Raw genomic sequence first — 55,859 nt, forward strand, 5'->3', positions numbered from 1 at the left:
GTCGTCGGCGATCGTGCCGCCGAGGAAGACGAAGCCATTGGCTTCGACGGCGCGGTGCATGATGGACGTGCGGATGCTGCGGGTGATGCTCATGATATCCTCTTGTTTAGAGCGCGGAAGGGTGGAAGCGGTCGATGCCGAGTTCGCCGATACGGGTCTGGGTGCCGCCGTTGACGATCAGTTCCGCCATCACGGCGCCGGCGCCAGGGCCGAGCTGGAAACCGTGCAGCGAGAAGCCGAACTGGTGATAGAGGCCCTTGTGACGCGAGCTCGGCCCGAACACGGGAATGTCGTCCTTCATCTTGGCTTCAATGCCGGCCCAGGCACGGACGATGTTGGCGCTGCGCATCACCGGAAACAGCTCGAACACGGTCTGCGCACTGGTCGCAAGGCTCTTCCAGTCCAGCACCGTCTCGTTGCGATCCTGATAGGGCGTCGCCAGATGGCCGCCGCCGATCAGCACGGTGCCGTTCTTGAACTGCTTGAAGGACAGCTTTCGACCACGCAGGATCACGACGGGGTCGATGAAGTGCGGCACGCGCGAGGTGATCATCAGCATCGGCGCCACGGTTTCGACCGGGACGGGCTCGCCGAGATCAGCCGCGATCCTGCCGGCCCAGGCGCCGGCAGCATTCACCAGCACCGGCGCGGCAAAGCGCTCCGACCCGGCATCGACGTGCCAGAGGCCGTCACGGTGCCGGATGCTGCCGGCAGCTACGCCTTCGCGCACAGTTGCGCCCAATTGCTCGGCCTTGCGGCGGAACGCCGTCGTCGTCTGCGCCGGATTGGCCGCACCGTCACGCCGAGAAACCACACCGCCGGGACAGGTCTCGGCCACCGCCGGCACCAGCCGGCGCAGTTCGGCGGCGTCGATCAGCTCCTCGTGGGTGAAGCCCAGCGCATTGAGCTCGGCGACGCGCGCGCGGCAGAGGGCGAGTTCTTCCTCGTTCTCGGCGACCAGCACCTGGCCGTAGCTCTCGAAGCTGCAATCGTCGTCGACGAGATCCGTGATCTTCTCCCAGATGTCCATCGAGCGGATCGACAGCGGAATCTCGGGAATGTGCCGCGCGAGCTGCCGGACGCCGCCGGCATTGACGCCCGAGGCGTGACGGCCGGCATAGTCCTTCTCGATCAGCACCGGCTTCAGGCCGGCGAGACACAGATGCAGCGTGGTCGAGCACCCGTGGATGCCGCCGCCAATGACGATCGCATCCACATTTGTGCTCATCCGCGCACCACAGCCTTGACGTCGGCCTCGCTCTTGGGAACGGCGGCGAGTTCGGCCAGCGTGATCGGCTTCACCGGCGCGCGCAGGCGGTAGTAACCGATCTCCTGCGGGGTCTTGCCGCGCGCCCGCGCCATCAGCTCGGTGACGGTGAGGCCGCAGAGCCGGCCCTGGCACGGGCCCATGCCGGTGCGGCGATAGGCCTTGAGCTGATTCGGCCCGGTCGCGCCGATCGCGACGGAATCGAGAACGTCCTTTGCCGTGACCTCTTCGCAACGACAGACGATGGTATCGCCTGAAGGAATCCGGAACTGCGGCGCGGGGCGGAACAGCGTGTCGAGGAACAGGCGACCACGCTCAGCCTTGGCGAGGTCGGAACGGAGCGTCGCCATTGCGGGAAGTTTTGCGGCAGAAGCGGGCGCCAGTGCTTCGACGGCGGCGCGCGCGGCAATGCGACCGCGCACCACGGCTGCACTCGCGCCGCCGATGCCGGCCCCGTCACCGGCGATCGCGATGCCGGCGACCGACGAATTGCCGCTCGCGTCGAGCACTGGCGACCAGCACAATTGCAGATCATCCCAGCGATGCTCGATGCCGGCTGACATCGCCAGATTGACGTTGGGCACGACGCCCTGATGCAGCAGCAACAGGTCCGCAGCGATGGTCTCGCGCTTGCCGCCGGCGACGTAGCTCACGCTGGCAAGCTGGCCATCACCGGAAGCCGCAAGCTCGGTGACGCCGGAGACGACCTGCACCTTCGCCCTCACCTCGCGCATCATCGACAGGCCCTTGGCGAAATAGGGCGAGGTGAGGAAGGCGAAAGCGTGCGGGAGCGCGGCGAAATAATTGCCGCGCTGGGTGGTGTCGAGGATGCGATCGATGCGGCCGCCAAGCCGCAGTATCTGCGCGGCGAGCAGCCAGAGCAGCGGCCCCTGCCCTGCGATCACCGTGCGTCCGTCGGGCACCAGGGCCGAGGACTTCAGCATGGTCTGCGCCGCGCCGGCGGTCATCACGCCCGGCAGCGTCCAGCCGGTAATTGGGAACGGCCGCTCCAGTGCACCGGTCGCGAGAATCACGCGTTTCGCCTTGACGAAGGCCGAGGCGCCGCCGATCGAGACGGCGATATCGAGATTGCGGTCGAGGCTCCAGACGGTGGCGCGGTGAATGACCTCCGCATTGCTCGCGCGCAGCGACTGCACGAGATCGGCGCCGACCCAATAATCGGCGCCGAGCTGATTGCGCTCGGTAACCGGCGTCGAGGCGATGGCGCGAAACACCTGGCCACCGGGGCCGATGTTCTCGTCGAGCAGCAGCGTCGAGAGGCCGGCCTCGGCGGATGTTGCGGCAGCAGCAAGGCCCGCGGGCCCGGCGCCGATCACCACGACGTCATAGTTTTCGCGCTTGGGAGCCACGCTCATTTTCCGATCTCCCGCTTGCCCTTCTGGATTTCGATCTGCATGCCCTCGGCGACGGGCACGAGGCACCCTTGCCGGTTGCCGACGCCGTCGATGGTGACGAGGCAGTCGAAGCAGACGCCCATCATGCAATAAGGCAGACGCGGCGCGCCGCTCACCGCGGTGGAACGCCGTGCGTCAACGCCGGAGGCCAGCAGTGCGGCGGAGACGGTGTCGCCCTGGCGCGCTGCGACCGCGACGCCGTCGACGAAGATCTGCACCTGTGGCCGCTTGTCCTGTTCGGATCGCTTGAACATGGGGATGCCTCTTGGCTCCTTCTCAGAATCTCTAGTAGCCGCTGCTGTTCGCAGCACCTGCGCCACCAAAACGGCTGGCCGAGAACGCGCCGACCAGCTCCGGCTCGAGCGCGCCCTGCGCCACCATGCGCGCGATCTCGAAGGCGTGGTTGGAGGCGAGCGTCACGCCGGAATGGCAGCAGGCGACGAAGGCGCCGGGATGCGTCTCCGACTGATCGTAGATCGGAAAGCCGTCCTGCGGCATGACGCGAATGCCGGACCAGCTCCTGACCACGTTGAGCCGCGCCAGATGCGGGAACATGCGCTGCGCGCGATCGGCCATGACGCCGCTGATCGACGGCTTCAGCGTGCGATCATCGAGCTCGTCCTCCTTGCTGTCGCCGATCATCACCGTGCCCTCGTCGGTCTGGCGGATCGTGGTCAGCGGATGCGGCAGGAACGGCATGGTGCGCTCGGTCACGACGACCTGGCCGCGAGTCGGGCCCATCGGCGCAAAGAGGCCGACCATCGGCGCCAGCGTCTGGTTGGCGTTGCCGGCGGCGAGCACGATCTTGGCGGCGCGCAGCTCGCCCTGCGGCGTGATCAGCCGAAATTCGCCCCCGCTCTTGCTGATCGCCGAGACCGGACGCTCCGGAAAATAGTCGATGCCGAACGCAATGAAGCCGGTGTGGAAGGCGCGGAAGGTGCGCAGCGAATTGACGTGGCCGTCGAGCGGACAATAGCTGCCGCCGGAGACCTCGGGGCCGATCAGCGGCAGCGCCTCCTTCACCTCGGACGGCCGCAGCATCTCCATCTTGTAGTCGGCCGCGCCGACCTGGTTGTGCATGCGCTTGACGAGCTCGGTGCGCTGGCCGAATTCGTCCTCGCCGAGCGTGAGATGAAAACCGCCGTTCTGCTGCAGGGCGACGTCGAGGCCGGTCTGCTGCTTCAGCTCGGAGGCCAGCCGGCCCCACGCCTGCGAGGCCTGCACGGTCCACCGCGTATAGGCCGGCATGCCGAGCCCTTTGCTCTGCACCCACACCAATGCGAAGTTCGCGCGCGAGGCGCGCTTGGTGATGTCGCCTTCGTCGAGCACGGCGACCTTCTTGCCGAGCCGGCCGAGGCCCCAGGCAATGGCGGAGCCGAGCAGTCCGCCGCCGACGACGGCGACGTCGTAATCTCCTGACATGAGTTCTCCTATCGTCCCGTATCGCCCTTGCCAGCGAGCACACGGTCGAGCCCGTAGAAGCGGTCGAGCAAAATGAGGGCGGCCATGGTGATTGCGATCACGCAGGCCGAGACCGACGTCACGAGCGGATCGATGTTGTCCTGGATGTAAAGGAACATGCGGACCGGCAACGTCTCGGTCCCGGGCGCCGCAAGGAAGACGGTCATGGTGAGATCGTCGAAGGACTGGATGAAGGCGAGCGCCCAGCCGCTGATGACGCCGGGCAGGATCAGCGGCAAGGTCACGCGGCGGAACAGCGTCCAGCCGCCGGCGCCGAGCGAGACCGCCGCCATCTCGACCGTGCGGTCCATGCCGGTCGCCGCCGCCAGCGTCAGCCGCAGCGCGAACGGGAACACGATGATGACATGCGCGACGATCAGCGCCGCGAAGCTGCCGCCGAGACCGGCCGAAGTGAAGAAGCGCAGGAAGGCGATGCCGAGCACCACATGTGGGATCATCAGCGGCGACAGGAACAGCGCCGCCAGCACATCACGACCACGGAAGCGATAGCGCGCGATCGCCAGCGCCGCCGGCACCGCAAACAGCAGCGCCACGAGGGAGGACAACGCGCCAAGGCCGAGGCTGACCCAGAAGGCGTGAATGAATTCGGGATAGTTCGCAATGGTCCTGAACCAGCGCAGCGAGAAGCCGTTGGTCGGCAGCGACAGGTATCCCTCAGGCGTGAAGGCGACGAGGCAGACCACCAGGATCGGCGCCACCATAACGATGACGAAGATGGTGTGAAAGATCAGCGCGAGCGGACCGTTCCGGCTCATCGGAACACCTCCGCATAGCGGCGTTCGATCAGTGCGTTGCTGCCGACGACGATCAGCACCAATGCGGCCAGCAGCAGCGTTGCGACCGCAGCGCCCAGCGGCCAGTTCAGCGTGTTGAGGAATTCGTCATAGGCGAGCGTTGCCGCGACCTTGAGCCGGCGGCCGCCGATGATCGCAGGCGTTGCGAAGGCGCTGGCCGAGAGCGAGAACACGATGATGGCGCCCGACAGCACGCCCGGCATGATCTGGGGCATGATGATGCGGCGGATGATGGTCGCAGGGCCCGCGCCGAGCGACATCGCAGCATTCTCGATCTGCGGATCGAGCCGCTGGAGGGCGGCCCATACCGACAGCACCATGAACGGCATCATCACATGCGCGAGCGCGATCACCACGCCTGTTTCGGTGAACATGAAGGGAATGGGGGAGCCGATCAGCCCGAGCGACATCAGCAGCTTGTTGACGAGGCCGTTGTTGCCACCGAACAGCAGGGCCCAGCCCAGCGTTCGCGCCACCACTGAGATCAAGAGCGGCCCGAGAATGACCAGTAGGAAAAAACTCTTCCAGCGGCCGCTCATGCGGTTGAGGATATAGGCTTCGGGCGCGCCGAGCAGCGCGGTGAGCAGCGTGGTCAGAATCGCGATGCGAAAGGTCCGCCAGAACATCTCGGCGTAATAGGGATCGGTCGCGATCTCGTGCCAGTTCTTGAAGATGAAGACCGGCTCGATGCCCTTGTACTGGCCCCAATCGTGGAATGACAGCATTACCGTCATCGCCAGCGGAATCAGCAGCACGCCGACGAACAGCATCAAGGCGGGTGCGGTCAGCACCCACGGCGCGCGCAGGCTGCGCTCCTCGGCCGCCATGCTCATGCGCCGGCCCTCACGCGAACGCTCATGTCTTCGGGCCGCCAGGTGAGGCGAACCGCGTCCCCTTCGGCCGGCTGCGCTTTGCCGTCGTTCTGGCGGATCACGATCGCCGGGCCGCATTCACTGTCGCACTGGAACAGCCAGTGATTGCCCTGGAAGATGCGCGTGATGATTTTTGCGCTGAGCCCTGTATCGCCAAAGCCGATTCTTTCGGGGCGAACGCTGACGGTGACGGGACCGCCGAGCCCAGCCGGCGCCGGTGCGCGCCAGGAGCCGGCCACCAACTGCGTCGGCGCGACGGTCCGGTCGATCGTTCCGGCAAAATCGTTGGTCTTGCCGAGGAATTGCGAGACGAAGGCCGAGGCCGGCCTTTCATAGGTCTCTTGTGGCGTGCCGATCTGCTCGATCTTGCCCTGGCTTATTACCACGATGCGATCCGACAGCGACATCGCCTCGTTCTGGTCATGCGTGACCAGGATCGTGGTGGTGCCGACGGTGCGCTGGATCTGGCGCAGCTCGATCTGCATCTCCTCCCGCAGCTTGGCGTCGAGGTTCGACAGCGGCTCGTCGAGCAGCAGCACGCTGGGCTTGATCACGAGCGCACGCGCCAGTGCCACGCGCTGCTGCTGGCCGCCGGACATGCGGCGCGGATGGCGATCCTCGTATCCGGCGAGGCCCACCATCGCGAGTGCGGCGCGGACGCGTTCGGACCTTTCAGCGCGCGGCACGCCACGCATCTCCAGGCCGAAGGCGACGTTCTCCGCCGCGGTCATGTGCGGAAACAGCGCGTAGCTCTGGAACACGATGCCGAGGCCGCGCTTTGCCGGATGGATCGCGGTCAGGTCCTTGCCCTCAAGGCGGATCGCGCCGCGCGTCGGATCGAGGAAGCCCGCGATCATCTGCAGCGTCGTGGTCTTGCCGCAGCCGGACGGGCCGAGGAAGGAGATGAACTCCCCCTTCCCCACCGACAGGCTGAAGTCATCGACCACAGTCTGCGTGCCGAACTGCTTTGCGACCCGATCGAGCTCGAGATAGGCCATGGCGCTGTCTCCGCGGCGACCGATCAGCGTTCGACCTCGCGATTCCAGCGCTTGGTCCACTCCTCGCGCTTCTCGTTGATCACGGTCCAGTCCGGATTATAGAGCTTGGCCGCGCGCTCGCCGATCGGCGCCATCTTGCCGAGCTCGGGCGGGATCACCAGCGATTTCAGCACCGGGCCGTAGCCGTAATCCTTCAGCATCACGAGCTGGGTTTTCGGATCGAGCAGCATCTTGACGAAGCTCGCAGCCAGCGGCGAAGCATTGGGCTTATTGATCGGGCACGCCGTGGTCAGCAGCGTCGCTGCGCCTTCCTTCGGGTAGACGAAGTCGACGGGGAAGCCGGTATTGGCGAAGCTCTGCACGCGGCCGGTGCCCCATACCGCGATCACGGCCTGGCCGGACTGGAACAGCTCGGTCATCTTGCCCGGCGACGGCTCATAGGCCAGCACGTTCGGATTGATCTGCTCCTTGAAGATCTTGAAGCCGGACTCGACGTTGGTCTCGCCGCCGCCGTTCATCTTCGACAGCATCACCAGCGCTTCGAGACCGTAGGTGTTGTTGATCGGTGGAATCACGAGCTGTTTTGCGTATTTCGTGTCCTTCAGGTCGTTCCACGAGGTCGGCGGCGCCCAGCCTTTCTCCTTGAACACCTTCGTGTTGTACATCAGCCCCGTGGCGACGATGCCGATCGCGACCGCGCGATCGTCCTTGAAGCGCGCAGTGTCGTAGAGATCGGCGGGCAGGCCGTCGAGCTTGCCGCAGAAGCCGAGCTGGATGGCCTGGTACATCGGGCCGTCGTCGACGATGGCGACGTCGATCTGCTGGTTGCCTTTCTGCGCCTGGAGCTTGGCCAGCGTGTCGGTGGAATTGCCGGCGACGTATTCGACCTTGACGCCGTTCTCCTTCTCGAAGGCCGGGATCACCTCGTCGCGGATGGTCTTCTCGAACGAGCCGCCATAGCCGGCGACGTAGAGCGTTTTCTGCTGGGCCGAGGCGACCGAGGGGACGGCAATGAGCGCTGCGATGCTGACCGCGGTCAGAAGGCGAAAAGTCTTCATGTGGACCGATCTCCAATACCGGAATGAGGTGACGTGCCGACGAGTCTCGCTGGCTGAAGCGCGTTGCCGCATTCCCTTCCGCGCCAAACCGCTTCCGATCAGGGCTCCGGCCCCCATTCGGCGCGTTTTGGCGCGATCTGGAGGGTTGAACACCTCCAATCTGCCGAAAAAGCGGGCTGTCTCCAGTCCTGATGAAAAAGATCGCAGACCTATACTTCCATCGTCCAATGAATAATGGCACCCTCTGCATGCCGAAATGTTATGGATGGAGTTGGGATGGCGCGGATCAATTCGCGGCAGGTGGAGGCCTTCCGCGCGACGATGCTGACCGGCAGTGTGACTGAGGCGGCGGCGCTCATGAAGGTGACGCAGCCGGCCGTCAGCCGCTTGCTGCGCGACCTCCAGGCCCTGCTGAAGATGGAGCTGTTCGAACGGCGCGGCACCGGCCTGGTGCCGACCGCCGCGGCGATGGCGCTCTATACCGAAGTCGAGCGCTCCTTCGTCGGGCTGGAACGCATCACTGCGGCGGCGGAAGAAATCCGCGGCCGGCGCACGGGCTCCCTACGCATCGCAGCACTGCCGGCGCTGTCGAACGGCTATCTGCCGCGGCTCACCGGTCACTTCCTGAAGGAGCGGCCAAACCTCAACCTGGCCTTCTTCGGTGTCATCTCGCCGATCGTGGTCGACTGGGTGCTGAACAATCAATGTGACGTCGGCTTTGCCGAGGTGCCGATCGCGCATTCCGGTCTGCCGAGCCAGAGACTGCCGGCGCCGGCGCGCGTCGCAGTGCTGCCGACCGGTCATCGCCTCGCGGAGAAGGAAGTGCTGGAGCCGCGCGATTTCGAGGGCGAGACCTTCATCTCGCTGTCGGCGGGATCCTCGAGCCGGCATCTCGTCGATCAGGCCTTCCACCGCCACGATGTCCGCCGCGTGCTGCGCGTCGAGACCACGCTGTCGGAAATCATGTGCGGCATGGTGTCGTCGGGCCTCGGCGTCGCGATCTGCGATCCCTTCACGGCGCAGGAATTTGCAACGCGCGGCGTCGTCGTACGCCGCTTCCTGCCGCGGATCGACTTCGAATTCTCCGCGGTCTTTCCGGCGCAGCGCAGCCCGTCCCCGGTGGCGCTGGACCTGGTCGAGACCATGCGCAAGGCGCTGGTGGAGTTTGAGGATTAGGGCTTCGGTTCGAACAGTGCAGCTACAGGCTCGCTTCAACCTCTCCCGCTTGCGGGAGAGGTCGGCGCGTAGCGCCGGGAGAGGGTTCTCTCAACACGGGGAGTGTCCCCGATTGGAGAGAGCCCTCTCCCCTGCCCTCTCCCGCAAGCGGGGAGAGGGAGCGCACCGTCTTCGTGGCACCAGCGGCACTCAACCACTGAACGCGGCCTGCGCCTCCGGCAAATCCCAGATCTTGCCGATCGCGGCGGTGCCCGCCGCAATGATCGCAGCTTCATCCGCGCCGAGATAGCGTCCCTCATCGACCAGCACACGGCCATCGACCATGACCTGATCGATATTGGCGCGGTTGGCGAGTGCGATCAGCGCGCGGCGCGGGTCGAACAGCGGCTGCAGATGCGGATGGGTGAGATCGACGACGGTGAGATCTGCGGTCGCGCCCGGCTCGATGCGGCCGAGATCGGGCCGCTTGATGACGTCGGCGGCCACGGCCGTGTTCGCCTCGATCAGTTCGGGTGAGTTCGCGACGTCAGGGCGCGCCGAAATGATCTTGGAGATCAGCGACGCCGCATTGAGCTCGCCGAGCAGGTCCATGTTGTAGCCGTCGGTGCCGACCACGGTGCGCACGCCGTGCTCGGCGAAGCGGCTGAACGCTGCGGTGATGCCGGCACGCGCGAACACGCGCGGGCAGTTCAAGACGGTCATGCCGCGCGCGGCCATCAGCTTGAGATCGTCATCGCTGCTGAACATGCAGTGCGCCGCCATCAGATCCGGCGCGAGCAGGCCGAGCCAGTCCAGATATTCTGCCGGCGTGCGGCCGCCATAGCGCCTGCCGATGGTCTCGACCTCGGCGCGGCTCTGCGCCATGTGCGTGGTGATGGGAACGCCGAGCTCGCGCGCCCGCGTGGCGCAGGCCTTCAGCAGATCGGGGCCGCAGGTGTCGGTGGCATGCGGGCTCATGGCGAGGCCGATGCGGCCGTCGCCGTGACTATTCCAGCGCTGATAGAGCGCGTCCCACGCCGCCATGTCCGCAGCGCCGTCATCGCCGGAATATTGGACCACACCATCTAGTCCGGCCTTGGCGTCGGAGGTCGAGAACAGATAGGGCGCACCATAGAAGCGGATGCCCATCTCTTCCGCCGCGTCGAACATCTCGGGGATCGAGTTGCGAAACGGCTCCATCACCGTGGTGGCGCCGCCCTTGAGCAGCTGGAGGATGCCGAGCCGCGCCACCGCAAGGCGCTCTTCCGCCGACAGGATGTCGGCGCCGTGCTTGGTCAGCGGCAGCAGCACCGTGTAGACAATGCTCTGGTTGTTCTTGCGGCCGTTGCCGTCCTCGGTGTGGCTGCGCGCCACCGCTTCCGAGAAGCAATGATTGTGCAGGTTGAGCAGGCCCGGCAGGACGAAGCGGCCAGGGCGATCATAGACTTGATCAGCGCGCGGCTTGTCGCGCGTGATCGCCGCAATCTTCTTGCCTTCGACCAGAACCCAGCGGTCGCGCAGCACGTCCTGCGCGCCGTCTTTCCGTGACAGCACATAGCTGCCGAAGATTGCTGTGGTGCTCATGCGGGGCGCACGTTCCAGAACACGGCGGTGCCGTCGAGAATGCCGGTGATGGCCTTGCGATAGGCCGTCGGCTGCTTGTAGAGGCCGATCGGAATATAGGGGATTTCCTCGAACGCCACCCTCTGGACTTCGCGGCAGATGCGCTGCTGTTCGGCGAGTTCGGAGGCCGCCAGCCACTGGCTGCGCAACTCGCCCATCTTCGTGCTCGCGTACCAGCCGGCGACCTTGCCTTCGCCGCGAATGTTGGTGTTGCCGGCCGGGTTGAGCCAGTCGATGCCCTGCCAGTTGCCGACCGCGGCGCTCCAGCCGCCCTGCGGAAGCGGATCCTTCTTCAGCTGGCGCTGCAGCACCACGGCGAAATCGAGGCCGGCATATTCGACGTTCATGCCGGCCTTGCGCAACGAGTCCACCGCGATCTCGCCAAGCGGCTTTTGCGCCAGCGAGTTGGTCGGAACGAGCAGCACGATCTTCTCGCCGTTGTAGCCCGCGGCTTTCAGGTCGGCCTTCACCTTGGCGTAGTCGCGCGGGCCGCGGAACACGTCGAGGCCGACCTCATTTGCCATCGGGGTGCCGGGTGCGAAATAGCCGACCGGTGAGACCTGGAACGCCGGATCGGTGCCGGCGACGGCGGTCATGAATGCGGACTGGTCGATCGCACCCAGGAGCGCGCGGCGGATGGCGGGATTGTCGAACGGCGGCTGCAGGTGGTTGAGGCGCAGCATGCAGGCGTAGCCTCGGGGATCGAGGATGCGCGTCTCGATATCGCCGGCCGCCTTGATCACCGGAAGCAGATCGTGCGGCGTAGTCTCCTGCCAATCCTGCTCGCCGGTCTGGAGCGCGGCGACGCCGGTGCCGGCATCGGGCGTAGTGGTCCAGACCACGCGATCGTAGTGCACGATCTTCGGCCCCGCAGTCCAATCCGGCTTGCCGTCGGTGCGCGGCTGATAGCGCTCGAACTTGGCATAGGCATTGCGCGCGCCCTGCACGCGCTCGTCGGCGAGATAGCGGAACGGACCGCTGCCGATCACCTCGGTGAGCGGCTTGAACGGATCCTGGCTCGCCAGCCGCTCCGGCATCATGAAGCAGGCATTGATCGCTGCCTTGCCGAGCGCCTGCGGCAGCAGCGGAAAAGGACGCTTCAGACGGAAGCGGATGGTGCGGTCGTCGGCAGCCGAGAGCTCGGCGGTCGCCTCCATCAGCTCGCCGCCAAAGCCGTCGCGCGCGGCCCAGCGACGGATGCTGGCGACGCAATCGCGCGCCAGCACGCGTTCGCCATCGTGCCAGAACAGGCCGTCGCGAAGCGTGAGGTCCCACTGCAGCTGGTCGGCGGAGATGGCGTGGCCCGACAGCATCTGCGGCGAGACCTGGAGCGAGGAGCTCATGCCGTAGAGCGTATCGTAAACCATGAAGCCGTGGTTTCGCGACACCTGCGCGGTCGAATAGATGGGATCGACGAAGGCGAGATCGATGACGGGGATGAAGCGCAGCGTGGACTGGGATTCAGCGCGGACGATGCCCGGCAGGGACAGCGCCGGCAGCGCTGCGCCAGCCTTGAGGAGCGAGCGGCGGGAGATCGACATTATCGGTGACCCGCTTCGTGACGCAGGAAGTTTTTCGCGATGTTCTCGCCGGTGGTGATCCAGACATCCGGGCACGATTTTGCGTAGGTCAGGAATTCGCGCAGCAGCCGCAGCCGCATCGGGCGGCCGCTGCATTGCGGATGCAGCACGGTTGTCACCATCGCGCCCCAGTCGCGGACCTCATCCAGCTCGTCCTTCCACATCGAGAGCACGTGTTCCCTAGGGAAGATCGAGCGCGGACTGAAGCGCGCGGACAGGCCGTGCATCCAGTCGTCATAGCTCGCGGTCACCGGCAGCTCGATCGTGCCGGGCTTGCCGTCGGCGAGGCGATGACGATAGGGCCTGACGTCGTCGCGGAACGATGACGTATAGACGATGCCGTGGCGCACCAGCGCGACGCGCAGTTCCTCGGTGAACTCGCCATAGGGCGCGCGATAGCCGGTCGGCTTGACGCCGAGCCGGCGCTTCAGGGCCTCGAAGCCGCGCTCCAGCTCCTCCTCGATCCAGGGATCGCCGGGATCTGGCAGCAGATGGTGATAGCCGTGATGGCCGATCTCGTGACCGGCCTTGAGGATGGACTCCGCCATCGCCGGATGCGCATCGACCGACCACCCCGTGACGAAGAACGTCGCCTTGAGATCGAGCTGGTCAAGCAGCTCCAGGAGCTTCGGCGTGCCGACGCGCGCCTCATAGCCGCCATAGCTCATGGTGATGAGCCGCTGCGCATGACCTGCGTCCTTGCTGGTCCAGGCACTCTCGGCGTCTACGTCGAAAGACAGGAACATCGCGGATGTGTACGGCTTCGGCCACGGATATTCCGGCGCGGGATCCGCGGTGTTGGCCGGAACGAGCGGAATGCTCTGGAGTGCCTTACTGTCCAGCATTGATGGTCGCCTTCTCGATTGCGTTGTCGCTCAATTTCCACTTCGCCAGCAGCGTCTTGTAGGTGCCGTCCGCGATCAGCGCGTCGACGGCTTCCAGCATTGCCTGCTGCAATGCCTTCTCCTTCACCGGCAGAGCAATGCCGGTGAATTGCTGTGCGATGGGCGCGCCCACGGTCGCATAGGTGTTGGGCTCGAGGTCCATGATGTAGGGCAGCGTCTCGTTGCCCTGGGCGGCGGCATCGATGCGGCCCTGCCGCAGCTGGGTGCGAGCATCGGCCGAGCCGTCGGTGCCGACGAACTGGATCGGATTGCCGCCGCAATTCTTCTCGCTCCACGCCGCAATCTGGGCCGGGAACATGGTGCGGCGGCTGGCGCCGACCTTCTTGCCGCACAGCGACGTCGCATCCTTGAATTCCGCCTTGCGCGACGCCTGCACGAAGAACTGCGGGCCGCTGCGCAAATAATCGACGAAGGTCGCGACCTCGTGCCGGCTCGCATAGTCGGTGAAACCGGACAGGATCGCATCCACCCGCCCCGTCGAGATCGAGGGCATGAACTCGGCAAAGCTGGTCTCGGTCCATTCGATCTTGACGCCGAGCTTGCGGCCGATCGCCTCGCCAAGATCGACGTCGAAGCCGGAGAGCGCGTTGGTGGCGGGATCGCGGAACTCCATCGGCGGATAGTTCGGCACCACCGCGACCTTGATGCTGCCGCGCTTTACGATCTCAGGCGGCAGTTCGGCCGCCATTGCCGACACGCTCATGGCGCCCAGGAACGCCGCCGCAAGCAAGAATCTCTTCATCACCATACCCCCAATGTCAGATCACTGCCGAAAGAAATGCCTTGGTGCGCTCCTCGCGCGGCGCGCCCAACACGTCGGAGGCGCGGCCTTGCTCGACGATCGCGCCCTGATCCATGTAGACGACGCGGTCGGCGACCTCGCGGGCGAAGCCGAGCTCGTGCGTCACCACCATCATGGTCATGCCGCTTCGCGCCAGCTCCTTCATGACCGCGAGCACCTCGCCGACCAGCTCGGGATCGAGTGCGCTGGTGGGCTCGTCGAACAACATCAGCATCGGCTTCATGGCGAGCGCCCGCGCGATCGCGACGCGCTGCTGCTGGCCGCCGGAGAGCTGCGCCGGATACCAGTCGGCCTTGGCCGACAATCCGACGCGCCGAAGCAGCTCGGTCGCCTCGGCGCGCACCTCATCCGGCTTGCGCCCCTGCACCTGGGTCGGGCCTTCCGTGATGTTCTCCAGCGCGGTCTTGTGCGGAAACAGGTTGAAGCGCTGGAATACCATGCCGGTCTTGAGCCGCTGCCGCCCGATTTCGCGCTCGCTCAGGCGATGGAGTTTCCCGCCTTGCTCGCGCACTCCGAGCAGTTCGCCGTCGAGCCAGATGCCGCCGGCATCGATCGTGGCGAGCTGATTGATGCAGCGGAGCAGCGTGGTCTTGCCGGAGCCGGAGGCGCCGATCAGGCACATCACCTCGCCGGGCCAGACGTCGAGCGAGACGTTCTTGAGAGCCTGAAACTCTCCAAAGTTCTTGGCTACGGAGCGGATCGCGACGAGCGGCTTTGTCATCGCGCCAGCCGCAATGTGCCGCGTGCAAAGCGGCGTTCGAGCAACATTTGGAGCGGTGTCAGGATCGAGACCGCGAGCAGGTACCAGAGCCCGGCGACGATCAGGAGCTCGATGACGCGGGAGTTGGCGTAGTAAATGTTCTCGGCATTGTGCAGCAGCTCCGGATACTGGATCACGCTGGCGAGCGAGGTCGCCTTCACCATGCCGATGAACTCGTTGCCGAGCGGCGGGATCACCACGCGCATCGCCTGCGGCAGCACGATCCGGCGCAACGCGCGCAGCCGTCCCATGCCGATCGCCTGCGCCGCCTCATATTGCCCGATATCGACCGACAGCATGCCGGCGCGCATGACTTCGGAGGTGTAGGCGCCCTGGTTGATGCCGAGCCCGAGCAGCGCGGCAAGGAACGGCGTCATGACGTCGACGGCGCGTGCAGACCCCAGGCCGGGGATACCGATGGTCGGAAACACCAGCGCGAGATTGAACCACAACAGCAGCTGCAGGATCAGTGGCGTGCCGCGGAACAGCCAGGTGTAGCCGGCGGCGACCGACTTCAGCACCGGATTGGGCGACAGCCGCATGATCGCGACGACGATGCCAAGGAAGATGCCGAGCATCATCGCCAGCACCGCCATCACCATGGTGTTGACGATGCCTTCGAGGATGACCTTTGCGGTCAGGAAGCGGCTGACATAGGACCATTCGATCTGGCCGTTCGCAAAGGCGCGCGCGATCGCCGCCAGCACGAGGACGATCAGGGCCGCGCTGATCCAGCGAAACCAGTGCGGCTCGCGCGCGATCCGCATGCCCGACAGATCGGGAAATCCTTGCGCGAGTGCCGGCGCCTGCTTCATTGCGGCGCCGCGTTCAGCATGGGCTGGGCGACTGCATTGGTCCCCAAGCCCCATTTGTCGAGAATGGCCTTGTACGAGCCGTCAGCGATCATCGTCGCGAGTTTCTCCGTCACGACCTCACGCAAGGCCGCATCGTCCTTGCGGAACATGATGCCCTGATAGCCCCTGGCAAAGGGCTCGCCGACGATGCGATACTTGCCGGGCTCCTGTTGCTGCGCATAAGGCAACGTCTCGCTGCCCTGCACGGCGGCGTCGATGCGGCCCTGCTTGAGCTGGTTGCGGACGTCGATGGAATTCTCGCCCGGAACGTACTGGATTGCGGGCTTGCCGGCCGGCTCGCAATTCTGCTTGCTCCACTTCTCGATCTCGACCGGGAAGCTGGTGCTGCGGGTGGTGCCGACCTTCTTGCCGCAGAGATCGGTGGCGTCCTTGGCCGCGCTGTCCGCCGTCACGAAGAACTGCGGTCCGGTTGCGAGGTAATCGACGAAATCCGCGGTCTCGCGCCGCGAGGCACGATCGGAGATGCCAGAAATGATGAAGTCGGCCCGCTTGGTCGTGAGCGACGGGATCAGCTCGGCGAACGGCGTCTCGCTCCAGACGATCTTCAGCCCGCCGAGCCGCTTGGCGAGCTCCTTCGCCAGATCGATGTCGAGCCCGACCAGCTCGTTGGTTGCGGGATCGCGATATTCCATCGGCGCGTAGGTGGAGTTGACCGTGAGCTTCAGCGTGCCGGCCTGCTTGATCTCCGCCGGCAGCTCGGCGGCTCGCGCCGACGTCGCCGCGGCCAGCGCTGCGCAGGCAAGCAAATACGAGAGGCGTGTCATGTCAGCTCCTTTTGCCAATGCTGCGACCGGCCGTTGGTCAATCTGCGTCGAGAACGGCCGGCTCGATGATGCCGGCACGCTCGGTGATCACCCTGTATTGCTCGGGCCGCCGGTGGGCCGCGAAGTTGAACATCTTGTCCTTGCCCTGGCGGCAGAGGTCGAGATCGATGTCGGCGACGATCACCTCGTCGGCCAGCGTCTGAGCCTGCGCGACGATGCGGCCGTTGGGATCGACGATGCAGGAGCCGCCGATCAGGCCGGACCCGTCCTCCTCGCCCGCCTTCGCCACCGAAATCGCCCAGGTCGCGTTCATGTAGGCGTTGGCCTGCGTCACCAGCGTCGAGTGGAAGGTGCGCAAGGCTCCGTCTTCGGTCGTGCCGCCGTTGGGATCGTAGGCCGCCGAATTGTAGCCGATGCAGACGAGCTCGACGCCTTGCAGACCGAGCACGCGCCAGGATTCCGGCCAACGACGATCATTGCAGATCATCATGCCCATGATGGCATGGGCCCAGGACGAGCCGGCGCGGAAGGCGGGAAAGCCGAGGTCGCCATATTCGAAGTAGCGCTTCTCGAGTTGCTGGTAGCGCGCGCCCGGACGCGGCTCGACCGAGCCCGGCAGATGCACCTTGCGATAGCGGCCGAGAACCTCGCCGTCGCGATCGACCAGGATGGAGCAATTGTAGCGCCGCCCCTCCGGCGTCAGCTCGGCATAGCCGACATAGAAGCCGACGCGCAGCGCACGTGCGCGATCGAATAGCTTTGCCACCGCGGGGTTCGGCATGCTGCGCTCGAAATACCGGTCGAGGGCCTCGCCTTCGAGCAGCCAGCGCGGGAAGAAGGTGGTGAAGGCGAGCTCCGGAAACACCACAAGACTCGCACCCCGACCGGCCGCCTCCTCCAGCATGTCGAGCATCCGCGACAACGTGTGCTCGCGCGTATCGGCTTTTTGCGTCGGCCCCATCTGAGCGGCGGCGGCGCGAAGGACACGAACCAAGATTGCCTCCAATCTGTGCGCAGTGCTGCCTCAATGGGCGAACGAACCCTTTGATGCGACGTGCAAATCGGCTGCCATTACGGGCAAGCACTGCTGCAAAATCAATTCGCGTTGCTATGATGTTTTGGCCCTGACTATAATCGGCAGTGATATGAACCTGCGTCAGCTCGAGATCCTTCGCGCCGTGATCCGCCACCGCACCACGGTGGCGGCGGCGGACGAGCTGGCGCTGTCGCAGCCGGCGGTCAGCAACGCGCTGAAGACGATGGAGGCGCAGGCGGGCTTTGCGCTGTTCGAGCGCGTCAACAACCGGCTGTTTCCAACCGCCGAAGCGATGGCGCTCTACAAGGAGAGCGAGGCGATCTTCGCGCTGCACGCCAAGCTCGAGAACCGCATGCGCGATTTGCGCGAGAACCGGTCCGGGCATCTCGCCATCGTGGCGACGCCGCCGCTCGCCTACAGCATCATTCCGTCCGCGCTGTCGGGCTTCCTGCGCCGCCGCCCGGAGACGCGGGTGTTCTTCGACGTACGGCGCTATGAGGGCATCATCGAGGGTGTGCTGAGCCGCGTCGCCGAGCTCGGCTTCGCGCTCGGCCTCACGCATCATCCAGGGATCGCGCACGAGGTGGTGCACACCGGCGAGATGGTCTGCGTGCTGCCGCCACAGCATCCACTCGCCGACCGGCCGATGATCTCCGCTTCCGATCTCTCCGGCCTACCCTTCATCGGGCTCGAACGCGGCACGCGGCTCGGCGAAGCCGTGCGCGACAGCTTTGCCCGCGCCGGCGCGCCGTTCCGGCCGACGGTCGAGGTGCGCTACTGCAACACGGCCTGCGTGCTGGCCGCCGCCGGCGTCGGCGCGGCGGTGGTCGATCCTTTCTCGCCGCGGCAGAACGGCGGCAGCGGCCTCGTCGTCCGTCCGTTCACGCCGACGACGCAGGCGGTCGCCTATATGCTATGGTCTGAAGCCGAGCCGCTGTCGCGTCTGGCCAAGGCCTTTCTCAACGAGATCCGCAAGGAGAGCGCTCTGCTCGAGCGCACAGCGCCGCACCAGCAACATGGGGCAGAAAGCGGCTGAGCTTCGCAACCTTTTAACCGGGAGGCCCATGGCACGCATCACCATCATCGAGACCGGAGAGGTGCCGCAAAAATACCGCGAGCGCCACGGTTCGTTTCCGGACATGTTCGCGCGCATGATCCGCGCCGAGGAGCCGGCCGCGACGATCGAGGTCGTCAGCATTCCCAACGGCGATGCGCTGCCCGATCCGAGCAAGCTCGAGGCCGTCCTCATTACCGGCGCGGCGGCCGGGGTCTATGACGGGCTCGACTGGATCGCGCCGCTGGAAGATTTCGTGCGGACGGCCTACGCCCACAAGACACCGATGGTCGGTGTCTGCTTTGGCCACCAGCTGATCGCGCAGGCGCTCGGCGGCACCGTGCGCAAATCAGAACAGGGCTGGGGCATCGGCCGGCATGTCTATCAGGTGCTGCCGGAGAACGGCGTCATCGACGGTGAAGCGGTCGCGGTCGCCGCCTCGCATCAGGACCAGGTGATCGAGCCGCCAAGCGATGCGCTGACGATCCTCTCCTCCGAATTCACCCCGCATGCCGGCCTGCTCTATGCCAATGGCGCGACGCTGACAGTGCAGCCGCATCCGGAATTCGATGTCGGGTTCGCGCAAGTGTGCTGCGATCTGCGCGATGGCAAGGCACCTGAGGATGTCGTTGCCACGGCGAGGGCGTCGCTGGCGGAGCCGATGGATAATGCGAAGCTCGGCGGGGCGATTACGCGGTTTCTGGCTAAGCGCACCTGACTACGAAGCTCGAGACGCACTCGTCTTCCCTTCTCCCCTTGCGGGAGATGGTGGCGCGAAGCGCCGGATGAGGGGTTCTATCCAGTCGCCGGACTGCTCGTGAGGAGAGAGACCCCTCACCCGTCTCGCCGCTATGCGGCGAGCCACCCTCTCCCGCAACGCGAGAGGGTGAAGCAGCGGTCGCTTTGTTAATTTCAGAACGGCTCGCTTCCCAGCCCCGGCACATCGGCCGGCCGCGGGCCCGGCGCCGCCCAGTGAAACCGGCGATCCTTCTCCGCAATGGCGATGTCGTTGATCGAGGCCTCGCGCCGCTTCATCAGGCCGTGCTCGTCGAACTCCCATTGCTCGTTGCCGTAGGAGCGATACCACTGGCCGCTCGCATCGTGCCATTCGTACTGGAAGCGCACCGCGATCCGGTTGCCGTCGAAGGCCCAGAGGTCCTTGATCAGGCGGTAATCCTGCTCCTTCTCCCATTTGCGGGTGAGGAAGGCGACGATGGCCTCGCGGCCCTGAAACACTTCCGAACGGTTGCGCCAGCGGCTGTCCTCGGTATAGGCGAGCGAGACCCGCACCGGATCGCGTGAATTCCAGGCGTCCTCGGCCATGCGGGCCTTTTGCGCGGCGGTCTCGCGGGTGAAGGGTGGAAGCGGCGGGCGCGACATGGTGGCCTCATCGGTTGATCGGGACCGCGAATGTATCGTCGCAATTGGCAGAGTCGATAGGCGATCCGCTATCGAGCGATCACGTAACCAGATCGGCCTTCATCAGCTGGCGGATCGACTTCGGAATCGGCTGGGCCCGGCCGCCGCTGATGAAGGCGACGCGGACCTCGGCTTTCACCAGCACGTCGTCACCGCGCCGCACCTCCTGCGCCAGCATGATTGACGCCCCTTTCACCGCGACCGGCCAGGTCACGACGTCGAGCACGTCGTCCATTCGCGCGGGCTTCAGGAAGTCCAGATGCATCGAGCGCACCACGAAGGCGAAGCCCGCGCCGTCCGTCTCGGTCTGCTCGAACAGCACCTGCTGCTCGGCACCCATCAGCCTGAGATGATTGGTGCGTCCGCGCTCCATGTAGCGCAGGTAATTGGCATGATAGACGATGCCGGAAAAATCCGTGTCCTCGTAATAGACCCGGACCTGCATGTGGTGGCGGCCGTCGCGGATCTCGCCGTCGAGATGAGCTGTCACGTCCGGAGCCTCTTCGCTGGTCGGTAACCGGCACGTTTTGCGCAAAAACAGCCGGACGCGCAAGCGTGTTAGGACACGACCGGTCCTGACCTTCCCAGCGTCACCTCGACGATCTCAGGCGGCACGCCGAAGCGGAGCGGCATGATGCTGCAACCGAGGCCGCCGGAGACGATGAGATCGCATTTCAGGCGGAAATGGCCATAGGCGAGCCGCAGACCGTTCTTGGGCGCGACGGCCGGCGACCAGCCGAGCAGGCGAACCTGGCCGCCATGGGTATGGCCGGACAATTGCAGCGCGACGCGCGCGGGCACGAGCGGAGCGACATTGGGCTCGTGCGCGAGCAGAATGACCGGCGCATCGTCGGTGATCTTGGCCAGCGTGGCGTTGAGATCGTCGGCACCGAAATGCGTCATGCTCCGGAAGCGCCGCGCCGGCAGGAAGGCCAGTTGATCGCCGAGGCCGGCAAGCCAGAACGGACGGCCGTCCTTGGTGAGGCGTACGGCATCGTTCTCGTAGACGGGGATGCCGGCCGCCTCCAGCGCCCGATGTGCGATGGTCGGCCCGTGCCCGGCCCGCTGCACGGCTCTGTCATCCCAATAGTCGTGGTTGCCCATAACGGCATGAACGCCGAGGGGCGCCTTCAGGCGCGCCAGCACCCTTGCCCATTCGCTCGACGGAATGAAGCGCGTGACGTGGTGAAGGCCGGCGACATAGTCGCCGAGCAGCACGATGAGATCGGCGTTGAGCGCGTTGGTCCGGTCGACGATGCCCTCGATGCGCTCCAGCGACATCCAGGGATCGCAGGCATGGATGTCAGCGATGGCGGCAATCTTCAGCGGAAAATCCGCCGGCCACTGCCGCGGCATCGGATGATAGCGCGTGACGCGAAGGCGCAGCACCGGCTCGACACCGACGCCGTAGGCTGCGGTCGAGACGCCGAGGGCGGACAGACCGCCAATGGAACGGATAAGATGACGGCGCGTGATCATGGAAGCCCGATGATGATGCGGCGCCTTGATGATATCCGATTGGAGCGGAATTGGGGTGCGTTCGTGCAGATCGTCTGCACGAGGTTAACGGAAATTCATCATAGGCGGAACGGCGCGAGGTTCAGCAGCTCACTCGTCGCTGTCATCCGTGCCGAACAGGCCGAACTGCGCCGCCGCATCGCGCGAGGGTTCGGCGATGCCGAGATGACGGAAGGCGTGCGAGGTCAGCAGGCGGCCGCGCGGGGTGCGCTGCAGATAGCCGCACTGGATCAGATAGGGCTCGATGATGTCCTCGATGGCGTCGCGCGGCTCCGACAAGGCCGCAGCCATGGTCTCGACGCCGACCGGGCCGCCACCATAGTTGAGCGCGATGGTCGAGAGATAGCGTCGATCCATGGCGTCCAGCCCCGCGGCGTCGACCTCGAGTGCGCTCAGCGCATGGTCGGCAATCTTGCGGTCAATCTTGTCGGCATCGGCCGCCGAGGCGAAATCGCGCACGCGGCGGAGCAGGCGGCCGGCGATGCGCGGGGTGCCGCGGGCGCGGCGCGCGATCTCGTTAGCGCCGTCCGCGCTCATGCCGACGTTGAGCACGCGCGCGCCGCGGCTGACAATGCTCTCCAATTCCTCGATCGTGTAGAAGTTGAGCCGGACCGGAATGCCGAAGCGGTCGCGCAAGGGATTGGTGAGAAGGCCGGCGCGCGTGGTGGCACCGACCAGCGTGAATTTCGACAGCTCGATCTTCACCGAGCGCGCCGCCGGGCCCTCGCCGATGATGAGGTCGAGCTGAAAGTCCTCCATCGCGGGATAGAGCACCTCTTCCACCGCCGGGCTGAGGCGATGGATCTCGTCGATGAAGAGCACGTCGCGCTCTTCGAGGTTGGTCAAGAGGGCGGCAAGATCGCCGGCCTTGGCGATCACGGGCCCCGAGGTGGCGCGGAAACCGACGCCGAGCTCCTTCGCCACGATCTGCGCCAGCGTGGTCTTGCCGAGCCCCGGGGGACCTACGAACAGCACGTGGTCCAGCGCCTCGCCGCGCTTGCGCGCCGCTTCGATGAAGATCGAGAGATTCTTGCGCGCCTGCGCCTGGCCGACGAAGTCGGACAGCGATTGCGGCCGCAGCGCGGTGTCGCCGACATCATCGCTGCGGCGCTCGGGCGAGACCATGCGGCTGGCCTTGGGGTCGCTCACTCAGCGAACTCCATCGGATCGTAGGGTGGGCAAAGGCGCACTTCGCGCCGTGCCCACCATGTCGCTGCTCGCTTTGTAGATGGTGGGCACGCTTCGCTTTGCCCACCCTACGAGACTGACCATTGACGCACTCACTTTGCCAATTCCTTCAGCCCGAGCCGGATCAGCTGCGCCGTCTCAGCGCCCTCACCCGCGCTACGCGAGGCCGATGCAATCGCCGCGGCGGCTTGCGGCTGGCCATAGCCGAGATTGACCAGGGCGGAGATCGCATCAGCGACGGGCCGCGGCGCGCGCTGGTCGTCGACGGCGCCGGCAAGATGCACGACGGCGGGATCGACGTTGGCGAAGGCCGGCGCCTTGTCCTTCAATTCGGTGACGATGCGCTCGGCGACCTTGGGGCCGACACCGGGCGTTCGCGCCACCGCGGCCTTGTCGCGAAGCGCAATGGCATTGGCGAGATCGGCCGGCGACAGCGTGCCGAGCACGGCCAGCGCGACCTTGGCGCCGACGCCCTGCACGGTCTGAAGCAGGCGAAACCATTCGCGCTCTTGATCGGTGCGGAAGCCGAACAGTTTTATCTGATCTTCGCGGACATAGGTCTCGATCGACAGCACGGCCGCCTCACCGGGCGAAGGCAAATGCTGCAAGGTGCGCGAGGAGCAGTGCACCTGATAGCCGACGCCGCCGACGTCGAGGATGACGAAATCCTCGCCGTAGGAATCGATCAAGCCCTTGAGCTTGCCGATCATATCCCCACCACCTTCAGCCGGAGCGCCGTGCTCTGGCGGTGATGGGCGTGGGTGATGGCGATGGCGAGCGCGTCGGCGGCGTCCGCGGACGGCGGCTCGGCCTTCGGCAGCAGGATCTTCAGCATCATCGCGATCTGTTGCTTGTCGGCGTGGCCGGCGCCGACCACGGTCTTCTTGACCTGGTTCGGCGCGTATTCGGCGACAGAGATGCCGAACATTGCCGGCGCCAGCATGGCGACGCCGCGGGCCTGGCCGAGCTTCAGCGTCGCAACGCCGTCCTTGTTGACGAAGGTCTGCTCCACCGCCGCTTCCACCGGCCGGTGATTGGACAAGACGGAAGCGAGCCCTTCATGGATCGCGAGCAGCCGGCTCGCCAGCGGTAGATCGTCCGGCGGTTCCACCGAGCCGCAGGCCACATAGATCAGGCGGTTGCCCTCGGCCTCGATCACGCCCCAGCCGGTGCGGCGCAGGCCGGGGTCGATGCCGATGATGCGAACGGGGCCACGAATCGGGAGCGCAGTCATGGGCCAGTGATAGCGGCTGGCCGCGGGATGCGAAACAGAAACAGAACGGAAGTAACAGGGGAATGGGTCCCGGCCCAGCGCCGCAGCGTTTCACGCTGCAGCGCGTCCGGGACACGAGAGCGGCCTATCCGCCCATCTTCGCAACAAGCGCGTCCGACACCTCGAAATTGGCGTAGACGTTCTGGACGTCGTCGTGCTCGTTGAGCAGGTCCATCAGCTTCAGGAGCTTCTCGCCGGTCTCGTCGTCGACCGCAACCGTGTTCTGCGGCTTCCAGATCAGCGCGGCCTTGCGCGGCTCGCCGAACTTGGCTTCCAGCGCCTTGGCGACGTCGCGATAGCTTTCGGTCGAGGCGTAGATCTCGTGACCGTTCTCGCCCGAGACCACGTCGTCGGCGCCGGCCTCGATCGCGGCGTCCAGCACCGCATCGTCGGAGGCGACGCTGCGGTCATATTCGATGATGCCGGTGCGGTCGAACATGAAGGAGACCGAGCCGGTTTCGCCGAGATTGCCGCCGGACTTGGTGAAGAAGGAGCGGATGTCGGAGGCGGCGCGGTTGCGATTGTCGGTCAGCGCCTCGACGATGACGGCGACCCCGCCGGGGCCGTAGCCCTCGTAGCGGATCTCGTCATAGTTTTCGCCGTCGCTGCCGAGCGCCTTCTTGATGGCGCGCTCGATATTGTCCTTCGGCATGTTCTCCTGGCGCGCAGCGATCACGGCGGCGCGCAGGCGCGGGTTCATGGCGGGGTCGGGGGTGCCCAGCTTGGCAGCGACGGTGATTTCCCGCGCCAGCTTGCCGAACAGTTTCGACTTCTGGGCATCCTGCCGCCCCTTGCGGTGCATGATGTTCTTGAATTGGGAATGTCCGGCCATGCGTGGTCTCTTGAGAAATCGTCAGCCAAAGATGAGCGTGGGAAGCGCGGCCTTATAGGCCGCCAACCCACCGGAATCAAAGGGCTCGGCTGCGCCTGAGGTAGCACTGTAAAGGTAGCCGCCGTAACGGCGCCTGCCTAGATGGGCACCGTTAACCCTGATTTCATTCCGGACTGCGAAAATAGCGCCCGACCGTCCCCCGACAAGAGAGACCCGATGGCGTTCGGATTATTTCGGAAGCGTCTGCCGGACACGGCCGCGCCCGCGGCAGCCCCGGAAGCTGCGCAGCCGGCGGCCCCTGCCGCACCCGCCCCGACCGCCGAAAGTGATTCGGCCCGGGAAATCCTGGAATTGCTGGAACTCGAGCTCGGCGCCATGATCCGCCAGCTTGAGCGCGCCGCCAATTCGGTGGCTGGCGGCGCCGAGGCGACCGCGGCTACCCTCGCTGCCATTCGCGACCGCACCGACGCCCTGACCGGCCGGACCAACGCGGCGCAATCCACCGCCTCCACCTTCGCCCATGCCGCCGACAAGTTCACCCAGTCCGCGCAAGGCATCGGCGCACAGGTTCGCGCGGCCGGCAAGCTCGCCGACGAGGCCAGCGCCGCCGCGCAGGAAGCCCGCGCCAATGTCGACCGCCTGCGCGAATCCTCCGCCGCCATCGGCAACGTCGTCAATTTGATCGCGCAGATCGCGCGGCAGACCACGCTGCTCGCGCTCAACTCGACGATCGAGGCCGCGCGCGCGGGCGCAGCCGGAAAAGGCTTTGCCGTCGTTGCCACCGAGGTCAAGGCGCTCGCGGTGCAGACCCAGAGTGCGACCGAGGAGATCACGAAGAAGATCGACGCATTGCAGCGCGACGCCGCCGGTTCGGCGGACGCCGTGCACCGCATCTCGCAGGCGATCGAGGCGATCCGTCCGGTGTTCGACACCGTCAACGGCGCGGTCGCCGAGCAGAATGCCACGACCAGCGAAGTCTCCGGCAATGCCGCCAGCGCCTCGGAGTTCATCATCTCGGTCGGCGAGAGCGCGGCCGAGATCGACGCGGCGACCAAGGCGGCCGAGACCCATGGCGAGAGCGTCGCCAGCGCCGGCAAGGCCGTCACCACCTTCGCCCAGAAGCTGAAATCGCGCTGCGCGGTGCTGCTGCGCCAGAGCGAGCACGACGACCGCCGCAAGACCGAGCGGCTGCCCTGCCACCTCAAATTCGAAACCGCGCGCGCCGTGATGCCGGTCTATGAAATCGCGATGGAAGGCGTGCTGATCGGCGGCGCGGACGCAAGCCGGCTGGCAACGCAAGCGACGATCGAAGGCAGCTTAGAGGACATCGGCGCCTGCCGCCTGCGCGTGATCGAGCAATCCAAGGCCGGCGCCCGCGCGCAATTCGTCGGCGCCACCGCCGCTCTCAACGAGAAGATCGAGGACAAGCTCTGGTCGATCCATGAGGAGAACACCGAGTTCGTCACCCGTGCCATGGAAGCCGGCAATGCGCTGACGCAGATATTCGAGAAGGCGGTTGCGCGCGGCGAGGTCAAGCTCGACGACCTCTTCGACACGGACTATTTGGAAATCGCCGGCACCAATCCGCAGCAATACCGCACCAAATATCTCGACTGGGCCGACCGCGCCCTGCCGCCGTTCCAGGAAGCCTTTCTGGCGCGGGAGTCGCGGATGGCGTTCTGCGCCATGGTCGACCGCAACGGCTTTTTGCCGGTGCACAACAAGATCTATTCGCATCCGCAGCGGCCGGGCGACGTCGCCTGGAACACGGCCAACAGCCGCAACCGGCGCATCTTCAACGATCCGGCGGGGCTGGCCGCCGCGCGCAACCTGCGATCGTACCTGGTCCAGAGCTATGCGCGCGACATGGGCAACGGGAACACGGTGATGATGCGGGAGATCGACGTCCCGATCCGCGTGCAGGGCCGGCACTGGGGCGGCTTCCGCACGGCCTACAAGCTGTAGCGCTCCCGCGCGTGCACGTACCTGCACGCACCTGCACTCCTGGGCAAGACGCCGGGCGCGAATCATCCTCTAAGGTCGGATCTGGAATCGGAATGCCGCCAAGGAGCCGATCAACGGCTCCGACTGGAGAGAGCCCGTACATGTCCTCTGCACAACTTGCCGTATTGGACACTGCCTCCAACCGGACGCTGGCCGAACGCCTGATCGACCAGCTCGCCGACCGCATCGGCGGTCTCGGCGTCGAGCTCGCCGACATCGCCGGCAACGTCCAGGACGTCGCCAACCGCGTCGCGAGCCAGTCGGAACGGTTTCACCATTTGCAGAAGACGGCCGAGACGATGGTCTCGGCCAACCACGACATCGCCAATGCCTCGCAGGCGGTGCAAACCACGACGTCGGCCGCGGTCGGCGAGATCGCGCAGTCGCGCGGCGCCGTCGACACCGCGGTCAGCCACATCTCCGAGCTCGTCGCCGCGGTGGAGCGGATCGAGGCACGCCTGTCCGCGGTCGGCGCGGCGCTGGCGCAGGTGGCGAAGGTCTCCGGCTCGATCGAGGCGATCGCCAAGCAGACCAATCTGCTCGCGCTGAACGCCACCATCGAAGCGGCGCGCGCCGGCACTGCCGGCCGCGGCTTCGCGGTGGTCGCAAGCGAGGTGAAGAACCTCGCGGAGGCCACGCGCCAGGCCACGCATGAGATCTCCGACACCGTGCGCGATCTCGACGGCCAGATCGAAGGCCTGATCGGCGAGAGCAGCGACGCCTCGCAGCGCGCCAAGACCGCCGGCGAAGGCGCGCAAGCGATCTCCGGCATCATCTCGCGGGTCCAGCAGGGCTTCGCCTCGGTCGAAGCCGAGATCGACGGCGTCGCGCGCGCGGCGACCTCCAACCTCGGCCACTGCGACACCGTGATCAGCGAGCTCAACGAGCTCGCCAAGGGCGTCGACCTCTCCTCGCGCGACCTCCGAAGCGCCGACGAGCGGGTAGCAAAGCTGCTCGACGCCTCCGAAGGCCTGATCGCGCTGATCGCCGACAGCGGCGTGGAGACGTCGGACGCGCCGCTGATCCGCATCGTCGTCGACACCGCGAAGCGGATCTCGGCCGAGTTCGAAGCTGCGATCGACCGCGGCGAGATCACGCTCGACCAGCTCATGGACGAGACCTACCGCGAGATATCAGGCACCGATCCGAAGCAGTACCTCACCAATTACGTCGAGTTCACCGACCGCGTGCTGCCCGCGATCCAGGACCCGATCCAGAAGACCGATCCGCGCATCGTGTTCTGCGTCGCCTGGGCGCGGGGCGGCTACCTTCCGACCCACAATCCGAACTACCGCCTGCCGCAGGGCAAGGACCCGGTCTGGAACAACGCCAATTGCCGCAACCGCCGCCTGTTCACCGACCGCGCGGTGAAGAAGGTCGCGGCCAACACAAAACCCTTCCTGCTGCAAACCTATCGCCGCGACATGGGCGGCGGGCAGTTCGTGCTGATGAAGGACCTGTCCTCGCCGATCATGATCCGCGGCAAGCACTGGGGCGCCTTCCGGATGGGATTCCGGCAGGGCTGACGGGCGGCGCTAAGGCCTTTGACTCAAAACCTAAAAACAACCCCATGCACAGTAGCCGGGGTGTGCGGAATCAATGGCTTACGCCGGCGGGCCCCGGCGCACGTTGACTCGTCGGGCAAAACAGGGGCAAAATGCTATTATTCCGAAATTGTGAGAGGCGTGCGGTTCTCCCCGCCGTCCGCCGAGCACAAAAGCCGACTGCACTGGTGCGGCGGCCGACGTTGCCGTAGAAATGCCGCCGCGCATCCGCGCGAACCCGAACACAGCAAGCGGGCTTTTCGATGTCCTGTCCACCCGCCCAAATCGGCGCGTCGTTTTCCGAGATCGATACACCGGCGCTGATCATCGACCTCGACGCCTTCGAGCGCAATCTCGACACGATGGCGGCGGCGGTGAGCAAGCTCGGCGTTCGCTTGCGTCCGCATGCGAAGACCCACAAATCACCGATCATTGCGGCCAAGCAGATAGCGCGCGGCGCAATCGGCATCTGCTGCCAGAAGGTCGCCGAGGCCGAGATCCTGGTTGCGGGCGGGGTGAGTGACGTGCTCGTCAGCAATGAGGTGGTGGGCCTGCGGAAGCTGGAACGGCTCGCAGGCCTCGCGCGCCACGCACGCATCAGCGTTTGCGTGGACGATGCGATCATGGTCGAGCAACTGTCGCACGCCGCGGAGCGGGCAGGATCGCAAATCGAAGTCCTGGTCGAAATCGACGTCGGCGCCGGTCGCTGCGGCGTCAGGCCGGGGCCGGCGGCGGCCACCCTGGCGCGGCAGGTGGCGGCTTCACGCTTCCTATCGTTCGGCGGCTTGCAGGCCTATCACGGCTCTGCGCAACATTTACGCACGCCGGAGGAGCGGCGCGCTGCCATCGCCGGTGCCGCGAACGCGACCGCGGAGACACTGCGCGTCCTCAAGGACGCGGGCTTTCAGTGCCGGACAATTGGAGGTGCGGGAACCGGCACATTCGAGCTCGAAGGCGCGAGCGGCATCTGGAACGAATTGCAGGCGGGCTCCTATATCTTCATGGACGCCGACTACGCCAAGAACCTCGCCGACGGGGCGCGCAACGCCAATCCGTTCGAGCATGCGCTGTTCGTGATCGCGACGGTGATGAGCACAGGCGCCGGCGAACACGCGGTCATCGATGCCGGCCACAAGGCTCTGTCGAACGACAGCGGATTTCCGATCGTGCTCGGCCGGCCCGATCTGCGCTATCATCGGCCCTCTGACGAGCATGGCTTGCTCAATTTCGACAGCGCTTCGTCGCGACTGGCGATCGGCGACAAGGTGACGCTGATCCCCGGCCATTGCGACCCGACCGTCAATCTCTACGACTGGTATGTCGGCGTGCGCGGCTTCAACACACCGGATGCCCGCGTGGAGGCACTTTGGCCAGTCGCGGCGCGGGGCGCGGTCACCTGAGATTGACGCGTGATTGCGCGCGACGCCGTAGCGCCCGGCCACTATCCTGTGCTGCATCTTAGAATGAATGTGGCCGACGCCATCGACGACTTGGAGACGATATCATGAGCGCAGACTCGGAAATCAAATCTGCGGGCGCCAACATTCAGGCAAGCACTATCAGCACCATTGTACTTGGCTTTGCAGCCGATCCGATGGCGCGTTGGGTTTGGCCCGATTCATCCGAATATCTCAGGATTATGCCTCAATTCGTCAAGGCATTTGGCGGACGGGCATTCGAGCATGGCACAGCTTACATCACAGAAGGGGCTCGCGCGGCCGCCCTGTGGCTGCCGCCCGGCGTCGAGCCCGATGAAACGGCCATGGACGCACTCATGGCGCAATCCCTGCGTCCGGAGATCGCCGATGATATTGGACACATGCTCCAGGGAATGGCCGAACATCATCCCCACGGGCCCCATTGGTATCTGCCTCTCATTGCCTCCGATCCGAACTGGATCGGCCAAGGTCTCGGCACATTGTTGATGAAGCACGCTCTTCGGCGATGCGACGAGGAGGGCATCGCCGCCTACCTCGAAAGTTCGAATCCGCGAAACATCTCCCTTTATGAACGCCACGGCTTCAAGATCATCGGCGAGATACAACATGGTTCTTCGCCGACGATGACACCAATGTTGCGGACAGCTTCTTGAACGGAATCCAATCTGTCGAAGAGAAGGGCTCGCAGCCGCCAATGACTGTTGACTTCCGCTTGTGGCCCAAAGCGGAGTTCCCTTGTTGCCCGTCGATGTCCGCTGCTGAGGGCAAAGTTGATATAATCGTCCGGGGACGACACCGGGTGATTTCGCTCGCGCTTCAGCTCAACCAGAATTTCGGCGTCGTCGGCTCCAGCCTTCCACCCACGCGCACCGGCGCGATCTTGAGCGCGAGCCCTGTCGCATCGTCCGTTTCCACGGCGACGCCGCTGAGCGTCGCGGCGCCTGCGGCCGGCTCGAAGCGGCCGGACGGAATTCCTGATGTGAACCTCCGCAGCGGCTCTTCCTTCTGCATGCCGATGATAGAATCGTAATCGCCGGTCATGCCGGCGTCGGTCATGTAGGCGGTGCCGCCTGACAGGATCTGGTGGTCGGCGGTCGGCACATGCGTGTGCGTGCCGACGACGAGGCTGGCGCGGCCGTCGCAGAAGAAGCCGATCCCCTGCTTCTCGCTTGAAGCCTCGCAATGGAAATCGACGACGATGGCGTCGGCAGCGACGCCGAGCGGACAGGCGCCAAGCTCGCGCTCGAGCGCGGCGAAGGGATCGTCGAACGGGGTCATGAAGACGCGGCCGAGCGCGTTGACGACGAGGGCGTGCTTGCCGTTCTTGGTCTCGACCAAGGCGGCGCCGCGGCCGGGCGTGCCGCGCGGATAGTTGGCGGGGCGCACCAGGCGGTCGGCGCGCTCGATGAACACCAGCGCCTCGCGCTGGTCCCAGGAGTGATTGCCGAGCGTCACCGCGTCGGCGCCGGCCTCGAGAAACTCCTGGTAGATCGCTTCCGTGATGCCGAAGCCGCCGGCTGAATTCTCGCCGTTGACGACGACGAGATCGAGCGACCAGTCCTTGACCATGCCGGGCAGATATTCGGAGACGGCCTCGCGTCCGCTACGGCCGACGACGTCACCCACGAAGAGAATGCGCAACTTCAGAACTCCGGAAATCGAACACGTCCGATTCCGTTAGCACATAATCGAGCGCCACGTCGTGGGATAGTGCCGGAACCGCCTCGATCTCCTGCACTGCAAACGCAAGGCCGATGCCGACGATGTGCTTGGATTTGCGCAAATGCGCGAAGGTGAAATCGTAATGCCCTGCGCCATAGCCGATGCGATGGCCGAGGCGGTCGAAGGCGGCGAGCGGCGTCAGCATGATGTCGGGAATGACTTCGGCCGCAGCAGGTGAAGGTTCGGGAATGCCGAGCGGGCCGAGCATCAGGCGGTCGTTCGGATGGAAGAGACGGAAGATCAGCGACTGGCCGCGCGCGGTGACGCAGGGCAGCGCCAGCCTGGCGCCCTCTTCCGCGAGCTTTGCGAGCAGCGGCATCGGATCGATCTCGCTGCGGATCGGCGAATAGCCGGAGACGATGCTGCCGGGCAGCAGCTTGAACGGTAGCCCGCGCTTGGCGAGCTTTGCGGCGGCCGCGATGCGTTTCTTCTCGCTCAGCGCATCGCGCTTGGCGAGGGCTTTGGCACGGAGCTCGGCTTTGGAGTTGGACATGTGCTTTGGTCCCCACGTCATCACCCGCCTTGTGCGCCCTTGCGCACTGGGGCGGGTGATCCAGTATTCCAGAGGCGGTGGTGATTCACACAAGGGCCGCGGCGTACTGGATTCCCCGCCCCGTGCGCAATTGCGCACTCGGGGGGAATGACATCTGTTGAATTGGCCGCAGTCGTTTCAACAAGCACAAACGAAGCAAACGAAAGTGCGAAGCCGCGAACGCCGTTGAAGCACTCGATCCCGGAGTTCCCTACGAAAGTAGGTGGGCACCATATGTCCGAGCCCACGGGCCCGGCCAGGGACAGTTCCCTAAAGGATCGATAAGGCCCCGGGGATATATGGCTCCTGACGCACGTCGCAGCCTCGCGCAGGCAATGTAACAACTGTACTGACGAATCGCCAGTGCGACGAGAGTGCGGCTTCCGCTGCGCGCTTTCTTACCCTCCCCTGGAGGGGTCCGGGACGAGCGAAGCTCGCCCGTGGGTCGGCTCACATGGAGCGCAGCGAAATGTGAGACGGGGTGGGGTGATCTCTCCCCACGGGCACTGTTCGTGTGGAGAGATCACCCCACCCCGCTCGCGCTACGCGCGATCGACCCTCCCCCTCCGGGGCCCTCCAGGGAAGGGTAAGGGCACGGCTCCTATCGAGCTTCAGCCGATCGCGATGCCGTTCCCCACCGTCCGGTTCAGGACCTGGGTCGATTTCTCGATGCGCTCGGCGGCGGCGTTCAGCGCGTTGACCACCGCGGTCTGCGTCATCCTGGCGCGCTCGACGGCGGCATTGCGGAAATCCCTGAGCTCGGTCAATTCCTGCTCAAGGGTGCGGACGCGGTTGGTGGTGTCGATCAGCTCATCGCACACGGTGAGCGCAGCCATGACGGTGAGGCGCGCATCGCCGATCTCGCCGAATTTTCCGCGCAGCGACTGGATGCGCGTCTCCAGCGTCTCGGCGAGCTTGAGCAGCCGCACCTCCTGGCCCTCCTCGCAGGCCATGCGATATTGCCGGCCGTTGATGGTGACGTTGATGTGGCTCATCCGTCCTCTCCGGTATCGAGCACCGAGCGTATCGTGACGATCGCGGAATCCAGCCGGTCAGAAATCTCGCGATTGGTGCGCTCGAGCTTGCGTGCCTTCACCAGCGCGCCGTCGAGCTCGTCGGCAAGACGCGAGCGATCCGCGCCGAGCGCCTGGATGCGCGCCGCAAGCTCGTTCTCGTCGCGATCGGCATCGCGACGCCGCTCCACCGCACTTTCGAGCGCATCGAGCGCCGCCATGAGTCTGCGGGTCGCAATCTCGATCTCGACGGCGGACGACTCCGTCATGGCGGAACTGTTGGATACGCGATCGTTCATGCAGTCAGCGGCGGAACCTGGCGGCCTTTGCCCAGTGGCCTTTCCCTGGAGCTTGCCGTCCGGCAAAAGACTCGGTTCGGCAAGCGGTTAGAAGCAGAAATTTACAAAGCAAGCTAGCCAAGCGCAACGCCGCCGCAAAACTATGCACTGTTCAATCGGGACGACGTGTCGCTGCGTCGCTTCCGCCCGGCGCGATCCCGGCGGAAAACCGATGTCCACACAGGCAACTTTTGCGGCCAAACCGGCGTTCGATTGCCTTGGACTCCCGGAACCGAGGTGCTATCCCAGCGCCAACCTTCAGTGGCCGCCAGGCTTCTCCCCGCGCGGGCAACCATCGCCAAGCGCTTCATTTCAGACGGATTTCAGACATGACGCAGGTCGATCACACCCGTATGGCCAACGCGATCCGCGGCCTTTCGATGGACGCTGTCGAGAAGGCGAAATCGGGCCATCCCGGCCTGCCGATGGGCGCCGCCGACATCGCCACCGTGCTGTTCACGCAGTTCCTGAAATTCGATGCCACTGCGCCCGCCTGGCCGGACCGCGACCGCTTCGTGCTCTCGGCCGGCCACGGCTCGATGCTGCTCTATTCGCTGCTGTATTTGACCGGCAATGCCGAGATGACGCTGGACCAGATCAAGCAGTTCCGCCAGGTCGACTCGCTGACCCCCGGCCACCCCGAGAACTTCCGCACCAATGGCATCGAGACCACCACCGGCCCGCTCGGCCAGGGCATCTCGACTGCGGTCGGCATGGCGCTGGCCGAAAAGATGCTCGCCGCCGAATTCGGCAAGAAGATCGTCGACCACCACACCTATGTGCTCGCCTCCGACGGCGACCTGATGGAAGGCGTGTCGCAGGAAGCGATCGCGATGGCCGGCCACTGGAAGCTCAACAAGCTGATCGTGCTCTACGACGACAACGGCATCTCGATCGACGGCCCGACCTCGATCTCCGATTCCGTCGACCAGGTGAAGCGCTTCAAGTCGGCGGGCTGGGCGGCCGAGAAGATCGACGGCCACGACCAGGCCGCGATCGCCGACGCGATCACGCGCGCGAAGAAATCCAGCAAGCCGACGCTGATCGCCTGCCGCACCACGATCGGCTTCGGCGCGCCGCACAAGCAAGGCACCTCGAAGGTGCACGGCGAAGCACTCGGCGCCGACGAGCTCAAGGCTGCCAAGGAAAATCTCGGCATTTCGCTCGAGCCGTTCGCGGTCGCCGACGACGTGCTGAAGGCATGGCGCGCGGCCGGCAGCCGAGGCGCCGCGGCACGCCAGGAATGGGAAGCGCGGCTCGGTGAGCTCGGCAGCCGCAAGCGCGCCGAGTTCGAGCGCCGCCTGCGTCACGAGCGTCCCGCTTCGCTCGCCAAGGCCGTTCGCGCCTACAAGAAGGAGCTGCTGGAAAAGCCGATGACCGCGGCCACCCGCAAGTCGTCGGAAGCGGTGATCGAAGTCATCGCCAGCGCCATGCCGATGGAATTCCTGGCAGGCTCGGCCGACCTCACCGGCTCCAACAACAACAAGGCGAAGTCGGCGACCGCCTTCTCGGCCAAGACGCCGAAGGGCCGCTTCATCCATTACGGCATCCGCGAGCACGGCATGGCGGCCGCGATGAACGGCATTTTCCTGCACGGCGGTTTCGCGCCGAACGGCGCGACCTTCCTCGTCTTCACCGATTATGCGCGTCCGGCGATGCGCCTTGCCGCGCTGATGGGCGCCGGTGTCGTCTACGTCATGACCCATGACTCGATCGGTCTCGGCGAAGACGGCCCGACCCATCAGCCGGTCGAGCATCTCGCAGCGCTCAGAGCCATTCCCAACATGCGCGTGTTCCGTCCCTGCGATGCCATCGAGGTCGCCGAGTGCTGGGAGCTCGCGCTCAACCGCGTCGATGGCCCGACCGTGCTGGCGCTGACGCGGCAGAACCTGCCGCAGCTGCGGACCACCGCACCGAACGACAATCCCTGCGCGGCTGGTGCCTACGAGCTGGTCGCCGCCCAGGGCGAAGCCAAGGCGACGCTGTTCGCCTCGGGCTCCGAGGTCGAGATTGCGGTCGCGGCCCAGAAGCAGCTCGCGGAACGCGGCGTCGCCTCGCGCGTTGTCTCCGTTCCCTCGCTGGAGCTGTTGTTAGCGCAACCAGAGGCCAAGCGCGCCGCCATCATCGGCAACGCGCCGGTGAAGATCGCGATCGAGGCTGCCGTGCGCTGGGGCTGGGACGCCGTGATTGGCCAGGATGGCGAATTCATCGGCATGCATTCGTTTGGCGAAAGCGGCCCTGCCAAGGAGCTTTACAAGCATTTCGGCATTACCGCCGAGGCCGCGGTTAACGCTGTGCTGAAGCGCGTTTCCTGAGAGTTGAGCTTGCCGCAAAAAAGGACTACCTAATCTCCCATATGATCAAGCACCGCCCGGCCGAACCGGGCGTCCGCCCCTAAAAAACCCTCGCAGGCGCGTATAGCGCGTTGTGCGGGATGACAACGGTCGTTGAAGGAGACGAAACATGGCAGTCCGCGTCGGAATTAACGGTTTTGGCCGCATCGGCCGCAACATCCTGCGGGCTATCGCCGAGTCCGGCCGCAAGGACATCGAGGTCGTCGGCATCAACGACCTCGGCCCGGTCGAGACCAACGCTCATCTCCTCCGCTTCGACAGCGTCCATGGCCGCTTTCCCGGCACCGTCACCGTCGACGGCGACTCCATCAGCCTCGGCAACGGCAAGATCAAGGTGACCGCCGAGCGCGATCCCTCGAAGCTGCCCTGGAAGGATCTCGGCGTCGACATTGCGATGGAATGCACCGGCATCTTCACCTCGAAGGACAAGGCTAGCGCGCATCTGACCGCAGGCGCCAAGCGCGTGCTGGTCTCCGCGCCCGCCGACGGCGCCGACGCCACCATCGTCTACGGCGTCAACCACGACACGCTGGCCAAGGATCACCTCGTCGTCTCCAACGGCAGCTGCACCACCAACTGCCTTGCGCCGGTTGCCAAGGTGCTGAACGATCTCGTCGGCATCGAGACCGGCTTCATGACCACGATCCACGCCTATACCGGCGACCAGCCGACGCTCGACACGATGCACAAGGATCTCTACCGCGGCCGCGCGGCGGCGATGTCGATGATCCCGACCTCGACGGGTGCTGCGAAGGCGATCGGCCTCGTGCTGCCCGAGCTGAAGGGCAAGCTCGACGGCGTCGCGATCCGCGTGCCGACCCCGAACGTCTCGGTCGTCGACCTCAAGATCGTCGCCAAGCGCGCCACCGACGCCAAGGAGATCAACGCGGCGATGAAGCGCGCCAGCGAGCAGCAGCTCAAGGGCATCCTCGGCTACACCAATGCGCCGAACGTCTCGATCGACTTCAACCACGACCCGCACTCCTCGACCTTCCACGAGGACCAGACCAAGGTGCAGAACGGCACGCTGGTGCGCGTGATGTCCTGGTACGACAACGAGTGGGGCTTCTCGAACCGCATGGCGGACACCGCAGCCGCGATGGCGAAGGTGATCTGAGGGAAGCCAAGGTGCTTCCTCACTGGATTGGCATCCCTGGCGTCATACTGTTGATCGCGTTGATCGCGTACGGATTTCGCCGGGGCCTCGCAGTGAAGTCTCCGAAAGACGGTGGAGGGAGCGGCGACCACGGCCATTCGCCTCCCACCGATTCCGACACTCCGACGCACGGATGATGAACGATGCCCGCTAAATTCCGCACCCTCGACGACGTCGACGTGAAGGGCAAGCGCGTGCTGTTGCGCGTCGACCTCAACGTGCCCATGGAGAGCGGGCGCGTCACCGACGCCACCCGGCTCGAGCGCGTGGCGCCGACCATCACCGAGCTCGCCGACAAGGGCGGCAAGGTCATCCTGCTCGCGCATTTCGGCCGGCCGAAGGGACGCGACGCCAAGGACTCGCTCAAGCCCGTCGCGGAGGCGCTGGCGAAGGTGGTGAAGAAGCCCGTCGCGTTTGCCGAGGATTGCATCGGCGAGCCCGCGGCCAAGGCGGTCGCCGGCCTGAAGGATGGCGACATCCTGTGCTTGGAAAACACCCGCTTCCACAAAGAGGAAGAAAAGAACGATCCCGCCTTCGTCGCGGAACTCGCGAAGCTCGGCGACATCTGGGTCAATGACGCGTTCTCGGCCGCGCACCGCGCCCACGCCTCGACCGAAGGTCTCGGCCACAAGCTGCCGGCCTATGCCGGCCGCACCATGCAGGCCGAGCTGGACGCGCTGGAGAAGGCGCTGGGCTCGCCGAGCAAGCCCGTGATCGCCATCATCGGCGGCGCCAAGGTCTCGACCAAGATCGACCTGTTGGAAAACCTCGTCACCAAGGTCGACGCGCTCGTGATCGGCGGCGGCATGGCCAACACGTTCCTGCACGCGCAGGGCGTTGCGGTCGGCAAGTCGCTGGCCGAGAAGGATCTTAGCCCCACCGCGCTGCGCATCATGGAGAAGGCGGAAGCCGCCAATTGCGCCATCATCCTCCCGGTCGACGCCACCGTCGCCTATCACTTCGCCGCCAACGCGCCGTCGCATGCCTATGGGCTCGATGCGATCCCGGCCGACGGCATGATCCTCGACGTCGGCCCGCAATCGATCGCGCGCGTCCATGCCGCGATCGACGATGCGGCGACGCTGGTCTGGAACGGCCCCCTGGGCGCATTCGAGATGCAGCCGTTCGACCGCGGCACGGTCGCGGCCGCCAAGCACGCCGCCGAGCGCACCAAGGCCAAGAAGCTGATCTCGATCGCGGGCGGCGGCGACACCGTCGCGGCGCTCAACCAGGCCCATGTGGCCGGAGACTTCACCTATGTGTCGACCGCCGGTGGCGCGTTCCTTGAATGGATGGAAGGCAAGCCCCTGCCCGGCGTTGAAGTTCTGCGTAGCAAGTAATCAAGCGGCCTTTGAGGCCCCAACGGGAGACAAAGACAGATGGCTCGGATCACGTTACGTCAATTGCTCGACCACGCGGCGGAGAACGATTACGGCGTACCGGCCTTCAACATCAACAACATGGAGCAGGCGCTGGCCATCATGGACGCGGCCAACCAGGTCGATGCGCCCGTCATCATCCAGGCCTCGCGCGGCGCGCGCTCCTATGCCAACGACGTCATGCTCAAGCACATGATGGACGCGGTGACCGAGATCTATCCGCACATTCCGGTCTGCGTTCATCTCGACCACGGCAACGAGCCGGCGACCTGCATGACCGCGATCCAGGCCGGCTTCACCTCGGTGATGATGGACGGCTCGCTCAAGGCCGACGGCAAGACCCCCGGCGACTGGGGCTACAATGTCGGCGTCACCAAGACCGTCACCGACATGGCCCATCTCGGCGGCATCTCGGTCGAGGGCGAGCTCGGGGTGCTCGGTTCGCTCGAGACCGGCATGGGCGACAAGGAAGACGGCCACGGCGCCGAAGGCAAGCTCAGCCACGACCAGCTGCTGACCAATCCGGACGAGGCCGTGAAGTTCGTGCAGGAGACCAAGGTCGACGCGCTCGCGATCGCGATGGGCACCTCGCACGGCGCTTACAAATTCACCCGCAAGCCCGACGGCGACATCCTCGCCATGAACGTGATCGAGGAGATCCACCGCAAGCTGCCGAACACGCATCTCGTCATGCACGGCTCCTCCTCGGTGCCGCAGGACCTGCAGGACATCATCAACGCCTATGGCGGCAAGATGAAGCCGACCTGGGGCGTGCCGGTGGCCGAGATCCAGCGCGGCATCAAGAACGGCGTGCGCAAGATCAACATCGACACCGACAACCGCATGGCGATGACCGGCCAGATCCGGAAAGTTCTGAAGGACAACCCGGAAGAGTTCGATCCGCGCAAGTACCTGAAGCCGGCGATGGAAGCCATGACCAAGCTGTGCAAGCAGCGCCTGCAGGAGTTCAACACCGCAGGCCAGGCCTCCAAGATCAAGAAGGTGCTGACCACCGCCGAGATGGCCAAGCGCTACGCCAAGGGCGAGCTCGATCCCCGGGTCGCCTAAGGCCTCCGTCACATCCTCCCGTCCTTTCCGGGACACGCGAAGCGTGGGCCCGGAATCCATAACCACAGCCTGGGGTTATGGATTCCGGGCCTGCGCGTTTCGGCGCATCCCGGAATGCCAGAAAGACCCTTTACCCTGCGACGAACGATAACTCGGCAATTGCCCGAGAACGGTCTATTTTCACGGGCAAGGGCAGAATCGTTTTGGGAGGACCTCTCGATGAATCTGACTGAGCTCAATGGGATAGCGACCGCCATGGTCGCGTCCGGCAAGGGCATCCTTGCCGCCGACGAATCCTCCGGCACCATCAAGAAGCGCTTCGACGCCATCGGCGTGGAATCGACCGAGGAGAACCGCCGTGACTATCGCGAAATGCTGTTTCGCGCCAAGGACGCCATGAGCCAGTACATCTCCGGCGTGATCCTCTATGACGAGACGATCTGGCAGAATGCCAAGGACGGCACGCCGCTGGTCAAGCTGATCGAGCAGGCCGGCGCCATTCCCGGCATCAAGGTCGACGAAGGCACGCAGGCCTTGCCGATGTGCCCGGGAGAGTTGGTCACGGTGGGGCTCGACAAGCTCGCCGAACGCTTGAAGAAATATTACGAGCGCGGCGCGCGCTTTGCCAAATGGCGCGCGGTGATCGACATCGGCAGCAGCATCCCCTCGATGACCGCGATCAGCGTCAACGCCCACGCGCTGGCGCGCTATGCCGCGCTGTGCCAGGCCGCCCAGATCGTGCCGATCGTCGAGCCGGAGGTGCTGATGGACGGCGACCACGACATCGAGCGCTGCTACGAGGTGACGAGCCGCGTGCTCAACAAGACCTTCCAGGAATTGCGCGTGCAGCGCGTGGCGCTGGAAGGCATGGTGCTGAAGCCGAACATGGCGATATCAGGCAAGAAATGTCCGAAGCAGGCCTCGGTCGAGGAGGTCGCGGAGAAGACGATACGGCTGCTGAAGGCCTGCGTGCCGGCGGCGGTGCCCGGCATCGCCTTCCTGTCCGGCGGCCAGTCGGACGAGGAGGCGACCGCCCATCTCAACGCCATGCACAAGCTCGGTCCGCTGCCTTGGGGCCTGACCTTCTCCTACGGCCGCGCGCTGCAGGCCGCGCCGCAGAAGGCCTGGTCGGGCAAGCCTGAGAACGTCGCGGCCGGCCAGCGCGCCTTCAGTCATCGCGCCCGCATGAACGGCCTCGCCTCCAAGGGCGAATGGCAAAGCAGCCTGGAACAGAAGGCAGCCTAGACCTTGTCGAACAAACCGCCTCCGCCGCGCCCGGCGCCGCGCCTCTATCTCGCGACACCCGTCGTCGATGATCCCGCGACGCTGGTCGCCGAGCTGCCGGGGCTGATCGCGTCCGCCGACATCGCCGCCGTGCTGCTGCGGCTGAAGGAGACCGATCAGCGCGGCATGATCTCGCGCGTCAAGGCATTGGCGCCGCCGGTGCAGAAGACGGGCGCGGCACTCCTCGTCGACGGCCATCCTGATATCGTCGCGCGCGGCGGCGCCGACGGCGCGCACCTGCCTGGCATCGCCGCGCTGAAGGAGGCGCTGCCGTCGCTCAAGCCGGATCGCATCGCCGGTGTCGGCGGGCTGACGACGCGGCACCACTCCATGGATGCCGGCGAGATGGGCGCGGATTACGTGCTGTTCGGCGAGCCCGATGCGAAAGGCCAGCGTCCCTCGGCGCAAGCGATCGCCGAGCGGCTCGACTGGTGGGCCGAGCTGTTCGAGCCGCCCTGCGTCGGCTTTGCCACCACGCTGGACGAGGCCTACGATTTCGCCGCCAGCGGCGCCGATTTCGTGCTGGTCGGCGACTTCATCTGGGCCGATCCGCGCGGGCCCAAGGCCGCCCTGATCGAGGTCGATGCCGCGATCAAGAAGGCTCATGCGACGGCACTGGCCGGCGAAGATCCTGCGAGCCAAGATCCTGCGGGCCAGGAGCACGGCTAGCGCCCGACATGAAGCTCCCGTGCATCACCATGCTCGCCACGCTGCTGCTGACAGTGCCCGCGGCCGCGCAGCTGCAGATCACCCCGCCGGCGACGACGCCGAGCGCACCGGCAGAGAAGCAGAAGCCAAAGCCGCCCGCCCCTGCCAAGAAGAAGGAGGCAGCACCGGCGCCGAAGCCTACGGCATCTCCCAAGCCGTCCGCTTCGCCCAAGCCGGCAACCGTGATCCCCGCGCCGCCGTCCGACGATCCCAACGTCGACCTCGTGTTCGGCGCCTATCAGCGCGGGCAATACAAGACCGCGTTCGAGCTCGCCACGGTGCGCGCACAAGCGGGCGATGCCAAGGCGATGACCATGCTCGGCGAGCTCTATTCCAACGCGATGGGCATAAGGCGCGATTACGCCAAGGCGGCCGAATGGTACAAGCGCGCCGCCGATGCCGGCGATCGCGAGGCGATGTTCGCGCTCGCCATGCTGCGTATCTCTGGCCGCGGCGGCCCGGTCGACAAAAGCGAGGCGGTCAGGCTGATGGCCTCCGCCGCCAAGCTCGGCGAGCCCAAGGCGGCCTACAACCTCGCTCTGCTCTACCTGGACGGCCAGACGCTGCCGCAGGACGTCCGGCGTTCGGCGGAACTGCTGCGCCAGGCCGCCGATGCAGGCCTGCCCGAAGCGCAATACGCGCTCGCGACCTTCTACAAGGAAGGCACCGGTGTGCCGAAGGACCCCGAACGCGCGGTGCGGCTGCTCCAGGCCGCCGCGATCGCCGACAATGTCGATGCCGAGGTCGAATATGCCATCGCGATGTTCAACGGCACCGGCACGCCGAAGAACCAGCCGGCAGCCGTCGCCCTGCTTCGCAAGGCCTCCCGCCAGGGCAGCGCGATCGCACAGAACCGGCTGGCCTGGGTGCTGATCAACGGCGTCGGCACGCCCGTGGACAAGATCGAAGGCTTCAAATGGCACCTGGTGGCCAAGACGGCCGGCAAGGGCGACCCCGAGCTCGACAAGCAGCTTTCCGATCTGCCGGCCGATGACCGCGCCAAGGCCGAGGCCGCCGCCAGGAAGTGGCTCGGGTCCAAATGACTTGACGCGGGGCCCCTCACGGGGCACCCAATCCCCCAAACAGGCGCGTTTCCGCGCCCCTCCCCCCGATCAAGACCAGAAGCATATGCTGTATTCCGCCACTATCAACGTCATGGTCAAGGCGGCGCGCCGCGCCGGCCGCAGCCTCAAGCGCGATCTCGGCGAGATCGAGCATCTCCAGGTCTCGCTGAAGGGACCGGCCAATTTCGTCTCGCTCGCCGACAAGCGCGCCGAGGAGATCCTCTACCAGGACCTCGCCAAGGCCCGGCCCGGCTACGGCTTCATCGGCGAGGAAGGGGGCAACCGCGAGGGCACCGACAAGAGCCACACCTGGATCGTCGATCCCTTAGACGGCACCACCAACTTCCTGCACGGCATCCCGCAATTTGCGATCTCGATCGGGCTCGCCCGCGAGGGCACCGTGATCGCCGGCGTGATCTACAACCCCGCCAATGACGAGCTCTACATCGCCGAGCGCGGCAAGGGCGCCTTCCTCAACGACCAGCGCCTGCGCGTCGCCGGCCGCCGCCAGCTGAGCGAGTGCGTGGTGGCCTGCGGCCTGCCCCATATCGGCCGCGGCGACCACGAGGAATTCCGCCGCGAGATGACCGCGATCCAGGACCGCGTCGCGGGCTTGCGCCGTTTCGGCGCCGCATCGCTCGATCTCGCCTTCGTCGCCGCCGGCCGGCTCGACGGTTATTGGGAGCGCGATTTGCAATCCTGGGACATCGCCGCCGGTATGCTGATGGTGCGCGAAGCCGGCGGTACCATCAGCGATATCGCAACGCCGGGCGACCCGCTGGTCACCGGGCACGTCGTGTGCGGGAATGAGTACGTGCACGGGGAGCTGGTGAAGATCTTGCGGAAGCCGGCTTAAGGCGGAAGCTCGCGCTCCACATTCCCCTGTCATTCCGGGGCGCGCCTCTTGGCGCGAGCCCGGAATCCATTGATCCTCGTCAATGGTGGCCCGCTGGATTCCGGGCTCGTGCTTCGCACGCCCCGGAATGACGGGGGTGCATCAGTGGCCGGTGTGCGCCCGCGCCGGTCGGCCGTGCGCTTCAGCTTCCCGCGCCGCGTTCGGCTCCCTGTCCCCGCCCAGCACGCGCTGCACCGAGACGAAGAACACCGGCACCATCAACAGCGCCAGGATCACCACCGCAATCATGCCGCCCATCACCACGCTGCCGAGCGCCTGCTGGCTGGCGCCGCCGGCGCCGTGGGCGATGGCCATCGGCAGCACGCCGCAGATGAAGGCAAGGCCGGTCATCAAAATGGGGCGGAAGCGCAGGCGGCAGGCTTCGATGGTGGCTTCGACCAGCGGCTTGCCTTCCTTCCGCAAGTCTTTCGCGAACTCGATGATCAGGATCGCGTCCTTGGCGGCGAGGCCGATGATGGTGATCAGGCCGACGGTGAAATAGACGTCGTTGGGCAGGCCGCGCAGCATGGCGGCAGTGACCGCGCCGACGATGCCGAGCGGCACGGTGAGCAGCACCGCGAGCGGAATGGTCCAGCTCTCGTAGAGCGCGGCGAGGCACAGGAACACCACGAACACCGACAGCGCGAGCAGGAACGGCGCCTGCGAGCCCGACAGCTTCTCCTGTAGCGACTGTCCGGTCCATTCATAGCCGAAACCGCGCGGCAACCGGTCGGCGAGCCGCTCCATCTCGGTGATGGCATCGCCCGAGGTGAAGCCGGGCCTGGCCTCGCCGGAGATGCGCACCGCCGGATAATAGTTGAAGCCGGCGATCTGCGTCGGGCCGCGCGCCCATTCGATCGTGGTGAAGGACGAGAACGGCACCAGCTGGCCGCGGCTGTTCTTGACGTTGTAGTTGAGGATGTCCTCGGCCCGCATGCGGTCGCGCGCGTCCGCCTGCACCACGACGCGCTGCATGCGGCCGCGGTTCGGGAAGTCGTTGATGTAGTTCGAGCCGAGATTGGTCGAAATGGTGTTGTTGATGTCCTCGAAGGTGACGCCGAACGCGCCGGCCTTCTCGCGGTCGATCATGAGATTGACCACGCCCGCCTCGGGCAGGCCTTCGATATAGACCTTCTGCAGCACCGGGCTGGCATTGGCCTCCGCGATCAGCTGGTCGGCGGCGCGCATCAATTGCTGATAGCCCTTCTGGCCGCGATCCTGGAGGCGAAACGAGAAGCCGGACGAGTTGCCGAGATTGTCGATCGGCGGCGGCTGCAGCGCCGAGATTTTTGCGTCGCGGATCGACGAGCCCAGGTCGCGGTTGACGTCGTTGACGATCGCGGCAGCGGAGTCCTTCGGCCCGCGCTCCGACCAGTCCTTCAGCGTGATGAAGGCCTGGGCGGTGTTCATGCCCTGGCCGGAGAAGCTGAAGCCGGTGAGGAAGGTGACGTTGTCGACGCCCGGCCGCGCGGCGAGATATTTTTCGACCTTCTCGATCACGGCCTCGGTGCGGGCATAGGACGAATCCGAGGGCGTCTGGACGTCGGTGGTGATGAAGCCCTGGTCGTCGACGGGCAGGAAGCCGCCGGGCAGGTTGACGAAGGCCCAGGACAGGCCGACCAGCAGCGCGGCATAAACCAGCATCAGGCGGCCGGTGCGATTCAGCGAAAAGCCGACGGTGCGCGAATAGCGTTCCTTGACGCCTTCGAGCATGCGGTTGAACCAGCCGAACACGAAGTTGGTCGAATGACCGTGCCCCTTTGCCACAGGCTTCAACAGCGTCGCGCACAGCGCCGGCGTCAACGACAGCGCCAGGAAGGCGGAGAAGCCGATCGCGGCGACCATGGTGACGGAGAACTGGCGGTAGATGATGCCGACCGAGCCCGGGAAGAACGCCATCGGCACGAACACCGCCATCAGCACCAGCGTGATGCCGATGATGGCGCCGGTGATCTGCGACATGGCTTTCCGCGTCGCTTCCTTCGGCGGCAGGCCTTCCTCGGCCATGATCCGCTCGACGTTCTCGACCACGACGATGGCGTCGTCGACGAGGATGCCGACCGCCAGCACCATGCCGAACATCGAGAGCATGTTGATGGAATAGCCGGCGAGCAGCAGCGTGGAGCAGGCGCCCAGCAGCGCCACCGGGACCACGATGGTCGGAATGATGGTGTAGCGGATGTTCTGCAGGAACAAGAACATCACCACGAACACCAGCACCACGGCTTCGACCAGCGTCGTCAGCACCTTCTCGATCGAGGCCTCGACCACAGGCGTGATGTTGTAGGGGATCTCGTAGGTGATGTTGGCCGGGAAGAAGCGCGACAGCTCCTTCATCTTCGCTTCGACCGCGCTGGCGGTCGCCAGCGCATTGCCGGTCGGCGACATCAGGACCGACAGGCCCGCCGTCGGCTTGCCGTCGAGGCGCGTGTTGAACTGGTAGCTGAGGCCGCCGACCTCGATGCGCGCGACGTCGCGCAGGCGCACGGTCGAGCCGTCGGCATTGGCGCGCAGGATGATGGCGCCGAACTCGTCGGGCGAGGAGAGCTGGCCTTTGACCAGCACCAGTGCCGAGGTGCGCTGGTTCGAGGTCGACGGCTCGGCGCCGATGCTGCCGGAAGCGACCTGCGCGTTCTGCGCGGTGATGGCCTTGTTGACGTCGTCGGCGGTCAGGCCATAGCCGACCAGCTTGGCCGGATCGACCCAGACACGAAGCGAGCGCTCGGTCGAGTACAGTGTGGCGCGGCCGACGCCGGGAATGCGGCGGATCTCGCCGAGCACGTTGCGGATCATGAAGTCGCCGAGGCCGACTTCATCCAGGCTGCCGTCAGTCGAGTTCAGCGTGATGATCTGCAGCACTGCGCTCGAGGCTTCCTCGATCAGGATGCCCTGCTGCATCACCGCGCGCGGCAGGCGCGCCTCGACGCGCTTGATGCGGTTCTGGACCTCGACCGAGGCGGCACTGGTGTCGGTGCCCGGCTGGAAATTGGCGATGATCTCGACCTGGCCGAGCGAGTCGCTGGTCGATTCGAAATTGAGGATGTTGGCGGCGCCGTTGAGCTCCTCCTCGATCAGCCGCGTGACGCTATTGTAGAGGTTTTCCGGCGAGGCGCCGGGATAGCTGGTCGAGACCGAGATCGAGGGCGGCGCGATGATCGGATATTGCGCGATCGGCAGCAGCGGCACCGCGATCGCGCCGATCAAGCAGATGAACAGCGCGACCACCCAGGCGAAGATCGGCCTGTCGATGAAGAAACTCGGCATTGGCCGTTTTATCCTCGTTGTTCGGTTAGACCCTCATGGTGAGGAGCGCGGAACGCGCGCTCCGGACGATGCCGCGCATCGCCGCGAGAACCATGAAGGCCCGGCTCTCTCCCGCGGCCATCCTTCGAGACGCCCGCTTGCAGCGGGCTCCTCAGGTTAAGGACGACACTTGCTGCGCGGAGCGTTACCGCGTGAGCTGTTGAGCGTGCCGGTTGTCTGCGGTCGCTTCCGCCTCCGACCAGGATTGCGGCTTGACCTTGTCGCCGGCCGCGAATTTCTGGAAGCCTTCGACCACGACCTTGTCGCCGGACTTCAGGCCTTCGGTGATGAACCAGAGGCCGTCCTGCACCGAGCCGGTGCGCACCGGCTGCACCGCGATGTGATTGTCGTCCTTGACGACGAACACCTCGCTGCCGCCGCCGCCATTGCGCTGGATCGCCTGCTGCGGCACCGCGATCGCATCGGAATCGAGACCCTGGTCGATGCGGACCCGGACATACATGCCCGGGAGCAGCTCGCGCTTGGGATTGGGGAACTCGCCGCGCAACGTCACCTGCCCGGTGTGGGCGTCGACCTTGGCGTCGGAGAACAGCAGCTTGCCGTCGAGCGAATAGATGGTGTTGTCGTCGAGCACGAGGCGCACCTTGGCGGCATCGGCGGCGATGCGATCGAGGTCGCCGGTCTCGAAGGCGCGGCGGAGCTGGTTGAGCTCGGTCACCGACTGGGTAAAGTCGGCATAGATCGGATCGAGCTGCTGGATGGTGGCGAGATTGGTCTCGTTCTGCACGGCGAGCGCGCCCTCGCTGACGAGGGCCGCGCCGACCACGCCGTCGATCGGCGCACGCACGGTGGCGTAGTCGAGATTAAGCCTGGCCCGCGCGAGCTCGGCCTTGCGGCCCTCGACCTCGGCATGGGCCTGGCGTTCGGCCGCAATCGCCTTCTCGTTCTCGGCTTCGGGCGCGGCGCGATCCCTGGTCAGGGTGGCGATACGATGCGCCTGCTGCTTGGCCTGCGCCAATGCCGCTTCGGCCTTCGCCAGCGCGGCCTCGTTGGCCATGACCTCGACCTCGAACGGGCGCGGATCGATGCGGTAGAGCGGATCGCCGGCCCTGACCTCGCTGCCCTGGCGGAACAGGCGCTCTACCACGATGCCGGACACGCGCGGCCGGACTTCGGAGACCCGGGTCGGGGCGATGCGGCCCGGCAGCTCGCGCACCACGGCGCGCGGCTGCGGCTTGACGATAACGATGCTGACGTCAGGGGCAGGCGGCTGGGCGGCGGACACCGCGGAACTGGATTCCTCGCAAGCACCCAGCAGCGGCGCAAGGGCCGCGAGCATCATTGCAACGCATGCCGATCGCGCTCGAATTCCAAACATGAAGTGGGATGCCCCGATTGTTGAAACTGATCATGCTCGCGCGAAGCCCGTTCTGGACCTTTTGCACGCGGCTGATGCCGCCAAAATAGAATGCATCTGCTGCGATGCAACGCATGGCGCGGGCGGCTCATTGTCACACAGCTTATCCCGTTGAAATCAGGAGGCTTTTGCGGTGTAACTTGATTGTGAATCTAAGTTCCACCGGCGCGTGCTGCGGCGGAACACCGCAATTACTCGGCGGCCTTCATCCGGTAATGGCTGACGCCCCATTCTGTTCCGTCGGCGTAACCGAACAGGCCCGAGGTCGCGAGCAGGAACCAGCGCCAGCGACGCATCCAGAGAGCGGTCTCCTCGCCGTGGACCCCGTGCAAGGAGGCTTCGATGGCCTCGCGATGGGCATCGAAATTGGCCAGCCAGTCGTTGGCGGTGCGCTGGTAGTGCGTGCCGCTCCAGCACCATTCCTTCTCGATGGCAAAGATATCGTCGAACTGCCTGACGAGGTGATGGCTCGGCATCAGCCCGCCTGTGTAGACGTATTGCGCGATCCAGTCGTCGCGATCGGCCGGGTCAGGCAGATGCGAGCCGGACCGGTGGGTGACGACGTGCATGAAGAACCGTCCCTCCGGCGCGAGCCATGACCGCACGCGCGTCATCAGCTTGCGCCAGTTGCTCATCCGCTCGAACATCTCGACCGAGACGATCCGGTCGAACTGGCCATCGGGCGCGAACACGTTCATGTCGGCCGTGACCACGCGCAGATTCAGCAGCCCGCGCCGCCGCGCCTCCTCCTCGACGGAGGCGCGCTGCGCCTGCGAGGCCGCGACCGCCGTCACCGTCGCGTGCGGAAATTGCCGTGCCATCCACAGCGACAGCGAGCCCCAGCCACAGCCAAGCTCCAGAATGGCCTGGCCGTCGGTCAGGCCGGCATGCTCGACGGTCTGGCGCAGCGCCTCCTCCTCCGCCTCCCGCAAGGTGGTCGCGTCGGTCTTGTAGAAGCAGGAGGAGAATTTGCGTTTGGGGCCGAGCAAGTCGGCGAAGAAGGCCGCGGGCACCTCGTCATGCCCCGCTGCCGCGCCCTCGGCGATCGGCCGCAGCATCATCCGCCCGGCGAAGGCGGCATCGTCGCCGAGGCCCAGCCCGGACAGGCGCGTCGCCATGCGGGAGCACAGGCGCTGGATCGCGGCGCGGATCACCACGTCCGGCAGCGGCACACGCTCGGCAGTCCCGATGATCGCGGAAACGACGCTCATGCGCCCCCCGAATGGCGAACTTCTGCAGAGACCTGCTTATCAAAGCACCGCTTCCGGTCCGGGTTCCCCGAGCTGTCCCCGAAATCGGCGCATCCGGCGCTTTTTTTGGGCCGGCGCTGTGCCATAGTGCGCGCCGCAAGCAAGCTTTACGTAACGGATGATACCGGCATGCGGTCTGGCACTTCCCGATCCACCATGGACATCGAGTACACCAAACTGTCCTCGCCCAGCGTCTTCCTGGTGCGGATGCTGGTCTTCCTGGTGCTGTGCACGCTGGTGAGCGTGGTGCTCTACAAGCAGATCGTCCAGGCCTTCTTCGCCAATCCCGGGCTCAACGCCCTGATCGCGGGGGTGCTGTTCATCGGCATCATCCTGGCCTTCCGCCAGGTCATCCGGCTCTATCCCGAAGTCTCCTGGGTCAACAATTTCCGCGTCGCCGATCCCGGCCTGGCGCCGGCCCGCCACCCCAAGCTGCTGGCGCCGATGGCTGCGATCCTTGGCGGGGAGCGCTCGGGGCGGATGACCATCACCCAGACCACGATGCGGCACCTGCTCGATTCGATCGCGACCCGCCTGGACGAGGCCCGCGACATCTCCCGCTACATGACCGGCCTCTTGGTCTTCCTCGGCCTGCTCGGCACCTTCTGGGGCCTGATCGAGACGGTGGGCTCGGTGGGCAAGGTGATCGACGGGCTCAAGGTCGGGAGCGATTCCGGGGCGCTGTTCGACACGCTGAAGGAAGGCCTCGCCGCCCCGCTCGGCGGCATGGGCATCTCCTTCTCCAGCTCGCTGTTCGGCCTCGCCGGCTCGCTGATCCTCGGCTTCCTCGATCTGCAATCGAGCCAGGCGCAGAACCGCTTCTACACCGATCTCGAAGACTGGCTCGCCACCACAGTGCGCGAGTATGGCAACGGCGAGGCGCCTGTCGCGACCGGCGGCGGCGTCGCCAGCGGCGAGCTTCAGGCCGCGGTCGAACGGCTGCGGTCCGTGCTCGAGGAAGGCAGCGCCGGCCGCGGCACCACCGCGGCGATGGCGAGCCTTGCCGAAGCCATCCAGGCGCTGGTCTCGCACATGCGCACCGAGCAGCAGATGATCCGCGAATGGGCCGACGGCCAGGGCGAGCAGAACCGCGAGATCCGCCGCCTGCTGGAGCGGATCGCGCGCCAGCCCGAGAAGAGTTGAGACGGTGTTGTGCCCCGGACGCGACGCAGCATGAAATGATGCATCGCTGAGCCGGGGCCCAGCGTCAGGGACAAGATGGGTCCCGGCTCTGCGCAGCAGCGTTGCACGCTGCACCGCGTCCGGGACACAAGAGTGGAGACGGATGACATGGCCCTTGCCCGCGCCCGCCGCAGCGAAGGCGGTCTCAACTACTGGCCCGGCTTCGTCGACGCGCTGTCGACGCTGGTGCTGTCGATCGTGTTCCTGCTGTCGGTGTTCCTCGTGGTGCAGTTCTTCCTGTCGCAGGAGGTCACCGGCAAGGACAAGGCGCTGGAGCAGCTCAACGCCAAGATCGCTCAGCTCAACGAGCTGTTGTCGCTGGAGAAGCTCGGCAAGCTCACCCTCGACGACCAGGTCTCGTCGCTGAAAGCCGGGCTCGCCTCGGCCGAGTCCGAGCGCGACCGCATCAAGGGTCTCTATGACGGCTTGGCTGCCGCCGGCAACGATGCGCAAGGCAAGACCGCCGAGCTCGGCAAGGCATTGGACTCGGAGAAGGCGGTCTCGGCGCGGGCGCTGGCGCAGATCGAGGTGCTGAACCAGCAGATCAGCGCGCTGCGCCGGCAATTGGCGGCGCTGGAGGAGGCGCTCGATGCCTCCGAGAAGCGCGACAAGGAATCGCAGAACCGCATCGCCGACCTCGGCTCCCGCCTCAACGTCGCCCTGGCACAACGCGTGCAGGAATTGTCGCGCTACCGCTCGGAATTCTTCGGCCGGCTGCGCGCCATCCTCGGCAACCGCCCCGACATCCGCATCGTCGGCGACCGCTTCGTGTTCCAATCCGAAGTGTTCTTCGACACCGGCCAGGCGGTGCTGCTGCCCGAGGGCCGCGCCGAGCTCGACACCTTGGCAGCGGCGCTGATCGAGCTCGACAAGAAGATCCCGAGCGACATCCCCTGGGTGCTGCGCGTCGACGGCCATACCGACGTGCGGCCGGTGAGCGGCGCGAACTTCAGGTCGAACTGGGACCTGTCCGCGGCGCGCTCGATCTCAGTGGTGCAATATCTGGTCTCGCTCGGCGTGCCCGCCCAGCGCCTCGTCGCGGCCGGCTTCGGCGAATTCCAGCCGCTCGATACCGGCAACACCGAGGAGGCCTACAAGCGCAACCGCCGCATCGAGCTGAAGCTGACGGAGCGGTAGTGAGCGCGCTCCACCTCCGCCTTTACCGACTCGAAGACGAAGCCGTCGCGATCGATCTCTGGCATCGCACCTGGCAGCAGGCCTATCCGCAGATCGACTTCGCCGCACGGCTGGAATGGTGGCGCGAGCGCTGGCTGAGGGATCTGGTGCCGAAGGCCCAGATCGTGGTGGCGGAGCAGGACGGCGCGCTGGTCGGTTTCGTCACCATCGACGGCGAAGGCTATCTCGACCAGCTCGTCGTCGATCCCGCGCATTGGGGCTCCGACGCGGCAAGGCTGCTGGTGGACGAGGCCAAGCGGCTGTCGCCCTCGGGCGTCACGCTGCTCGTCAACAAGGACAATGCCCGCGCGATCCGCTTCTACGAGCGCAACGGCTTCGCCCATGCGGGCGACGACGTGAACCCGACCTCGGGGCGGCCGGTGTTGAAGATGGTGTGGAAGGCGTGAGGTCCCCGGTACTCTCCGCCGTATGAGGCGTCTACGCGCCCTCGAACTGCAGCCGCGCCAGCCGCGCATAGAGCCCGTTCGCCGCGACGAGCTCGGCATGCGTGCCCTGCTCGACGATCCGGCCCTGGTCCATCACCAGGATGCGGTCGCAGGAGAGCACGGTGGCGAGGCGGTGGGCGATGACGAGCGTGGTGCGGTGGCGCATCAGCTCTTCCAGCGCGGTCTGCACCAGCGTCTCGCTTTCGGCGTCGAGCGCGGAGGTGGCTTCGTCCAGCAGCAACAGCGGCGCGTCGCGCAGGATGGCGCGTGCGATCGCAATGCGCTGGCGCTGGCCGCCGGAGAGCGTCACGCCGCGCTCGCCGAGCGCAGTCTCGAAACCTTCAGGCAGGCGGCGGATGAATTCGGCGGCATGGGCGAGCTCGGCGGCGCGCTCGACCTCGGCATCGGTCGCATCGGGCCGGCCGAAGCGGATGTTCTCGCGGGCGCTCGCGGCGAACACCACGGATTCCTGCGGCACCAATGCGATGCGCGCGCGGAAATCGCCGGGGTCGGCGGACCTGACCGGCACGCCGTCGAGCAAGATCGTCCCGCTGCGCGGATCGTAGAAGCGCAGCAGCAGATGAAAGATGGTGCTCTTGCCGGCCCCGGAGGGACCGACGATCGCGACCTTCTCGCCGGGGCGCACGGTGAACGACACCGCGTCGAGCACCTTGACGTCGGACCGCGCCGGATAGGCGAAGCTGACCCGATCGAAGCCGACCTCGCCGCGCGCCGGCACCGGCAGCGCAAGCGGCGTCGCAGGCGCGGTGATCTCGGGCTTGACGTGGAGGATCTCGAACAGGCGCTCGGCCGCGCCCGACGCCGCCGAGACCTCGCCCCAGACCTCGCTGAGCTGGCCGAGCCCCGCTGCGGCGAACACCGCATACAGCACGAACTGGCCGAGCCGGCCCGGCGTGATCGCGCCGGTGAGCACGTCATGCGAGCCGATCCAGAGGATGGCGACCACGCTTGCGAACACGATGAAGATGATGATCGCCGTGAGCACGGCGCGGGCCTGGGTCGAGGTGCGCGCGGCTTCATAGGCCTGCTCGACCTCGCCGCCGAAACGCTTCTCGGCAAATTGCTCGCTGGTATAGGCCTGCACGGTGCGGATCGCGCCGACCAGCTCGCCGGCATAGGCGGAGGCGTCGGCGAGCGTGTCCTGCGCATTGCGCGACAGGCGCCGCACCCAGCGCCCGAACGCCACCAGCGGCAGCACGATCAAAGGGATGGCCAGCAGCACGAAGCCCGACAGCTTCGGGCTCGTGATCACCATCATCGCCGTCGCGCCGAGGAACATCATCAGGTTGCGCAGCGCGATCGAGACGGAGGCACCGACCGCCGATTTCAGCTGGGTGGTGTCGGCAGTGAGGCGCGAGATCAATTCGCCGCTGCGGGCGGAATCGAAGAAGGCGGGAGAGAGCGACAGCAGATGGGCGAAGACGTCGCGCCGGAGATCGGCGACGATGCGTTCGCCGATCGTCATCACGAGGTAGTAGCGCGCGGCACTGGCGATCGCGAGCACGGCGACGACCGCGAGCATCACCGAGAAGTAGCTGTTGATCAGCTCGATGCCCTCGGGCGTCAGGCCGAAATCGATCATCCGGCGCACCGCGACCGGCACCAGCAGCGTGGTCAGCGCGGCGATCGTGAGCGCGACGAAGGCCAGCGCCGCGCGACCGCGATAGCGGATCACATACGGCGCGAGCGCGAGCAGCGGCCGCAACTTGGCGCGGCCCTTGGCCGGCGCTTCGATCAGCTCGGCCTCGATCGAGGGATTGTCCGCGGCGTTCATTGCGGGCCGTTCGACATCGTGGTCATCCAGCCGTTCCACTGCGCTCATGAGATCCGACCCGTTGCATTGATCTGCTCCCAATAGGCCGGTGCAGGAGTAGTGGCAAATCCGGGAAGTCCCTTAGGGGCAAACCCGGTCCAGCGCGCGGGCATGGCTTGTTTTGCGGGGTTTCGTGAGGTATAGAGCCGCCCAAATCCGTCATTCGCGAGCCACCCAAGAAGGCGCCGGAGCGCCGAGGAATTGCCATGAAAGCCGAAATTCACCCGAATTATCATACGATTAAGGTCGTCATGACCGACGGAACCGAGTACCTGACCCGCTCGACCTGGGGCAAGGAAGGCGACACGCTGAACCTCGACATCGACCCGAAGTCGCACCCGGCCTGGACCGGCGGCTCCGCCCAGATCATGGACCGCGGCGGCCGCGTCTCGCGCTTCCAGAAGAAGTTTTCGGGCTTTCTCAAGAAGGATTGAGCCGGCCGCAAGGCTGGAGATGAAAACGCCCCCGGGGAGACCGGGGGCGTTTTTTGTTTCTAGCCGTCATTCCGGGGCGCGACAAAGTCGCGAGCTACGATGCGCAATTGCGCATCTGAGAATCCATAACCTCGATCGGGAGTATGGATTCCGGGCCCGCGCCAAGAGGCGCGTCCCGGAATTACGATTGTTGATAGACCCTACCGCTCGAACGCGGCCTTCAGCGCGTTGAGGTGCGGCACCAGCGGGTTGCCGATCGTGGCCTGCTCGGCCGGCGGGGTGTGGATCGTGCTGTCGAGGCGGCGGACGCGGGTCTGCAGGCTCATCGAGCGATGGATCAGGTCCTGAAGCTGCGCGGGCAGCTTCTCGATGGTGTCGGCGGGACCGGGATCGGCGGCGGTGAGCTTGACCTTGGTCTTCTCGCGATTGGCCTGGCTTAGCGTCATCTCGCCTTCCTTGACCGCGCGGTGCAGCAGCAGCCAGGAGGCGAGCTGCATCAGGCGCGTGGTGAGGCGCATGCTCTCGGTCGCATAGGTGAGGCTGACGGCGCGGTCGAGCGCCTTGGCCTCGACGCGGCCGGCGCCGTCGAGATAGGCGGCGGTCTCCTCGACGAGGTCCATGCCCTCACGGAACAAATTGCCGAACGCCGCAGAATTGGTGAATCGCTCACTGAGCTGAACGAGCGCGCCGTCGGCCTGCAAACGTTCCATGGTTAACGCCTCTTACGCAACTGTTTGACTGCCCGGCTTTGCCGCCGGCTTATGATGAACAAATCATTGCGCGGGCGGGACGCGGAGTCCAGTGACAAGCGCGGATATGGTTTCCGCGGGTCAATCCTTTCGAATGCAACCGGGATGAGAGGTGCAAACCGGGCAGTGAACGCAAAAAAAGAGCCGCCGGAGACCGGCGGCTTTGAAAGTTGATAACAGGGAGGCGTCAAACAGAGTGGACAGGAGCCACTCGGTGTCCAAACGAGGACAGTTCCAGTCATAAACCCGAAAGCTTAATCTGAAGTAAACGAGCTAATTTTTTCAGAGTTCATTAGTCATGTGAGCCAGTGGCCGAGTGTGCTGCGGGAACAGACTCTCCGTCGTCATTCCGGGGCGCGACGAAGTCGCGAGCTACGATGCGCAATTGCGCATCTGAGAATCCATAACCACGAGCGGATGGAACGGCCCGGCTCTCTTGGCGCGCCCTTTTGCAAGAGCCTGGATTATGGATTCCGGGCTCGCTGACGCGCCGCCCCGGAATGACGAAGCGGAGAAAGTTCGGCCCACGCGTCCGGGACGACAGTCGTTGTGTGGCGACCACTACGACTTGAAAATACTGTTCGCCGCATCGCGCGAGGCGCGCTTCTTGGCGGCGGCTTCTTCCAGTCTTGCGATCTCGGTCTTGAGCAGCGCCACGCGCTCGGTCAGTTCCTCCACTGACAAAAGTGAGAGGTCCTGTCCAATTTCATGACTGATCTTCTTGGGCGGGCGGTCGTCGTCTTCGATCGGCATCGTCGCTCCTCCTCTCCGTCCGCGGGTCGGACCAGATGGCCTGAGGCGGTTGCCAGCCTGCACCGCGCTGGCTAAGCAAGGGCCTCGTTTCCTCCCGCACTTTTGCTCAAGGACACATCATGGACAAGCTGCCCGCGCAAATGACCGTGGTCGCCATCTCCAAGCCCGGCGGGCCGGAGGTGCT

54 protein-coding genes and 1 other RNA gene (2 of these 55 running past the window's edge) are annotated in these 55,859 nt (G+C 65.7%); 20 read left to right on the top strand and 35 right to left on the bottom strand.

Features of this window, described 5'->3' with window-relative positions; translation table 11 throughout:
* The 9 genes in view from I6F16_RS13705 to I6F16_RS13745 are tightly spaced (at most 31 nt apart) and all read right to left on the bottom strand, a layout consistent with a single transcriptional unit that may run on beyond the window.
* Positions 1 to 93 carry the 5' end (the start) of a RidA family protein gene (locus tag I6F16_RS13705; protein ID WP_225112968.1) on the bottom strand. 255 nt of this gene lie to the left of the window's left edge, so only the first 93 of its 348 coding nucleotides appear in the window; its start codon is at positions 91 to 93; its stop codon lies off the left edge, out of view.
* Between the two features lie 13 nt (positions 94 to 106).
* Positions 107 to 1,228, bottom strand: coding sequence for an FAD-dependent oxidoreductase (locus I6F16_RS13710; protein WP_225112969.1), 1,122 nt, complete (start codon positions 1,226 to 1,228; stop codon positions 107 to 109).
* Complete coding sequence (locus I6F16_RS13715; protein ID WP_225112970.1) at positions 1,225 to 2,643, bottom strand: NAD(P)/FAD-dependent oxidoreductase; 1,419 nt, start codon at positions 2,641 to 2,643, stop codon at positions 1,225 to 1,227. Before I6F16_RS13715 ends, I6F16_RS13710 begins: the two co-directional genes overlap by 4 nt.
* Positions 2,640 to 2,936 (bottom strand): (2Fe-2S)-binding protein, encoded by a 297-nt coding sequence (locus I6F16_RS13720; RefSeq protein WP_025034065.1) that lies wholly within the window; start codon positions 2,934 to 2,936, stop codon positions 2,640 to 2,642. The genes I6F16_RS13715 and I6F16_RS13720 overlap by 4 nt, the downstream gene beginning before the upstream one ends.
* A 31-nt stretch (positions 2,937 to 2,967) precedes the next feature.
* On the bottom strand, positions 2,968 to 4,104 hold the full coding sequence (locus I6F16_RS13725; protein WP_225112971.1) for an FAD-dependent oxidoreductase: 1,137 nt from the start codon (positions 4,102 to 4,104) through the stop codon (positions 2,968 to 2,970).
* A gap of 8 nt (positions 4,105 to 4,112) precedes the next feature.
* Positions 4,113 to 4,919 (bottom strand): ABC transporter permease, encoded by an 807-nt coding sequence (locus I6F16_RS13730; RefSeq protein ID WP_109142479.1) that lies wholly within the window; start codon positions 4,917 to 4,919, stop codon positions 4,113 to 4,115.
* Positions 4,916 to 5,791: an ABC transporter permease gene (locus tag I6F16_RS13735; RefSeq protein ID WP_035998440.1), complete on the bottom strand. Its 876-nt coding sequence runs from the start codon at positions 5,789 to 5,791 to the stop codon at positions 4,916 to 4,918. Before I6F16_RS13735 ends, I6F16_RS13730 begins: the two co-directional genes overlap by 4 nt.
* Positions 5,788 to 6,828 (bottom strand): ABC transporter ATP-binding protein, encoded by a 1,041-nt coding sequence (locus I6F16_RS13740; protein ID WP_225173816.1) that lies wholly within the window; start codon positions 6,826 to 6,828, stop codon positions 5,788 to 5,790. The genes I6F16_RS13735 and I6F16_RS13740 overlap by 4 nt, the downstream gene beginning before the upstream one ends.
* A 23-nt stretch (positions 6,829 to 6,851) precedes the next feature.
* On the bottom strand, positions 6,852 to 7,886 hold the full coding sequence (locus I6F16_RS13745) for an ABC transporter substrate-binding protein (protein ID WP_035998434.1): 1,035 nt from the start codon (positions 7,884 to 7,886) through the stop codon (positions 6,852 to 6,854).
* A 276-nt stretch (positions 7,887 to 8,162) separates the two neighbouring features.
* On the opposite strand from I6F16_RS13745, the gene I6F16_RS13750 reads away from it, so the two are divergent.
* Positions 8,163 to 9,062 (top strand): LysR substrate-binding domain-containing protein, encoded by a 900-nt coding sequence (locus I6F16_RS13750; RefSeq protein ID WP_225173817.1) that lies wholly within the window; start codon positions 8,163 to 8,165, stop codon positions 9,060 to 9,062.
* 189 nt (positions 9,063 to 9,251) lie between these two features.
* Here I6F16_RS13750 and I6F16_RS13755 read toward each other — a convergent pair whose 3' ends face one another.
* From I6F16_RS13755 to I6F16_RS13790, 8 genes are read right to left on the bottom strand one after another with little or no spacing between them, the layout of a single operon-like run.
* Complete coding sequence (locus I6F16_RS13755; RefSeq protein WP_225112973.1) at positions 9,252 to 10,625, bottom strand: amidohydrolase family protein; 1,374 nt, start codon at positions 10,623 to 10,625, stop codon at positions 9,252 to 9,254.
* Positions 10,622 to 12,205, bottom strand: a complete 1,584-nt coding sequence (locus I6F16_RS13760) for an ABC transporter substrate-binding protein (protein ID WP_225127267.1) — start codon at positions 12,203 to 12,205, stop codon at positions 10,622 to 10,624. Before I6F16_RS13760 ends, I6F16_RS13755 begins: the two co-directional genes overlap by 4 nt.
* Positions 12,205 to 13,089 carry a polysaccharide deacetylase gene (locus tag I6F16_RS13765; protein ID WP_225112975.1) on the bottom strand — a complete coding sequence of 295 codons (885 nt, stop codon included), beginning with the start codon at positions 13,087 to 13,089 and terminating at the stop codon, positions 12,205 to 12,207. Before I6F16_RS13765 ends, I6F16_RS13760 begins: the two co-directional genes overlap by 1 nt.
* A complete protein-coding gene (locus tag I6F16_RS13770) occupies positions 13,076 to 13,891 on the bottom strand; it encodes an ABC transporter substrate-binding protein (protein WP_225112976.1) in 816 nt (271 codons plus the stop codon). Before I6F16_RS13770 ends, I6F16_RS13765 begins: the two co-directional genes overlap by 14 nt.
* 16 nt (positions 13,892 to 13,907) lie before the next feature.
* Positions 13,908 to 14,672: an amino acid ABC transporter ATP-binding protein gene (locus I6F16_RS13775; protein WP_057028105.1), complete on the bottom strand. Its 765-nt coding sequence runs from the start codon at positions 14,670 to 14,672 to the stop codon at positions 13,908 to 13,910.
* Positions 14,669 to 15,526 (bottom strand): amino acid ABC transporter permease, encoded by an 858-nt coding sequence (locus I6F16_RS13780; RefSeq protein WP_225112977.1) that lies wholly within the window; start codon positions 15,524 to 15,526, stop codon positions 14,669 to 14,671. The genes I6F16_RS13775 and I6F16_RS13780 overlap by 4 nt, the downstream gene beginning before the upstream one ends.
* On the bottom strand, positions 15,523 to 16,350 hold the full coding sequence (locus I6F16_RS13785; protein ID WP_225112978.1) for an ABC transporter substrate-binding protein: 828 nt from the start codon (positions 16,348 to 16,350) through the stop codon (positions 15,523 to 15,525). Before I6F16_RS13785 ends, I6F16_RS13780 begins: the two co-directional genes overlap by 4 nt.
* A 37-nt stretch (positions 16,351 to 16,387) precedes the next feature.
* On the bottom strand, positions 16,388 to 17,344 hold the full coding sequence (locus tag I6F16_RS13790; RefSeq protein ID WP_081494441.1) for an N-carbamoyl-D-amino-acid hydrolase: 957 nt from the start codon (positions 17,342 to 17,344) through the stop codon (positions 16,388 to 16,390).
* A gap of 151 nt (positions 17,345 to 17,495) precedes the next feature.
* On the opposite strand from I6F16_RS13790, the gene I6F16_RS13795 reads away from it, so the two are divergent.
* Together I6F16_RS13795 and I6F16_RS13800 are read left to right on the top strand one after the other, a co-directional pair.
* Positions 17,496 to 18,422, top strand: coding sequence for a LysR family transcriptional regulator (locus tag I6F16_RS13795; RefSeq protein WP_036021753.1), 927 nt, complete (start codon positions 17,496 to 17,498; stop codon positions 18,420 to 18,422).
* 28 nt (positions 18,423 to 18,450) lie between these two features.
* Positions 18,451 to 19,158: a type 1 glutamine amidotransferase gene (locus tag I6F16_RS13800; RefSeq protein ID WP_225112979.1), complete on the top strand. Its 708-nt coding sequence runs from the start codon at positions 18,451 to 18,453 to the stop codon at positions 19,156 to 19,158.
* 194 nt (positions 19,159 to 19,352) lie between these two features.
* Here I6F16_RS13800 and I6F16_RS13805 read toward each other — a convergent pair whose 3' ends face one another.
* The 7 genes from I6F16_RS13805 to I6F16_RS13835 all read right to left on the bottom strand — a co-directional run bounded on the left by I6F16_RS13805 (position 19,353) and on the right by I6F16_RS13835 (position 24,670).
* Complete coding sequence (locus tag I6F16_RS13805; RefSeq protein WP_035998395.1) at positions 19,353 to 19,820, bottom strand: nuclear transport factor 2 family protein; 468 nt, start codon at positions 19,818 to 19,820, stop codon at positions 19,353 to 19,355.
* A gap of 79 nt (positions 19,821 to 19,899) precedes the next feature.
* On the bottom strand, positions 19,900 to 20,349 hold the full coding sequence (ybgC, locus tag I6F16_RS13810; RefSeq protein WP_036021745.1) for a tol-pal system-associated acyl-CoA thioesterase: 450 nt from the start codon (positions 20,347 to 20,349) through the stop codon (positions 19,900 to 19,902).
* A 68-nt stretch (positions 20,350 to 20,417) separates the two neighbouring features.
* Entirely contained in the window at positions 20,418 to 21,338 is a 921-nt protein-coding gene (locus tag I6F16_RS13815; protein ID WP_225112980.1) for a metallophosphoesterase, read from the bottom strand.
* Between the two features lie 129 nt (positions 21,339 to 21,467).
* Complete coding sequence (ruvB, locus tag I6F16_RS13820) at positions 21,468 to 22,526, bottom strand: Holliday junction branch migration DNA helicase RuvB (RefSeq protein WP_109142466.1); 1,059 nt, start codon at positions 22,524 to 22,526, stop codon at positions 21,468 to 21,470.
* Positions 22,527 to 22,657: 131 nt separating this feature from the next.
* Positions 22,658 to 23,275: a Holliday junction branch migration protein RuvA gene (gene ruvA, locus I6F16_RS13825; protein ID WP_035998377.1), complete on the bottom strand. Its 618-nt coding sequence runs from the start codon at positions 23,273 to 23,275 to the stop codon at positions 22,658 to 22,660.
* Positions 23,272 to 23,799, bottom strand: a complete 528-nt coding sequence (ruvC, locus tag I6F16_RS13830; RefSeq protein ID WP_225112981.1) for a crossover junction endodeoxyribonuclease RuvC — start codon at positions 23,797 to 23,799, stop codon at positions 23,272 to 23,274. Before ruvC ends, ruvA begins: the two co-directional genes overlap by 4 nt.
* Positions 23,800 to 23,923: 124 nt before the next feature.
* Positions 23,924 to 24,670 (bottom strand): YebC/PmpR family DNA-binding transcriptional regulator, encoded by a 747-nt coding sequence (locus I6F16_RS13835; protein WP_035998371.1) that lies wholly within the window; start codon positions 24,668 to 24,670, stop codon positions 23,924 to 23,926.
* A 216-nt stretch (positions 24,671 to 24,886) separates the two neighbouring features.
* Here I6F16_RS13835 and I6F16_RS13840 point away from each other — a divergent pair, with 216 nt between their 5' ends.
* The 4 genes from I6F16_RS13840 to I6F16_RS13855 all read left to right on the top strand — a co-directional run bounded on the left by I6F16_RS13840 (position 24,887) and on the right by I6F16_RS13855 (position 30,310).
* Complete coding sequence (locus tag I6F16_RS13840; RefSeq protein WP_225112982.1) at positions 24,887 to 26,635, top strand: methyl-accepting chemotaxis protein; 1,749 nt, start codon at positions 24,887 to 24,889, stop codon at positions 26,633 to 26,635.
* A 140-nt stretch (positions 26,636 to 26,775) separates the two neighbouring features.
* Entirely contained in the window at positions 26,776 to 28,200 is a 1,425-nt protein-coding gene (locus I6F16_RS13845; RefSeq protein ID WP_225112983.1) for a methyl-accepting chemotaxis protein, read from the top strand.
* A gap of 281 nt (positions 28,201 to 28,481) precedes the next feature.
* A complete protein-coding gene (locus I6F16_RS13850) occupies positions 28,482 to 29,618 on the top strand; it encodes a DSD1 family PLP-dependent enzyme (protein WP_225112984.1) in 1,137 nt (378 codons plus the stop codon).
* Between the two features lie 104 nt (positions 29,619 to 29,722).
* Entirely contained in the window at positions 29,723 to 30,310 is a 588-nt protein-coding gene (locus I6F16_RS13855; protein ID WP_225112985.1) for an N-acetyltransferase, read from the top strand.
* 163 nt (positions 30,311 to 30,473) lie between these two features.
* Here the strand turns inward: I6F16_RS13855 and I6F16_RS13860 are convergent, their stop codons facing one another.
* From I6F16_RS13860 to I6F16_RS13880, 5 genes are all read right to left on the bottom strand, one after another.
* Positions 30,474 to 31,298 carry a TIGR00282 family metallophosphoesterase gene (locus tag I6F16_RS13860; protein WP_035998346.1) on the bottom strand — a complete coding sequence of 275 codons (825 nt, stop codon included), beginning with the start codon at positions 31,296 to 31,298 and terminating at the stop codon, positions 30,474 to 30,476.
* Complete coding sequence (locus I6F16_RS13865; RefSeq protein WP_036021727.1) at positions 31,276 to 31,872, bottom strand: 5-formyltetrahydrofolate cyclo-ligase; 597 nt, start codon at positions 31,870 to 31,872, stop codon at positions 31,276 to 31,278. The genes I6F16_RS13860 and I6F16_RS13865 overlap by 23 nt, the downstream gene beginning before the upstream one ends.
* A gap of 206 nt (positions 31,873 to 32,078) precedes the next feature.
* Positions 32,079 to 32,239: non-coding RNA, 6S RNA (ssrS, locus tag I6F16_RS13870), on the bottom strand.
* A gap of 283 nt (positions 32,240 to 32,522) precedes the next feature.
* Positions 32,523 to 32,906, bottom strand: a complete 384-nt coding sequence (locus tag I6F16_RS13875) for a cell division protein ZapA (protein WP_035998340.1) — start codon at positions 32,904 to 32,906, stop codon at positions 32,523 to 32,525.
* Positions 32,903 to 33,193, bottom strand: coding sequence for a DUF4164 domain-containing protein (locus tag I6F16_RS13880; protein ID WP_011084341.1), 291 nt, complete (start codon positions 33,191 to 33,193; stop codon positions 32,903 to 32,905). Before I6F16_RS13880 ends, I6F16_RS13875 begins: the two co-directional genes overlap by 4 nt.
* Before the next feature lie 398 nt (positions 33,194 to 33,591).
* Between I6F16_RS13880 and tkt the strand changes: the two genes are divergently transcribed.
* From tkt to I6F16_RS13920, 8 genes are all read left to right on the top strand, one after another.
* A complete protein-coding gene (gene tkt / locus I6F16_RS13885) occupies positions 33,592 to 35,577 on the top strand; it encodes a transketolase (protein WP_225111701.1) in 1,986 nt (661 codons plus the stop codon).
* 148 nt (positions 35,578 to 35,725) lie between these two features.
* Positions 35,726 to 36,733 (top strand): type I glyceraldehyde-3-phosphate dehydrogenase, encoded by a 1,008-nt coding sequence (gap, locus tag I6F16_RS13890; protein ID WP_225111700.1) that lies wholly within the window; start codon positions 35,726 to 35,728, stop codon positions 36,731 to 36,733.
* Positions 36,734 to 36,915: 182 nt separating this feature from the next.
* Complete coding sequence (locus I6F16_RS13895; RefSeq protein ID WP_109142460.1) at positions 36,916 to 38,112, top strand: phosphoglycerate kinase; 1,197 nt, start codon at positions 36,916 to 36,918, stop codon at positions 38,110 to 38,112.
* A gap of 39 nt (positions 38,113 to 38,151) precedes the next feature.
* Positions 38,152 to 39,219, top strand: coding sequence for a class II fructose-bisphosphate aldolase (fba, locus tag I6F16_RS13900; protein ID WP_035998315.1), 1,068 nt, complete (start codon positions 38,152 to 38,154; stop codon positions 39,217 to 39,219).
* 219 nt (positions 39,220 to 39,438) lie between these two features.
* On the top strand, positions 39,439 to 40,464 hold the full coding sequence (locus tag I6F16_RS13905) for a class I fructose-bisphosphate aldolase (RefSeq protein ID WP_225173818.1): 1,026 nt from the start codon (positions 39,439 to 39,441) through the stop codon (positions 40,462 to 40,464).
* A 3-nt stretch (positions 40,465 to 40,467) separates the two neighbouring features.
* On the top strand, positions 40,468 to 41,172 hold the full coding sequence (locus I6F16_RS13910; protein ID WP_225111698.1) for a thiamine phosphate synthase: 705 nt from the start codon (positions 40,468 to 40,470) through the stop codon (positions 41,170 to 41,172).
* Between the two features lie 8 nt (positions 41,173 to 41,180).
* Positions 41,181 to 42,254, top strand: a complete 1,074-nt coding sequence (locus I6F16_RS13915; protein ID WP_035998306.1) for a Sel1 repeat protein — start codon at positions 41,181 to 41,183, stop codon at positions 42,252 to 42,254.
* Between the two features lie 85 nt (positions 42,255 to 42,339).
* Complete coding sequence (locus tag I6F16_RS13920; RefSeq protein WP_225111697.1) at positions 42,340 to 43,131, top strand: inositol monophosphatase family protein; 792 nt, start codon at positions 42,340 to 42,342, stop codon at positions 43,129 to 43,131.
* Between the two features lie 141 nt (positions 43,132 to 43,272).
* Here I6F16_RS13920 and I6F16_RS13925 read toward each other — a convergent pair whose 3' ends face one another.
* From I6F16_RS13925 to I6F16_RS13935, 3 genes are all read right to left on the bottom strand, one after another.
* Entirely contained in the window at positions 43,273 to 46,434 is a 3,162-nt protein-coding gene (locus I6F16_RS13925) for a multidrug efflux RND transporter permease subunit (protein ID WP_225111696.1), read from the bottom strand.
* 184 nt (positions 46,435 to 46,618) lie between these two features.
* Positions 46,619 to 47,776 carry an efflux RND transporter periplasmic adaptor subunit gene (locus I6F16_RS13930; protein WP_035998298.1) on the bottom strand — a complete coding sequence of 386 codons (1,158 nt, stop codon included), beginning with the start codon at positions 47,774 to 47,776 and terminating at the stop codon, positions 46,619 to 46,621.
* Positions 47,777 to 48,042: 266 nt separating this feature from the next.
* Positions 48,043 to 49,062 carry a cyclopropane-fatty-acyl-phospholipid synthase family protein gene (locus tag I6F16_RS13935; RefSeq protein WP_035998295.1) on the bottom strand — a complete coding sequence of 340 codons (1,020 nt, stop codon included), beginning with the start codon at positions 49,060 to 49,062 and terminating at the stop codon, positions 48,043 to 48,045.
* A 168-nt stretch (positions 49,063 to 49,230) separates the two neighbouring features.
* Between I6F16_RS13935 and I6F16_RS13940 the strand changes: the two genes are divergently transcribed.
* The 3 genes from I6F16_RS13940 to I6F16_RS13950 all read left to right on the top strand — a co-directional run bounded on the left by I6F16_RS13940 (position 49,231) and on the right by I6F16_RS13950 (position 51,866).
* Positions 49,231 to 50,244 (top strand): flagellar motor protein MotA, encoded by a 1,014-nt coding sequence (locus I6F16_RS13940; RefSeq protein WP_225111695.1) that lies wholly within the window; start codon positions 49,231 to 49,233, stop codon positions 50,242 to 50,244.
* A 147-nt stretch (positions 50,245 to 50,391) separates the two neighbouring features.
* Positions 50,392 to 51,420, top strand: coding sequence for a peptidoglycan -binding protein (locus I6F16_RS13945; protein WP_036021776.1), 1,029 nt, complete (start codon positions 50,392 to 50,394; stop codon positions 51,418 to 51,420).
* Complete coding sequence (locus I6F16_RS13950; RefSeq protein ID WP_225173819.1) at positions 51,420 to 51,866, top strand: GNAT family N-acetyltransferase; 447 nt, start codon at positions 51,420 to 51,422, stop codon at positions 51,864 to 51,866. Before I6F16_RS13945 ends, I6F16_RS13950 begins: the two co-directional genes overlap by 1 nt.
* Before the next feature lie 31 nt (positions 51,867 to 51,897).
* Here I6F16_RS13950 and I6F16_RS13955 read toward each other — a convergent pair whose 3' ends face one another.
* Positions 51,898 to 53,748, bottom strand: coding sequence for an ABC transporter ATP-binding protein/permease (locus I6F16_RS13955; protein WP_035998285.1), 1,851 nt, complete (start codon positions 53,746 to 53,748; stop codon positions 51,898 to 51,900).
* A gap of 197 nt (positions 53,749 to 53,945) precedes the next feature.
* On the opposite strand from I6F16_RS13955, the gene rpmE reads away from it, so the two are divergent.
* Positions 53,946 to 54,173, top strand: coding sequence for a 50S ribosomal protein L31 (gene rpmE / locus I6F16_RS13960; RefSeq protein ID WP_027573780.1), 228 nt, complete (start codon positions 53,946 to 53,948; stop codon positions 54,171 to 54,173).
* A gap of 200 nt (positions 54,174 to 54,373) precedes the next feature.
* Here rpmE and I6F16_RS13965 read toward each other — a convergent pair whose 3' ends face one another.
* Both I6F16_RS13965 and I6F16_RS13970 read right to left on the bottom strand, forming a co-directional pair.
* Positions 54,374 to 54,883 (bottom strand): DUF1465 family protein, encoded by a 510-nt coding sequence (locus tag I6F16_RS13965; RefSeq protein WP_035998279.1) that lies wholly within the window; start codon positions 54,881 to 54,883, stop codon positions 54,374 to 54,376.
* A 600-nt stretch (positions 54,884 to 55,483) separates the two neighbouring features.
* On the bottom strand, positions 55,484 to 55,675 hold the full coding sequence (locus tag I6F16_RS13970) for a DUF1192 domain-containing protein (protein WP_225173820.1): 192 nt from the start codon (positions 55,673 to 55,675) through the stop codon (positions 55,484 to 55,486).
* 119 nt (positions 55,676 to 55,794) lie between these two features.
* On the opposite strand from I6F16_RS13970, the gene I6F16_RS13975 reads away from it, so the two are divergent.
* On the top strand, positions 55,795 to 55,859 hold the start of the coding sequence (locus I6F16_RS13975; RefSeq protein WP_225173821.1) for an NAD(P)H-quinone oxidoreductase. It continues 934 nt past the right edge of the window; only the first 65 of its 999 coding nucleotides appear in the window; its start codon is at positions 55,795 to 55,797; its stop codon lies off the right edge, out of view.

Origin of the sequence: Bradyrhizobium sp. IC4060, assembly GCF_020193715.1 — a bacterium.
Taxonomy (GTDB): Bacteria; Pseudomonadota; Alphaproteobacteria; order Rhizobiales; family Xanthobacteraceae; genus Bradyrhizobium; species Bradyrhizobium yuanmingense.

Bases quoted from the DNA above. Each gene is read 5' to 3' on its own strand.
- I6F16_RS13710 (WP_225112969.1), bottom strand. From the start codon at position 1,228: ATGAGCACAAATGTGGATGCGATCGTCATTGGCGGCGGCATCCACGGG.
- I6F16_RS13715 (WP_225112970.1), bottom strand. From the start codon at position 2,643: ATGAGCGTGGCTCCCAAGCGCGAAAACTATGACGTCGTGGTGATCGGC.
- I6F16_RS13720 (WP_025034065.1), bottom strand. From the start codon at position 2,936: ATGTTCAAGCGATCCGAACAGGACAAGCGGCCACAGGTGCAGATCTTC.
- I6F16_RS13725 (WP_225112971.1), bottom strand. From the start codon at position 4,104: ATGTCAGGAGATTACGACGTCGCCGTCGTCGGCGGCGGACTGCTCGGC.
- I6F16_RS13730 (WP_109142479.1), bottom strand. From the start codon at position 4,919: ATGAGCCGGAACGGTCCGCTCGCGCTGATCTTTCACACCATCTTCGTC.
- I6F16_RS13735 (WP_035998440.1), bottom strand. From the start codon at position 5,791: ATGAGCATGGCGGCCGAGGAGCGCAGCCTGCGCGCGCCGTGGGTGCTG.
- I6F16_RS13740 (WP_225173816.1), bottom strand. From the start codon at position 6,828: ATGGCCTATCTCGAGCTCGATCGGGTCGCAAAGCAGTTCGGCACGCAG.
- I6F16_RS13745 (WP_035998434.1), bottom strand. From the start codon at position 7,886: ATGAAGACTTTTCGCCTTCTGACCGCGGTCAGCATCGCAGCGCTCATT.
- I6F16_RS13750 (WP_225173817.1), top strand. From the start codon at position 8,163: ATGGCGCGGATCAATTCGCGGCAGGTGGAGGCCTTCCGCGCGACGATG.
- I6F16_RS13755 (WP_225112973.1), bottom strand. From the start codon at position 10,625: ATGAGCACCACAGCAATCTTCGGCAGCTATGTGCTGTCACGGAAAGAC.
- I6F16_RS13760 (WP_225127267.1), bottom strand. From the start codon at position 12,205: ATGTCGATCTCCCGCCGCTCGCTCCTCAAGGCTGGCGCAGCGCTGCCG.
- I6F16_RS13765 (WP_225112975.1), bottom strand. From the start codon at position 13,089: ATGCTGGACAGTAAGGCACTCCAGAGCATTCCGCTCGTTCCGGCCAAC.
- I6F16_RS13770 (WP_225112976.1), bottom strand. From the start codon at position 13,891: ATGAAGAGATTCTTGCTTGCGGCGGCGTTCCTGGGCGCCATGAGCGTG.
- I6F16_RS13775 (WP_057028105.1), bottom strand. From the start codon at position 14,672: ATGACAAAGCCGCTCGTCGCGATCCGCTCCGTAGCCAAGAACTTTGGA.
- I6F16_RS13780 (WP_225112977.1), bottom strand. From the start codon at position 15,526: ATGAAGCAGGCGCCGGCACTCGCGCAAGGATTTCCCGATCTGTCGGGC.
- I6F16_RS13785 (WP_225112978.1), bottom strand. From the start codon at position 16,350: ATGACACGCCTCTCGTATTTGCTTGCCTGCGCAGCGCTGGCCGCGGCG.
- I6F16_RS13795 (WP_036021753.1), top strand. From the start codon at position 17,496: ATGAACCTGCGTCAGCTCGAGATCCTTCGCGCCGTGATCCGCCACCGC.
- I6F16_RS13800 (WP_225112979.1), top strand. From the start codon at position 18,451: ATGGCACGCATCACCATCATCGAGACCGGAGAGGTGCCGCAAAAATAC.
- I6F16_RS13805 (WP_035998395.1), bottom strand. From the start codon at position 19,820: ATGTCGCGCCCGCCGCTTCCACCCTTCACCCGCGAGACCGCCGCGCAA.
- I6F16_RS13815 (WP_225112980.1), bottom strand. From the start codon at position 21,338: ATGATCACGCGCCGTCATCTTATCCGTTCCATTGGCGGTCTGTCCGCC.
- ruvA (WP_035998377.1), bottom strand. From the start codon at position 23,275: ATGATCGGCAAGCTCAAGGGCTTGATCGATTCCTACGGCGAGGATTTC.
- ruvC (WP_225112981.1), bottom strand. From the start codon at position 23,799: ATGACTGCGCTCCCGATTCGTGGCCCCGTTCGCATCATCGGCATCGAC.
- I6F16_RS13835 (WP_035998371.1), bottom strand. From the start codon at position 24,670: ATGGCCGGACATTCCCAATTCAAGAACATCATGCACCGCAAGGGGCGG.
- I6F16_RS13840 (WP_225112982.1), top strand. From the start codon at position 24,887: ATGGCGTTCGGATTATTTCGGAAGCGTCTGCCGGACACGGCCGCGCCC.
- I6F16_RS13845 (WP_225112983.1), top strand. From the start codon at position 26,776: ATGTCCTCTGCACAACTTGCCGTATTGGACACTGCCTCCAACCGGACG.
- I6F16_RS13850 (WP_225112984.1), top strand. From the start codon at position 28,482: ATGTCCTGTCCACCCGCCCAAATCGGCGCGTCGTTTTCCGAGATCGAT.
- I6F16_RS13855 (WP_225112985.1), top strand. From the start codon at position 29,723: ATGAGCGCAGACTCGGAAATCAAATCTGCGGGCGCCAACATTCAGGCA.
- I6F16_RS13865 (WP_036021727.1), bottom strand. From the start codon at position 31,872: ATGTCCAACTCCAAAGCCGAGCTCCGTGCCAAAGCCCTCGCCAAGCGC.
- I6F16_RS13875 (WP_035998340.1), bottom strand. From the start codon at position 32,906: ATGAGCCACATCAACGTCACCATCAACGGCCGGCAATATCGCATGGCC.
- I6F16_RS13880 (WP_011084341.1), bottom strand. From the start codon at position 33,193: ATGACGGAGTCGTCCGCCGTCGAGATCGAGATTGCGACCCGCAGACTC.
- tkt (WP_225111701.1), top strand. From the start codon at position 33,592: ATGACGCAGGTCGATCACACCCGTATGGCCAACGCGATCCGCGGCCTT.
- gap (WP_225111700.1), top strand. From the start codon at position 35,726: ATGGCAGTCCGCGTCGGAATTAACGGTTTTGGCCGCATCGGCCGCAAC.
- I6F16_RS13895 (WP_109142460.1), top strand. From the start codon at position 36,916: ATGCCCGCTAAATTCCGCACCCTCGACGACGTCGACGTGAAGGGCAAG.
- fba (WP_035998315.1), top strand. From the start codon at position 38,152: ATGGCTCGGATCACGTTACGTCAATTGCTCGACCACGCGGCGGAGAAC.
- I6F16_RS13905 (WP_225173818.1), top strand. From the start codon at position 39,439: ATGAATCTGACTGAGCTCAATGGGATAGCGACCGCCATGGTCGCGTCC.
- I6F16_RS13915 (WP_035998306.1), top strand. From the start codon at position 41,181: ATGAAGCTCCCGTGCATCACCATGCTCGCCACGCTGCTGCTGACAGTG.
- I6F16_RS13920 (WP_225111697.1), top strand. From the start codon at position 42,340: ATGCTGTATTCCGCCACTATCAACGTCATGGTCAAGGCGGCGCGCCGC.
- I6F16_RS13925 (WP_225111696.1), bottom strand. From the start codon at position 46,434: ATGCCGAGTTTCTTCATCGACAGGCCGATCTTCGCCTGGGTGGTCGCG.
- I6F16_RS13930 (WP_035998298.1), bottom strand. From the start codon at position 47,776: ATGATGCTCGCGGCCCTTGCGCCGCTGCTGGGTGCTTGCGAGGAATCC.
- I6F16_RS13935 (WP_035998295.1), bottom strand. From the start codon at position 49,062: ATGAGCGTCGTTTCCGCGATCATCGGGACTGCCGAGCGTGTGCCGCTG.
- I6F16_RS13940 (WP_225111695.1), top strand. From the start codon at position 49,231: ATGCGGTCTGGCACTTCCCGATCCACCATGGACATCGAGTACACCAAA.
- I6F16_RS13945 (WP_036021776.1), top strand. From the start codon at position 50,392: ATGGCCCTTGCCCGCGCCCGCCGCAGCGAAGGCGGTCTCAACTACTGG.
- I6F16_RS13955 (WP_035998285.1), bottom strand. From the start codon at position 53,748: ATGAGCGCAGTGGAACGGCTGGATGACCACGATGTCGAACGGCCCGCA.
- rpmE (WP_027573780.1), top strand. From the start codon at position 53,946: ATGAAAGCCGAAATTCACCCGAATTATCATACGATTAAGGTCGTCATG.
- I6F16_RS13965 (WP_035998279.1), bottom strand. From the start codon at position 54,883: ATGGAACGTTTGCAGGCCGACGGCGCGCTCGTTCAGCTCAGTGAGCGA.
- I6F16_RS13970 (WP_225173820.1), bottom strand. From the start codon at position 55,675: ATGCCGATCGAAGACGACGACCGCCCGCCCAAGAAGATCAGTCATGAA.